Origin of the sequence: Clostridium cavendishii DSM 21758 (genome assembly GCF_900141845.1) — a bacterium.
In the GTDB taxonomy this organism is placed as follows: Bacteria; Bacillota; Clostridia; order Clostridiales; family Clostridiaceae; genus Clostridium_AG; species Clostridium_AG cavendishii.
Window position 1 is genome coordinate 115,343 of the sequence record NZ_FQZB01000005.1, and the last position, 57,671, is coordinate 173,013.

The 57,671-nt window shown below is 27.9% G+C and carries 52 protein-coding genes, 1 pseudogene and 2 riboswitches (1 of these 55 cut by a window edge); of the genes and pseudogenes, 46 read left to right on the plus strand and 7 right to left on the minus strand.

What is annotated here, in order from left to right; translation table 11 throughout:
• Positions 1 to 39 precede the first annotated feature (39 nt).
• The 12 genes and pseudogenes from BUB01_RS04350 (at position 40) to BUB01_RS04405 (ending at position 14,359) form a co-directional block, all read left to right on the plus strand.
• The gene (locus tag BUB01_RS04350; protein WP_072985467.1) at positions 40 to 2,040 is read left to right on the plus strand and encodes an ATP-dependent helicase; all 2,001 of its coding nucleotides are present in this window, start codon (positions 40 to 42) and stop codon (positions 2,038 to 2,040) included.
• A 130-nt stretch (positions 2,041 to 2,170) separates the two neighbouring features.
• Positions 2,171 to 2,317 (plus strand): annotated as a pseudogene (locus BUB01_RS23950) (3'-5' exonuclease); the annotation flags it as partial.
• Positions 2,318 to 2,443: 126 nt separating this feature from the next.
• The gene (locus tag BUB01_RS04360) at positions 2,444 to 2,650 is read left to right on the plus strand and encodes an alpha/beta-type small acid-soluble spore protein (protein WP_072985468.1); all 207 of its coding nucleotides are present in this window, start codon (positions 2,444 to 2,446) and stop codon (positions 2,648 to 2,650) included.
• Positions 2,651 to 3,119: 469 nt separating this feature from the next.
• Positions 3,120 to 3,407, plus strand: coding sequence for a hypothetical protein (locus BUB01_RS04365; RefSeq protein WP_072985469.1), 288 nt, complete (start codon positions 3,120 to 3,122; stop codon positions 3,405 to 3,407).
• A gap of 103 nt (positions 3,408 to 3,510) precedes the next feature.
• Complete coding sequence (locus tag BUB01_RS04370; protein WP_072985470.1) at positions 3,511 to 5,544, plus strand: cell division protein FtsA; 2,034 nt, start codon at positions 3,511 to 3,513, stop codon at positions 5,542 to 5,544.
• A 22-nt stretch (positions 5,545 to 5,566) separates the two neighbouring features.
• On the plus strand, positions 5,567 to 6,757 hold the full coding sequence (locus BUB01_RS04375; protein ID WP_072985471.1) for a M20 metallopeptidase family protein: 1,191 nt from the start codon (positions 5,567 to 5,569) through the stop codon (positions 6,755 to 6,757).
• A gap of 164 nt (positions 6,758 to 6,921) precedes the next feature.
• Entirely contained in the window at positions 6,922 to 7,881 is a 960-nt protein-coding gene (locus tag BUB01_RS04380; protein ID WP_072985472.1) for an RluA family pseudouridine synthase, read from the plus strand.
• Between the two features lie 26 nt (positions 7,882 to 7,907).
• Positions 7,908 to 9,524, plus strand: coding sequence for a putative polysaccharide biosynthesis protein (locus BUB01_RS04385; RefSeq protein WP_072985473.1), 1,617 nt, complete (start codon positions 7,908 to 7,910; stop codon positions 9,522 to 9,524).
• Between the two features lie 188 nt (positions 9,525 to 9,712).
• Positions 9,713 to 10,708: a polysaccharide deacetylase family protein gene (locus BUB01_RS04390; RefSeq protein WP_072985474.1), complete on the plus strand. Its 996-nt coding sequence runs from the start codon at positions 9,713 to 9,715 to the stop codon at positions 10,706 to 10,708.
• A gap of 204 nt (positions 10,709 to 10,912) precedes the next feature.
• Entirely contained in the window at positions 10,913 to 11,590 is a 678-nt protein-coding gene (locus BUB01_RS04395) for a response regulator transcription factor (protein WP_072985475.1), read from the plus strand.
• Positions 11,587 to 12,978, plus strand: coding sequence for a sensor histidine kinase (locus tag BUB01_RS04400; protein ID WP_072985476.1), 1,392 nt, complete (start codon positions 11,587 to 11,589; stop codon positions 12,976 to 12,978). Before BUB01_RS04395 ends, BUB01_RS04400 begins: the two co-directional genes overlap by 4 nt.
• Positions 12,979 to 12,985: 7 nt before the next feature.
• Positions 12,986 to 14,359 (plus strand): hypothetical protein, encoded by a 1,374-nt coding sequence (locus tag BUB01_RS04405; protein WP_072985477.1) that lies wholly within the window; start codon positions 12,986 to 12,988, stop codon positions 14,357 to 14,359.
• A 24-nt stretch (positions 14,360 to 14,383) separates the two neighbouring features.
• Here the strand turns inward: BUB01_RS04405 and spoVB are convergent, their stop codons facing one another.
• Positions 14,384 to 15,886, minus strand: coding sequence for a stage V sporulation protein B (spoVB, locus tag BUB01_RS04410; protein ID WP_072985478.1), 1,503 nt, complete (start codon positions 15,884 to 15,886; stop codon positions 14,384 to 14,386).
• Positions 15,887 to 16,041: 155 nt separating this feature from the next.
• Here spoVB and BUB01_RS04415 point away from each other — a divergent pair, with 155 nt between their 5' ends.
• The 14 genes from BUB01_RS04415 to argF all read left to right on the plus strand — a co-directional run bounded on the left by BUB01_RS04415 (position 16,042) and on the right by argF (position 31,739).
• Positions 16,042 to 17,355, plus strand: a complete 1,314-nt coding sequence (locus BUB01_RS04415) for a PQQ-dependent sugar dehydrogenase family protein (RefSeq protein WP_072985479.1) — start codon at positions 16,042 to 16,044, stop codon at positions 17,353 to 17,355.
• A 38-nt stretch (positions 17,356 to 17,393) separates the two neighbouring features.
• Positions 17,394 to 18,059 carry a hypothetical protein gene (locus BUB01_RS23955; protein ID WP_423231120.1) on the plus strand — a complete coding sequence of 222 codons (666 nt, stop codon included), beginning with the start codon at positions 17,394 to 17,396 and terminating at the stop codon, positions 18,057 to 18,059.
• Positions 17,944 to 19,629 (plus strand): B12-binding domain-containing radical SAM protein, encoded by a 1,686-nt coding sequence (locus BUB01_RS04425; RefSeq protein ID WP_423231122.1) that lies wholly within the window; start codon positions 17,944 to 17,946, stop codon positions 19,627 to 19,629. Before BUB01_RS23955 ends, BUB01_RS04425 begins: the two co-directional genes overlap by 116 nt.
• Before the next feature lie 248 nt (positions 19,630 to 19,877).
• Positions 19,878 to 20,513, plus strand: a complete 636-nt coding sequence (locus BUB01_RS04430; protein ID WP_072985481.1) for a winged helix-turn-helix domain-containing protein — start codon at positions 19,878 to 19,880, stop codon at positions 20,511 to 20,513.
• A gap of 184 nt (positions 20,514 to 20,697) precedes the next feature.
• Entirely contained in the window at positions 20,698 to 21,657 is a 960-nt protein-coding gene (locus BUB01_RS04435) for an MraY family glycosyltransferase (RefSeq protein ID WP_072985482.1), read from the plus strand.
• Between the two features lie 106 nt (positions 21,658 to 21,763).
• The gene (locus BUB01_RS04440) at positions 21,764 to 22,324 is read left to right on the plus strand and encodes a YdcF family protein (RefSeq protein ID WP_072985483.1); all 561 of its coding nucleotides are present in this window, start codon (positions 21,764 to 21,766) and stop codon (positions 22,322 to 22,324) included.
• An 81-nt stretch (positions 22,325 to 22,405) separates the two neighbouring features.
• Positions 22,406 to 22,520: riboswitch (SAM riboswitch) on the plus strand.
• Between the two features lie 138 nt (positions 22,521 to 22,658).
• The gene (metF, locus tag BUB01_RS04445; RefSeq protein WP_072985484.1) at positions 22,659 to 23,543 is read left to right on the plus strand and encodes a methylenetetrahydrofolate reductase [NAD(P)H]; all 885 of its coding nucleotides are present in this window, start codon (positions 22,659 to 22,661) and stop codon (positions 23,541 to 23,543) included.
• Positions 23,544 to 23,836: 293 nt separating this feature from the next.
• Positions 23,837 to 25,045 (plus strand): argininosuccinate synthase, encoded by a 1,209-nt coding sequence (locus tag BUB01_RS04450; protein ID WP_072985485.1) that lies wholly within the window; start codon positions 23,837 to 23,839, stop codon positions 25,043 to 25,045.
• Positions 25,046 to 25,071: 26 nt separating this feature from the next.
• Complete coding sequence (gene argH / locus BUB01_RS04455) at positions 25,072 to 26,475, plus strand: argininosuccinate lyase (RefSeq protein WP_072985486.1); 1,404 nt, start codon at positions 25,072 to 25,074, stop codon at positions 26,473 to 26,475.
• Positions 26,468 to 27,502, plus strand: a complete 1,035-nt coding sequence (gene argC, locus BUB01_RS04460; protein WP_072985487.1) for an N-acetyl-gamma-glutamyl-phosphate reductase — start codon at positions 26,468 to 26,470, stop codon at positions 27,500 to 27,502. Before argH ends, argC begins: the two co-directional genes overlap by 8 nt.
• A gap of 13 nt (positions 27,503 to 27,515) precedes the next feature.
• Positions 27,516 to 28,727, plus strand: a complete 1,212-nt coding sequence (gene argJ / locus BUB01_RS04465) for a bifunctional glutamate N-acetyltransferase/amino-acid acetyltransferase ArgJ (RefSeq protein WP_072985488.1) — start codon at positions 27,516 to 27,518, stop codon at positions 28,725 to 28,727.
• Positions 28,728 to 28,749: 22 nt separating this feature from the next.
• Positions 28,750 to 29,610, plus strand: a complete 861-nt coding sequence (gene argB, locus BUB01_RS04470; RefSeq protein WP_072985756.1) for an acetylglutamate kinase — start codon at positions 28,750 to 28,752, stop codon at positions 29,608 to 29,610.
• A 27-nt stretch (positions 29,611 to 29,637) separates the two neighbouring features.
• A complete protein-coding gene (locus BUB01_RS04475) occupies positions 29,638 to 30,810 on the plus strand; it encodes an aspartate aminotransferase family protein (RefSeq protein ID WP_072985489.1) in 1,173 nt (390 codons plus the stop codon).
• A gap of 2 nt (positions 30,811 to 30,812) precedes the next feature.
• Positions 30,813 to 31,739 carry an ornithine carbamoyltransferase gene (argF, locus tag BUB01_RS04480; protein ID WP_072985490.1) on the plus strand — a complete coding sequence of 309 codons (927 nt, stop codon included), beginning with the start codon at positions 30,813 to 30,815 and terminating at the stop codon, positions 31,737 to 31,739.
• 91 nt (positions 31,740 to 31,830) lie between these two features.
• On the opposite strand, the gene fba is transcribed toward argF, so the two are convergent.
• Entirely contained in the window at positions 31,831 to 32,694 is an 864-nt protein-coding gene (gene fba, locus BUB01_RS04485) for a class II fructose-1,6-bisphosphate aldolase (protein WP_072985491.1), read from the minus strand.
• A gap of 513 nt (positions 32,695 to 33,207) precedes the next feature.
• Between fba and BUB01_RS04490 the strand changes: the two genes are divergently transcribed.
• Positions 33,208 to 33,999: a hypothetical protein gene (locus tag BUB01_RS04490; protein ID WP_072985492.1), complete on the plus strand. Its 792-nt coding sequence runs from the start codon at positions 33,208 to 33,210 to the stop codon at positions 33,997 to 33,999.
• Positions 34,000 to 34,056: 57 nt separating this feature from the next.
• On the opposite strand, the gene BUB01_RS22845 is transcribed toward BUB01_RS04490, so the two are convergent.
• Positions 34,057 to 34,227, minus strand: coding sequence for a hypothetical protein (locus tag BUB01_RS22845; RefSeq protein WP_143152451.1), 171 nt, complete (start codon positions 34,225 to 34,227; stop codon positions 34,057 to 34,059).
• A 134-nt stretch (positions 34,228 to 34,361) separates the two neighbouring features.
• On the opposite strand from BUB01_RS22845, the gene BUB01_RS04495 reads away from it, so the two are divergent.
• A complete protein-coding gene (locus BUB01_RS04495) occupies positions 34,362 to 34,568 on the plus strand; it encodes a heavy-metal-associated domain-containing protein (protein WP_072985493.1) in 207 nt (68 codons plus the stop codon).
• An 81-nt stretch (positions 34,569 to 34,649) separates the two neighbouring features.
• On the opposite strand, the gene BUB01_RS04500 is transcribed toward BUB01_RS04495, so the two are convergent.
• Positions 34,650 to 34,859 (minus strand): cold-shock protein, encoded by a 210-nt coding sequence (locus BUB01_RS04500; protein ID WP_072985494.1) that lies wholly within the window; start codon positions 34,857 to 34,859, stop codon positions 34,650 to 34,652.
• Positions 34,860 to 34,930: 71 nt separating this feature from the next.
• Positions 34,931 to 36,106 carry a glycosyl hydrolase family 8 gene (locus tag BUB01_RS04505; protein ID WP_072985495.1) on the minus strand — a complete coding sequence of 392 codons (1,176 nt, stop codon included), beginning with the start codon at positions 36,104 to 36,106 and terminating at the stop codon, positions 34,931 to 34,933.
• Between the two features lie 177 nt (positions 36,107 to 36,283).
• On the opposite strand from BUB01_RS04505, the gene BUB01_RS04510 reads away from it, so the two are divergent.
• Positions 36,284 to 36,571, plus strand: coding sequence for a DUF503 domain-containing protein (locus BUB01_RS04510; RefSeq protein ID WP_072985496.1), 288 nt, complete (start codon positions 36,284 to 36,286; stop codon positions 36,569 to 36,571).
• 64 nt (positions 36,572 to 36,635) lie between these two features.
• Positions 36,636 to 36,739: riboswitch (TPP riboswitch) on the plus strand.
• A gap of 130 nt (positions 36,740 to 36,869) precedes the next feature.
• The gene (gene thiC / locus BUB01_RS04515) at positions 36,870 to 38,180 is read left to right on the plus strand and encodes a phosphomethylpyrimidine synthase ThiC (RefSeq protein WP_072985497.1); all 1,311 of its coding nucleotides are present in this window, start codon (positions 36,870 to 36,872) and stop codon (positions 38,178 to 38,180) included.
• Positions 38,181 to 38,423: 243 nt separating this feature from the next.
• On the opposite strand, the gene BUB01_RS04520 is transcribed toward thiC, so the two are convergent.
• Positions 38,424 to 39,125, minus strand: a complete 702-nt coding sequence (locus tag BUB01_RS04520; protein ID WP_072985498.1) for a superoxide dismutase — start codon at positions 39,123 to 39,125, stop codon at positions 38,424 to 38,426.
• Positions 39,126 to 39,516: 391 nt separating this feature from the next.
• Here BUB01_RS04520 and BUB01_RS04525 point away from each other — a divergent pair, with 391 nt between their 5' ends.
• From BUB01_RS04525 to BUB01_RS04580, 12 genes are all read left to right on the plus strand, one after another.
• The gene (locus BUB01_RS04525; RefSeq protein WP_072985499.1) at positions 39,517 to 39,738 is read left to right on the plus strand and encodes a hypothetical protein; all 222 of its coding nucleotides are present in this window, start codon (positions 39,517 to 39,519) and stop codon (positions 39,736 to 39,738) included.
• 531 nt (positions 39,739 to 40,269) lie between these two features.
• Positions 40,270 to 40,755, plus strand: coding sequence for an NADH-quinone oxidoreductase subunit NuoE family protein (locus BUB01_RS04530; RefSeq protein ID WP_200802837.1), 486 nt, complete (start codon positions 40,270 to 40,272; stop codon positions 40,753 to 40,755).
• 2 nt (positions 40,756 to 40,757) lie between these two features.
• Entirely contained in the window at positions 40,758 to 42,644 is a 1,887-nt protein-coding gene (locus BUB01_RS04535) for an NADH-quinone oxidoreductase subunit NuoF (protein ID WP_072985500.1), read from the plus strand.
• Positions 42,645 to 42,659: 15 nt separating this feature from the next.
• Entirely contained in the window at positions 42,660 to 44,390 is a 1,731-nt protein-coding gene (locus BUB01_RS04540) for an NADH-dependent [FeFe] hydrogenase, group A6 (RefSeq protein ID WP_072985501.1), read from the plus strand.
• 280 nt (positions 44,391 to 44,670) lie between these two features.
• Complete coding sequence (locus BUB01_RS04545; protein ID WP_072985502.1) at positions 44,671 to 45,954, plus strand: hemolysin family protein; 1,284 nt, start codon at positions 44,671 to 44,673, stop codon at positions 45,952 to 45,954.
• A 145-nt stretch (positions 45,955 to 46,099) separates the two neighbouring features.
• Positions 46,100 to 46,594 (plus strand): DUF2975 domain-containing protein, encoded by a 495-nt coding sequence (locus tag BUB01_RS04550; protein WP_072985503.1) that lies wholly within the window; start codon positions 46,100 to 46,102, stop codon positions 46,592 to 46,594.
• Positions 46,595 to 46,610: 16 nt separating this feature from the next.
• Positions 46,611 to 46,823, plus strand: coding sequence for a helix-turn-helix domain-containing protein (locus tag BUB01_RS04555; RefSeq protein ID WP_072985504.1), 213 nt, complete (start codon positions 46,611 to 46,613; stop codon positions 46,821 to 46,823).
• 57 nt (positions 46,824 to 46,880) lie between these two features.
• A complete protein-coding gene (locus BUB01_RS04560) occupies positions 46,881 to 48,785 on the plus strand; it encodes a DUF4153 domain-containing protein (protein ID WP_084108349.1) in 1,905 nt (634 codons plus the stop codon).
• A gap of 258 nt (positions 48,786 to 49,043) precedes the next feature.
• Positions 49,044 to 49,802: a DUF6677 family protein gene (locus BUB01_RS04565; RefSeq protein ID WP_072985505.1), complete on the plus strand. Its 759-nt coding sequence runs from the start codon at positions 49,044 to 49,046 to the stop codon at positions 49,800 to 49,802.
• Between the two features lie 26 nt (positions 49,803 to 49,828).
• Positions 49,829 to 51,091, plus strand: coding sequence for a DUF4097 family beta strand repeat-containing protein (locus tag BUB01_RS04570; RefSeq protein ID WP_072985506.1), 1,263 nt, complete (start codon positions 49,829 to 49,831; stop codon positions 51,089 to 51,091).
• Between the two features lie 149 nt (positions 51,092 to 51,240).
• Positions 51,241 to 51,711, plus strand: coding sequence for a peptide deformylase (gene def / locus BUB01_RS04575; RefSeq protein ID WP_072985507.1), 471 nt, complete (start codon positions 51,241 to 51,243; stop codon positions 51,709 to 51,711).
• Positions 51,712 to 51,982: 271 nt separating this feature from the next.
• Positions 51,983 to 52,495, plus strand: coding sequence for an ECF transporter S component (locus tag BUB01_RS04580; protein ID WP_072985508.1), 513 nt, complete (start codon positions 51,983 to 51,985; stop codon positions 52,493 to 52,495).
• A 144-nt stretch (positions 52,496 to 52,639) separates the two neighbouring features.
• On the opposite strand, the gene BUB01_RS04585 is transcribed toward BUB01_RS04580, so the two are convergent.
• Entirely contained in the window at positions 52,640 to 53,479 is an 840-nt protein-coding gene (locus BUB01_RS04585; protein WP_072985509.1) for an SDR family oxidoreductase, read from the minus strand.
• Positions 53,480 to 53,652: 173 nt separating this feature from the next.
• Here BUB01_RS04585 and helD point away from each other — a divergent pair, with 173 nt between their 5' ends.
• From helD to BUB01_RS04605, 4 genes are all read left to right on the plus strand, one after another.
• Positions 53,653 to 55,947 (plus strand): RNA polymerase recycling motor HelD, encoded by a 2,295-nt coding sequence (gene helD / locus BUB01_RS04590; RefSeq protein WP_200802838.1) that lies wholly within the window; start codon positions 53,653 to 53,655, stop codon positions 55,945 to 55,947.
• Between the two features lie 115 nt (positions 55,948 to 56,062).
• Complete coding sequence (locus tag BUB01_RS04595) at positions 56,063 to 57,235, plus strand: FprA family A-type flavoprotein (RefSeq protein ID WP_072985510.1); 1,173 nt, start codon at positions 56,063 to 56,065, stop codon at positions 57,233 to 57,235.
• A gap of 109 nt (positions 57,236 to 57,344) precedes the next feature.
• Positions 57,345 to 57,599: a DUF1292 domain-containing protein gene (locus BUB01_RS04600; protein WP_072985511.1), complete on the plus strand. Its 255-nt coding sequence runs from the start codon at positions 57,345 to 57,347 to the stop codon at positions 57,597 to 57,599.
• A gap of 18 nt (positions 57,600 to 57,617) precedes the next feature.
• On the plus strand, positions 57,618 to 57,671 hold the 5' portion of the coding sequence (locus tag BUB01_RS04605) for a hypothetical protein (RefSeq protein ID WP_072985512.1). 345 nt of this gene lie beyond the right edge of the window; only the first 54 of its 399 coding nucleotides appear in the window; the start codon lies at positions 57,618 to 57,620; the stop codon falls past the right edge of the window.

Here is a 57,671-nt window from a genome sequence, read left to right on the forward strand (position 1 = left end):
AATAATCATAAGAGGAGCGAACAAGAGGAGAAATTTTATATGGTTAATTTAGATAAATATCAATTAGAATCTGTAAAAAGTGAATATAAGAATACTTTAGTTATAGCACCTCCAGGGAGTGGTAAAACAACAGTTATAATAAATAGAGTTAAATATCTAATAGATGTATTGGGTATTAATGAAGCTAATATTATAGTAATAACATTTACTAAAGCTGCAGCTCAAAATATGAAAGAAAGATATGTAAAAGGAAATAATAGTTCTTCAATACCGTTTTTTGGAACATTTCATGGGCTTTGTTACAAGATATTATCTAGACATGTAGGTAGTATAGAAATAATAGATACTTCAACTGTATATAGAATAATACAAAAGGTATTACTTACAAAATTAGATGAAATATCAGAAGAGAAAATAAAAGAAGTTATAAATAATATATCTTTATTTAAAACATCAGGTTTAAAAAGTTTTGAATTTGAACCCTCTTTAGATAAGAATATCTTTAATGAGTGTTTAGAAGCTTATGAAGGATATAAAAAGGAGAGAAGGTTATTAGATTTTGATGATCTTCAAATTCAATGCAGGAACTTATTTTTAAAAGATTCTAGAGTTTTGGAAGCTTATAGAAGACTATTTAAATATATATTAGTTGATGAATTTCAAGACTGTGATCATTTGCAGATAGAATTATTAAAACTTTTAAATTACCAAAATAGTCTTTTTGCAGTAGGGGATGAGGATCAGTGTATATATTCATTTAGAGGTTCAAAGCCAGAATGTATGGTGCATTTCTCAAGTGAATTTGAAGATGGGAGAAAAAAATATTTAACTTATAATTATAGAAGTCTTGAAAATATTGTTGGGCTTTCAAAGGAGGTAATAAGTAATAATCAAAGTAGAAATCAAAAGGATATAAAAGCATATAGACAGGGATTAGGAATATTGAGATTAGTAGTACCTTATAATGAAGCTTTACAAATAGAAGATATTATAGGAAAAATTAATATTCATAAAAATAAAGGAGACAGATATTCTGATAATGCTATCTTATATAGGACTAATGTAGAAGCCAGAAGTATAATTGATGGACTTATTAGAAAGAAGCTTCCTTTTAAGCTTTTAGATAAGGAGTATAATTTTTTTAAGCATTTCATATGTCAAGATTTAATAAGCTATTTAAAGTTAAGCATTGATCCATATGATAGGGAAAGCTTTTTTAAAATTTTAAACAAGCCTTTTAGATATATAGCCAAGTCAGCAGTTGAGAAATTAAAAGCTAATCCGTATAATGATAATTTATTTGATGCACTTATAAATTTAGAGGATATTCATCCTTTTCAACTTAAAAAGCTTGAGGAATTTAAAAGCGATGTGGCTTCTTTGAATAAGATGAGTCTTTATGGAGCTATTGATTTCATAATAACTGAACTTGGATATTTAGATTATTTAAGAGAGTATTCAGATAAATTTAAGCAAAGTATGGATGATATATTTGAAATCATAGAAGAATTTAAAAGTGCAGCTGAAGAGTTTAATTCAATAATAAACTTTTTAGTTCATATTGAAAGTGTGGAGGAAAGTATTAAACAAAATAGAAATAAAGCTTTTCAAGATGCTATAATACTTTCAACAATTCATGGAGTAAAGGGTATGGAATTTAAAAACGTATATATAGTTGATATTGTAAATGAAACTATACCTCACAAAAATAATTTAGATAATCTTGAAGAAGAAAGAAGATTGTTTTATGTTGGGATAACTAGAGCTGTTGATAACTTATATCTTTATGCACCTAAAGCTGTAAGAGGAAAATTTAAGGAGCAATCTCCATTTATAAAAGAAGCAAGCTTTGACACTACTAATTTAAATACTGATATTGGCTTTAAATCTGGTGATAAAATAACACATAATTATTTCGGAATCGGTGAAATAAAAGAAATTAGAGATGATGAAATAGACATAATATTTGAAGATGGAATGCAAAGAAGATTTTCTATAGCTACTATACTCCAGCATAATCTTATGAGAAAAATAGAATAAATTTCAGGAGCTTAATTCAATAAAAACACTCCATTCCTTTATTGGTTAAAAAATCAATGAAGGAATGGAGTGTTTTTTAAAATTTAATATTAAAATATATTCAAAATTAGATATAATAAATCATCTATAATTAAATGGAGTAAAGGGTATAGAATTTAAAAACGTATATATAGTTGATATTGTAAATGAAACTATACAGCACAAAAATAATTTAGATAATATTGAAGAGGAAAGAGGATTGCTTTATGTTGGGATAACTAGAGCTATTGATAACTTATGTGGTTATGTTATCCAATAGAGATTTTAAATGTTAACATTGCTAATAATTCTATAGGTTATTATTTTTTTAAGAGGTTAAGATATTAGTGTCAAACAAAATAAAATACAAAGGAGGAAGTTAGATATGGCTTCAAATAACAGAAGTAACAGAACTTTAGTTCCAGAAGCAAGACAAGGATTAAACAGATGGAAATATGAGGTTGCATCAGATGTTGGAATACAAAACTATGAAAACACTGATAAAGGAAATCTTTCTTCAAGACAAAATGGAAGCGTTGGCGGAGAAATGGTTAAGAGAATGGTTCAAAGTTACGAACAAAATTTAAAATAATCAATAATAATAAATGCACTAAGTTAATCTTAGTGCATTTATGTGTGTTTATAGAATAATTAAAGTAAAATATTTATTATTTAGAACTAATTGTGCTATATAAATATATATATATATTGTAATATGATTTATACAAATTAAATTTAATGTTGGCCTTATTTTGTTTTTAACAAGTATAGAAGATAAATGTAGATTTTAAATTACAACATATATAGTAGTAAAAACTTTAAAAGTTTATTTTGCTTAATAATAAGTAATCTAAAAAACATTTCTATTTCAAATATGTCCTAACCTTGAAACAAATGTATTGTAGGTGTGTGATTCGGAAGGGGTCATCGCTATTATAAATATAAAATTTGTAAATATTTATAAAAATTAAAAATAAAGAAAATTATATGTTATAATTATTTTAAACATATAATATTATATAATAGGGTATTAATCATTACAAAGGAAAGGAGTAGGTTTAATGGTAGCTTTTAATAAAATGTGGAAAGATATAAATGAAATAATGGACCACAGTGAAGCACATGGAAATTTTGATAAGAAACAAGGGGTATTTCTTATAAAAGAAGGGGAGGACATAGTGTTTTTAACTAAAGATGATTTCATAGACTTTTGGAGCAATATGCTTTTAAGGGATAAAGTAGATAAAAAAAGTTTAAATAATAAGAATAAACTTTTATATGTTTATGATTTAGTTAAAAAATTACCTTATGTTAATGAAAAGGATCAAGTTCTTTGCATTGATAGATAAGATGAATTGTTGAATGTTGTATATTTATAATATATAATTTTATTAGGCTCATATTCTATTATTAGAGTATGAGCCTTTAATAATAGGATAAAGGAGAAAATTTATGGATTTTGCAAATGTAAATTCAAGGGATGTCATATTTTCTTTAGATATAGGAACTAGGAGTATAAAGGGAACGGTAGGTATTATAAAAGATAAAAAATTCTATGTAGTTGCTGAAAGCTATAAAGAACATAGTGAAAGAGCTATGATAGATGGACAAATTCACGATATTGAATTAGTTGCAACAACTGTTAGACACATAAAAAATAATTTAGAAAAAGAACTAGGATTTCAACTTAAAGAAGTAGCTATAGCAGCTGCAGGAAGATTTTTAAGAACTATTGAAGCAACTGGAGAAATGACATTAGATAATGAAAAAGAAATAGACAAGCCTATAGTTAGAAGTCTTGAAATGACAGCTATAAAGGAAGCAGAAAAGGCTATAAATGAAAAAACAGAGGGAAAACTTTATTGTGTTGGATATAGTGTTAAGAATTATTATTTAAATGGATTTGTAATATCAAACCTTTTAAATCATAGAGGAGATAATATGAATGTTGATATAATAGCAACATTTCTTCCTAAAAGTGTAGTAGACTCGCTATATGCAGTTATGAACAAGGTCTCACTTAAGGTTAACAATTTAACTCTAGAACCAATAGCAGCTATAGAAGCTGTTATACCTAAAAATTTAAGACTATTGAACCTTGCGTTAGTTGATGTTGGTGCTGGGACTTCAGATATTGCCATATGTAATAAAGAAAGTATTACAGCATATGGAATGGTTCCACAGGCTGGAGATGAGATTACTGAGGCTATAGCAGAAGCATATTTAGTTGATTTTAATACCGCTGAAAATATTAAAAGAGCTATTAATAAAGATGAAACTATAACATTTAAAGATGTAATAGGATTTGAAAATACTATAAATAGCAGTGATGCTCTAAAAATTGTAGAACCATTAGTAGATAAGATATCAAAGGAATTAGCTACTAAAATAGTTGAACTTAATGGAGGAAAATCACCGTCAGCAGTATTCTTAGTTGGAGGGGGAGCACACACTCCCTTATTAAAGGAAAAGATAGTTGAAAAATTAAATATGCAATCACAAAGAATAGCTATTAAAGGAAGAGAGGCTGTTACTGATTGTGTATGTAATGATAATACTTTAGGAAGTACTGGGGTTACTGTACTTGGTATAGCTTTAGTTGCTATAAAAAGTTTAGGTCATGATTTTATAGATGTTACTTTAAATGAAACTGAAATATCTTTATTCAATTCGCATAAACATACTATAATGGATGTTTTTTTACAAGCTGGAATAAATCCTAAGATATTAATAGGCAAAAATGGAAAGAGTATCAGATTTTTTGTTAATGAATCAAAAAGAATAGCCTTTGGAGGTTTAGGTGAGAACGCTAAAATATTTATAAACGGTAATGAAGCAAATTTAGAAACTGTTGTTAATGCAGGTGATAACATACATATAGAATATGCAAAGCAGGGAGAAATGGCAAGACCGAAGGTTTATGAATATATAAATCAATATGAAGAGGTAGGTTTTTATCTACAAGATAAATTTATTAATTTGGAGCCTGTAGCATTTATAAATGGCAATAGAGTTCAACTTAATGAAATTATTAATGATGGTGATAAAGTTGAAATAAAATATTTAGAAACTTTGAAGGACATAAGAGAATATATATTGAATGGAAAATATATAAAAGAAGAGGATGAGTTATATTTAGACGAAATATTGTTACAAGATGATTATAAAGTATTACAAGGGGACAATATTATAATAAAAGAAAAAAAACCAAAACTTGATATTAATGAAATCTCTAAAGAAAATACAGTAGAGAAGCAAATTAAAGAATTAAATGAAGATGATAACAATTCTATTAAAGTCAAAATAAACGGTGAAGAGTATAAACTTTATGGTAAGTTGAGTTATATATTCGTAGATATATTTAATTATTATACTTTTGATTTATCAATAGCAAAAGGAAATATAAATTTAAGATTAAATGGAAACAAGGCATCATATACTGACATGCTTAATGATGGAGATAGCATAGAAATTTTTTGGGATTAATATATAGGAGGGTTAAATTATAATGGTTGATTTTAAAAAGGAAGCTTTAGGTATAATGGACGAATTAGTAGCATTAAGAAGAGATTTTCATGAGCATCCAGAGCTCGGATTTGAAGAATGGAGAACTTCAGGGAAAATAAAAGAATTCTTAACTAAAGAAGGAATACATTTTACTGATGTGGCTAAAACTGGAGTTTGTGGAATAATAGAAGGGACTATGGAAGGACATGAAAATGGTAAAACAATAGCTCTTAGAGGTGATATAGATGGTCTTCCTATACAAGATAAAAAAGTGTGTGATTATAGTTCTAAAATAGAAGGAAAAATGCATGCTTGTGGGCATGATGCTCACACAACTATACTTTTAGGTGCAGCTAAGCTTCTTAATAAAAATAAACATCTTATAAAAGGAAGGGTTAAGCTTTTTTTTGAACCAGCAGAAGAGACTATAGGCGGAGCAAGATTTATGATAAAAGAAGGAGTTCTAGAGAATCCACATGTAGATGCAGTTTTAGGGCTTCATGTTACTGAGGACTTAGATGTTGGTAAGATAAGATTAAAGTCTGGAGTAGCATTTGCAGCTTCAAATCCTTTTACTATAAAGATAAAAGGAAAAGGAGGGCATGGAGCATATCCGCATGTAGCTATAGATCCTATAGTTATGGCTTCTCAAGTTATACTTACGCTTCAAACTATAGTAAGTAGAGAAATTGCACCAGTTAATCCTTCAGTTATAACAGTTGGCAGTATAAATGGTGGAACAGCTCAAAATATAATACCAGATGAGGTTATATTAAAGGGAATAATAAGAACTTTAACTCCAGAAGATAGAGAATATGCTAAAAAGAGATTAGAAGAAGTGGTTTCTTCTGTATGTAAAGCTATGAGAGGAGATTATGAGATAGACATAGAGGAAAGCTATCCATGTTTAATAAATAATGAAAAAGTTATAGAGAGAGTAAAAAAATCTGCTATAAATATTTTAGGGGAAAAGAATATAGAGATTCAAAAAGCTTCGAGTATGGGAGTTGAAAGTTTCTCATATTTTGCAATGGAAAGACCAGCAGCATTTTATTTTTTAGGATCTAGAAATATTTCTAAAAATATAGTTGCATCAGCTCATAATGCTCTTTTTGATATTGACGAGGCTTGTATTCCTATAGGGGTTGCCATTCAATGTGAAACAGCTATTAAATATTTAAGTGAAGAATAAAAAAATAAAACTAATGCTGACATTTAATAATATAATTTGACAATATGAAAAAATAATATTAATCTATAGTAATGATAAAACTATATTGGTTAAGGCATAGAAATTATGCCTTAATTTAAACTGTGTAAATAAATGAAAATAATATAAATTTTAGGAGTGATTTTGTGATAGTACCTATAGGAACAAATGAAGCAGGTCAAAGACTTGATAAGTTTTTGAGAAAGTTATTAAAGGATGTACCATTAAGTGCAATATTTAAGGCGCTTAGAAAAGGTGATGTCAAGATAAACGGAAAAAAAGAAAAGGAAAAATATGTACTTCAAGATGGAGATATAGTAGAGATTAAGTATCTTGATTCTAAAAGAGAGAAAACTTTAAACTTTCAAAAAGTTGATTCAAGTGGTATTAAAATTTGTTATGAAGATGAAAATATGCTATTAGTTGAAAAATGGCCGGGAGTTTTAGTTCATTCAGACAAAAAGAATGGAGATCCTACATTAACGGATTATGTTTTATCTTATTTAAATGAGAAAGGTGACTATCTGCCTGAAAATGAAGTAACATTTACTCCAGCATCTTGTAATAGATTAGATAGAAATACTTCAGGTATGGTGTTCTTTGGTAAAAACTTTGAGGGATTAAAAGCTGTAAATGAATTAATTAGAGATAGAAAAGTAGAAAAATATTATTGTGCTTTAGTAAAAGGAAGAATTAAAGATGGTCGTTATGAAGCTTATATAACAAAAGATGATGAAAATAATAAATCTACTGTTTATGCAGAGGCTAGAAAAGATACTAAAAAGATAGCTATGGATGTCAAAAACATTCAAAGTAATGGTCTGTTTTCTTTTGTTGAAATAGAGCTTATAACAGGAAGAAGTCATCAATTAAGAGCTCATTTAGCATTTTTAGGTCATCCAATAGTTGGTGATACAAAATATGGAGAAAAGAAATTAAATTCATTTTTTGCAAATAAATTTGGGTTGAATTATCAATATCTTTATGCTTATAAGGTTATATTTAAAGAAGTTCCGGAAAAATTAAGCTATCTTCAAAATAAAACTATAGCACAAGGCTTACCTCCTATATTTAAAAAGATTAAAAAGGACGTATTTAAATTTTAGTTTATTATAGATTGAGAGGTTAATTTATGAGGGAAGAATCTACCACAAAAGGCTTTGCTATGCTGTCTTTGGCAGGTATATTTGCGAAGATTTTATCTGTTTTATATATTCCTATATTACTTATAATAATTGGACGTGGTGGTCTTGGTATATATAGTAAGACATATGAGGTATTTACTTTTATATATGCATTAACTAATATTGGAATGCAGACAGCGATAGCAAAATATGTTTCAGAGCTTACAGCTCTTGGCAATCATAGAGATGCTTTAAGAGTGTTTAAAATATCTAGAACAATTTTGCTTATAATAGGAACCGTATTTACCATAACTCTTATGTTAAGTGCAAATTCAATAGCTGAAATGACAAGTAATCCTGACATAATAATTGGACTTATAATGCTTGCACCAACAATAGCTCTAACTTCAGTATTAGTATGTTATAGAGCATATTTTCAAGGTAAGAACAATATGAAGCCTGTAGCCATATCAACTGTTGTTGAGCAATTTGCAAATGTAAGTATAAGCTTGTTTGGAGCCTATATTTTACTAAACAGGACTCATTCCATATCCTTAGGTAGTGCCGGCGCAACAATAGGAACATCTTTAGGGGCACTTATAGGGATAATATATTTAGCTTACATATATAAAAGTTATCGTGTAGAAAAAGAAGTTAGGGAAAAACAAAAAGAAGGTATAAGACCAATACATCAGAAAAGAATAATAAGAACTTTGATTAAATATGGAGTACCTATAACTTTAAGTGCTGCACTTCAAAATTTTGGAGCATTAGTGGACATGGCTAATGTAACGAAAAGACTTATATATGCAGGATGTACTCAAGTACAAAGTAATGAATTATATGGTATATTAACAGAATATAAGACACTATTGTATGTTCCTATGGTGATAATAGCAGCACTTGGAACAGTAGTTTTACCAGCTATTTCAAAGGCTTTAGTTCTAAAAGATAAGAAAGACATAAAAGCAAAAATAAATTTTGCACTAAGAATGACATATTCAATAGCAATACCATCAGCAATAGGTCTAATGGTATTAAGTAAAGAGCTTTATAGATTGTTTTATAGAGCTGAAGATGGTCATGAACTTATGTTATATGGCGCTGTGGTATTAGTATTTATGGCAGTAGTACAGATACAAAATGTAATACTTCAAGGTATTAGCAAATTTTATTATGTTGTATTTTCAATGGTTGTTGGTATAATACTTAAGATAAGCGCAAATTATTATTTCATAGGTCAAAGTGGTATAAAAATTAGGGGAGCTGTAATTGGAGGATTTTTATGTTTCTTCGTTCCTATGGTAATGAACAATATAAAGATAAATAAAACTTTAAAAATAAAATTATCCCTATTTAAAATGACTACAAAACCACTATTATCTAGTTTATATATGGCATTAGCTATATTTATAGCAAGATTTATATTTAGTTTTATAACATCAATAATAGGAGTTAATAAAATAGTAGATTTAATTATGACTATATTATTAATATTAATAGGATCATTTTTCTATCTGCAAGCATTAATATATCTTGGCGGAGTTAGAAAAAAAGAAATAGAAGCTATGACACCTAAAGCAATTAGAATTATGCCTAGTATACTAAAAAAACATTTAAGATAGAAATATACACCTAGAGTTTTCTAAACTCTAGGTGTATATTTTTTATATAAAAATACAAACTTTATTATAGAATACTACAATTTTTGTAACTATTTTGTAACCTTATTTAAATAATTTGTCACAAATTTTGTTTATTTATATACTATAATATAAATTAAGAAGAGATTTTTCAGGAGATGACAAAAAATATGAAATTTGAGAGTAGAAAAGTTAGAAAAAAGAAAAATAGGAAGAAAAGAAGAGTATTTTTAGCAGTTACACTAGCTATTATTTTGGTTTCTATTGGTTGTGTAGCTACTAAATTATATAATTTAGTTTATACAAAAAATAAAGTTGTACAAGCTACTATTTTTGAAGGAGAGGACAATCAATCTAATAAAGGTAAAGATATAGAAAATGGCGTTCAAGAACCAGAACAAAATGATGAAAATAATAAAAGTGATGAGAAAAATTATAATAGTGAGATTATAAAGGGTAAAAATGTAAGTAAAGAAGGTTCAAAATATTCAATAGACAGAAATGAAGTTTCAAAGATGTTATCAAAAGATTACAAAAGTGATGGCAAGAAAATTGTATTTTTAACTTTTGACGATGGTCCAAGTAACCAAAATACAGGTGATGTTTTAGAAATATTAAAATCTAAAGATGTAAAAGCTACATTTTTCGTTCTAGGAAGAAATATAAAAACTAAAAATGGTGCTGAACTTTTAAAAAGAGAATTTAACGAAGGACATGCTATAGGCAATCATAGTTACTCTCATAATTTTAAAAAATTGTATCCTGCTAATAGAGTTGATATTCCTTATTTTATGAAGGAAATAGAGGATACTAATGCTATTATGAAGGATGTTTTGGGAAATGAATTTGATACTAAAGTGGTAAGAATGCCTGGTGGACATATGAGTAGAGCTTATTATAATGATCCTAACTTAAGTAATTTAAATGCCACTTTTGCAAAAGAAAATATTTCTAGTATAGATTGGAATTCTTTGAATGGTGATGCAGAAGGAAAAAAATATTCAAACCAGGATATGTTAAATTATGTTCAAAAAACATCTAATGGTAAAGAAAAAGTTGTTATATTAATGCATGACTCAGAAGGAAAAATAAAGACGAAAGAAATATTGCCACAAGTAATAGATTATTTTAAGAATAAGGGATATGAATTTAAAACCATAAGCTAATTAAAAATTTGGAATAACTTATTGGGCTTATATAAATTTCTTGTAAGTTGATTTATGATTAAAAGAAATTTTATCTAAGCTCTCTTTTTATATGCAATAAAATTATTAAAAAATAATTTTTAAATGTAGTTAGGAAATAACTCTAATTATTTAAAAAATTAGGTATAATAAATACAAGAGGAAATCATATTTAAGGAGGTTAAAATGAAGATATTAATATTGGAAGATGAGGAAAATATAAGAGGTTTTCTTAAGATAAATTTTGAGAGAAATAATTTTATCGTTATAGAGGCTTCGAATGGTAGAGAAGCTATAGAAAAATCAATAAAAGAGGAACCAGATGTTGCTATTTTAGATATAATGGTTCCTGAAATAGATGGATTAACTGTATGTAAAATACTTAGGGAGAAATATAGTAATATGGGGATTGTAATGCTTACAGCAAAAGGACAGGATTTGGATAAAATAATGGGACTTGAATACGGAGCAGATGATTATATAGTAAAACCTTTTAATCCTCTTGAAATAACATTAAGAATTAAGGCACTTATGAGGAGATTAAAAGGGCATGATAATGTGGATGAAAGTATAACTTATGGACCATTCAGTGTTGATAGCTATTCACAAACAATAAGCAAAACTCAACAGCCTTTAGATCTTACGCCAACAGAATTTTTAATGCTTAAAAATTTCATTAAAAATCCGGGAAAGGCATTTACTAGAGATGAGCTTTTAAATATTGTTTGGGGAGTAGACTTTTTTGGAGATGCAAAAATTGTTGATGTAAATATAAGAAGGCTTAGAACTAAAATAGAGAATAATCCATCTGAACCAGAGTATATAGAGACTGTTTGGGGAAAGGGGTACAGACTTAGAAAATGAAAAGTATAAAGTCTAGAGTTGTTATGAACTTTATGTCTATAGTTTGTGTAACAGTTCTTATAATAGAAGGATTATTTATGCTATTTGTTAGGTATTATTTTTATGAATCTACGGAAAATCTTTTAACAAATGAAATAAAAATTTCGGCAGAATTTTATGAAAAGTATTTATTAGATAGTTCCCTTAAAGATAATGTTTATGATAATGTAGACCTTTTTTGGAATAAAACTTCAGCTCAAGTACAAATAAGAGATCAAAAGGGAGTCTTACTTATGGACTCTATAGGTATTAGTAAGGATAATAATGAAAACCTTGATATTCAAAAAGCTTTAAAAGGACAAAAGGGGAAATGGGTAGGAAAGGTTGATTATAATAGTGATAGCGTTATGGCTGTTTCTTATCCTATAAAGAAAAACAATGAGGTTATAGGCGTTATAAGATATATAACATCATTAAAGGAAGTAAATAATTCCATAAAAAATTTTCTTACAATATTTATACTTATAGGAGTTTTGGTATTGATGATAGGTATTATTCTAAGTAATTTGTTTGCAAATAGTATAGCAAACCCTATAAAGGCGATAACAAAGACAGCTGAAAGAATGGCGGCTGGTGATTTGAAGGTAAGAAATTTTATAAGTGATAGAGATGAGATAGGAACACTTTCAAACACTTTAAATTATATGGCAGATGAAATCCTGAAAAGAGATAAAATGAAAAATGAATTTATTTCTTCAGTATCACATGAATTAAGAACTCCCCTTACGGCTATAAAAGGGTGGGTAATAACTTTAAATAGTGATGAAACAGACAAAGATACATTAAAGTTAGGATTCGATATCATAGAAAAAGAAACAGATAGACTTTCAGATATGGTTGAAGAACTATTAGATTTTTCAAAGCTTGTTCAAGGAAAAATGAGTCTAAGTAAAAGTAGTATAAGAATAAAGGATGTAGTGGAATACATTAAGGCTTATGCTGAGCATAGAGCTGATAGAGAAGAAAAAACTTTTTCTATAGAGTATGATGATAATATTGAAAATATATATGCAGATGAAAATAGATTAAAGCAAGTTTTTATAAATTTGATAAATAATGCATTTAATTTTACAGAACCGAAAGATACTATAAGTGTAAATATAAGTAATGAAGAAAAATATGTAGTTATAATAGTAAAAGATAGTGGTATAGGTATAAGTCCTGAGGATTTAGAGAGGGTAAAAGAAAAGTTTTATAAAGGTAAAAATTCTAAGTCTCAAAATGGTATAGGGCTTTCAGTATGTGATGAAATAATAAAATTACATAATGGAAGATTTATAATATTAAGTGAATTGGGTGTAATGACAGAGGCAATAGTTAAAATACCTAAAAATATAAAAGAGAGTTGATAATATTATGAAAAGGAGTATTAATGCAATAATATGTATTTTAATTGCATTTAATTTTATTGGATGTGATATTTTGGATATTAGTAATAGGATAGTTATAGAATCTGCAAAAATAAAAAATATACCTTTATTCGGACAATGGCAGAGTAATAATGATGAAAATGACAATTTTGTTTTCACAAATGATGTTGCAAAGATTAGGGGAGATATTATATATAATCCAAAATATAAATTCAAAAATGTAGACACTTTTATGTATCTGTCAGAAAAGGATAGAAATATATTAAAAGAATCATTGGGAAGTGTGCCTAAGGATATTGATATTATATCGGTATATAATGATAAAAATATTTTTTGTGATTATATAAATATTGATGATAATTGGGGTTTAATAATTATAAATGATGAGTTTATTAAAGTAGAAAAAAAGAAGTCAGTAGATAGTATTAAAGTGCAAGATATTAAGGAAGTTGGAAGTGAAATTAAACCTAGTAAATATTATAATATGCAATGTGGAGTGTTACTAGGATTAAAAAATAAAAGTGGTGAATATAGGACTTTATGGATATCATTTTCAAATAATTTAATAAATAAAGTTTATGAAGTTCCAGGCATTGTAGTAGCTAGAAAAAAATCTTTATGGAAACTTTCTACGGCAGCTATCGAAAATAGTAGTGATAAAATACTTTATTCTGAAAATATTAGTTCTACAAATAATGGTGATGCTAGAAATTTAAAAGATAATAGAGTTGAATTTAGTGAAATTAATTTTGTTAGTGATGATTATATTGGAATAAGGTTAGATAATAAAGAAGAGTTTAAAGTTTTACCATTAGATAATATTAAAAACAAGGAAGGGGTAAAATTAAGTGAAGTTTTAGGAGTTGGATATTTAAATGCTTTTAAAAATGCGTTTAATTCTCATTTAAGTGTATTAGAACAGGAAAATAAAGATGAATTTAATTCTGCAAGTGTAGCAGAAACTAATTATACAATGATTAGAACAAATGGACATTGGATTATTAAAGGGCGTGTTAATGCTAAAGAGAACCCTAAAGATTATTTTGATTTTTATATAAATAAATCTAGGCAAGATAAAATAATAAAATTTGATGATTTATATATACCTTGGAATAAGGCTAAAGAAAAAAATCCTCGGGTTAGAGATATTGTTAATTCACCTAATAAAAGGATGTCAATAATGCTTGCTAAAGATAAGCTTTTTATATGTGAAATTAAAAATGGAGATTTTAAAACTGATATAAGTAAAACAATAAATATAGGTGAAGATGATACTGTAATAATGGCAGAATGGGCCATAGGAGATTTCGTTAGTAAGTGGGATGAGGTTATTGTTAAACAAAATTATAAAGCATATTAAAAAAGCAATCATTTGATTGCTTTTTTAATATAAGTTCTTTTTTCTAAATGTTAAAAGTAAGAATGAAAACATTCCAAAGCAAAGTAGCATTGATAGTATTATCTTAACCTTGAAATTTAAAAAGTTTAAATTTAAAGAACAAGTTTTCAATAATAAATAACACAAAATTCCAGCTAAGATATAAATTAATATATTTATAAATGAAAAATCTAAGGCGATTTGTTTATTCACTTCATAAAGATTTAAAATTAAACTTAATGTAGAAATTATAAACATAGTTATGGCAAATCCAAAAACATTTATTGATGATATTCCAGTGAAAACATAAAGACATAATATTTCTAAAATTTCGGTTATTATGTTATTTCTTAAAATAATAGTCTGTTTTCCTAAACCATTCAATATTCCAAACATAGTTACTGATGTAAAGAATAGTGGCATAGCTAAGGAAGAGGCTTTTATATATCCGCCTAAATCATTTCTAGAGAAGAACATTTTCCCTAATTCTGACGAAAAAGTTTGTCCTAAAATAAGAGTACAGAGACCTATTATAAAAGCTAAACTTATTACTTCTTTAATTCGTTTACTAGCACTGAAGTGATCTTTTTTATTCATTGTTTGGGAGAGATCTGGAATTAAAAGAGTATTTATAGAAGCTATTATAATCATAGGAAAAGTTACTATTGCTAGTGCCATACCAGAGTATTTACCTATCATGGAAAGAGCCTCAGAGTATTGAAATCCAGTTGCTACAAGGCGTCTTGGTACTATAAGTGTAGCGATAGTTGTAAATATACTTATTATAAAACCATTTAGGCAAAGTGGAACAGAAACGATTAAAACGTCAAAAAGTAATTGAGCTCGTCCCTCTGTCTTTGTTTTTATTTTAGGGTGCTTAGAAATAGAGAATTTATAATAAAAATATAAAAGTGCCAAACTTTGAAATTCTCCATAACAAATAGATATATAAGCTAGAGTTACTAACTTTTCTAAAGAATCAGCTTTGAAAATATAAATAAGTAAGGCTAAAACAAATATTCTAAAGGCCTTTTCTAAAATATCAATAAAGGCTGGCATAGATATTTTAGAAGTTCCATAAAAATAACCTTTCAAAATATTGGATAATGCTATAAATATCATTGCCGGGCAGGTTACCATAATAGCTTTCATAGTTCTAGAGTCTTTAACCCAATAATGACCAATAGTTGGAGAAAAGAAAAAGACTAAAATGCCTACTATCATTGCCCATATAAAATTAAAAAAAGCTACAGTTCTAATAGTTTTTGTTAAGTTGTTATAATCATTAGATGAGGCATAGATAGCAGATATTTTGGAGATAGCAGCTATAACTCCAGCTGTCATAAGACAGATAAAAAGATTATATATTGGCATAACAAGCCCGTAAAGCCCCATACCTTCTGGACCTAATATTTTAGATAAATATATAGAAAATATGAATCCTAAAATTCCAGTAGTCAAATTTGATAATGTCAAAATCATAGAATTCTTATAAAAACCATCCTTCATAGTACACCTACCTTTTTATAATTAGTTCTCTTTAAGAATATTCATTGATTTACATAAATATTCTTACTGTTTACTAAAGAGGGAATAAATAAATATTTAAGTTGTAGGAATTATTAAAGGCTTATGTAAATATAATGGAAGCATGGGGGGATTTTATGAAGAGATATCTATATTTAATATTAATTATAATTCTATCTTGTGTAGGAGGCTTTGGAGTTTATAAATTAAAAGTCAATTTTGGACTAGATACTATAAATAATAAATTAACTTATGATTTAATATACAAAGGAATCACTGGAGCAGAGGCAGTTACCTTTGGTAATAATGGAGAATTTTATATAGCAATGCAAAGTGAAATAATAAAGGCTACTGAGGGTGGAGTTAGTGAGAGTATAATAAAGGATAATGATTTAAGTATATGCAGTATAGCTTTTTATAAAAATAAAATATACTTTGTTTCAAACACAACCCTATATTTTTATGATTTAACTAAAAAGGAAAAAAAGATAGTATTAAATAATATACCTAATTATGGAGATTATAAAAAATCAAAGCTTCTATTAAGTGGAGATAGTTTATTCCTGACTATAGGAGCAGCTACAAATTCAGGAGTTGTAGGTGACGACAATGATTGGAAAAAAACAACTAATAGTTATGATTTAACTCCTAAACCTATTACATTAAGTGGTAAAAGTTCTGGTGGAGATAATAATGGTATTTTTTTACCATATGGAAATAAAGGAAGTAAAGGGCAGGTGATAGGGGCAAGCCCACTTGGGAATGCTACAATCATAAAAATTAATTTATTAAATAATAATCATGAGTTATATGCATGGGGAGTAAGGAATGTAGAAGGTATAGATAGTTCAAGCACAGGTAATATATATGCTGTAGTTGGAGGAATTGAAGAAAGAGGACTTAGACCTGTATATGGGGATAAGGATTATATTTATGAGATAAAAGGTGGAGCTAGGTGGTATGGTTGGCCAGATTATAGTGGAGGTGATCCTGTTGATTCACCAAGGTTTAGGCAAGAAGGAAAGCCTAAAACTTATTTAGCTTTAGAAAATCCACCTACAATTAATCCAGAGGCACCTATATATCAGCATAGTGCAGTTAAAAATTTATATTGTTTGGCTATTGATAAATCAGGAAATATTTTAAAAAAAGATTCTATGTTTGTGTATGATGATTTACAAAAAGAAGTTTTGAATATATCTATTGAAGGGATTATAGAGAGGGTTATAAAGGTTAGTAAAGCTAGTAATATAAATGATATAAAAATTCAAAATAGTAAGGTATATATGTTAGATGGGAAAAATGGATACTTATATTCTGTTTATAAAAAGACGGATGAACTTAATATGAATCTTTCTAAAACAAATTTAATTTACTTGTTATCATTAACAATAATTTTAATAGGAGTATTTGTAGTTAAATTAGTTTTTACAAAAGGAAATAAAAAGTAATTCCTCAAATAAAGAGGAATTATTTTTTTTATGTAGAAATGAATAATATACAAAAAATGGAAGGTGATAAAATGAGGGCTACTAAAATAGATATGAGAAACGTTAACTTTAAGGGTAATGTATTAGATATTGGAAGTGAAAATTATGGCGTTATATATAATTTAATAAAGGAAGATGAATGTGAGATTTCAGTGGATTATTTAATAAATGATATATCAAAAGAAAGTGAGCATTATATGATGTATGAAACAGCAGTGATATTTTTTTCTTTAAGCAAGCTGTGGAATAATTTTGAAAGAAAAAAGCTTTTATTTGAAACTTGGCAAACACTAAAAAAAGGTGGTGAACTTCATATTTGGGATTATGAGAAAAATACTAAAGAAATAATAAATGAAAATATTACTGTTACTCTTAAAAATGACAAAATAAAAAAGTTTAATTACTCAAATAAAAATCCTTTTTGTGAATTTTCTTTAGAAACTTCTAAAAAAATACTTGAAAAATATTACGAAATAGAAGAAACTAGTCTTTGTAGTGGAATTATATATTTAAAAGCAAAAAGGAAGGGGATACTTAAGGATGAAAGTATTGCTAACAGCCATAAATTCAAAATACATTCACAGCAACCTAGCATTGAAGTATTTAAAGGCATATACCAAGGAATTAAATTATCAGGGAGAAATAAAGGAATTTTCAATAAATGATAGAATTGAAAAAATATTAGAAGGAATACTAGAGGAAAAACCTGATGTTGTAGCTTTTTCGTGTTATATTTGGAACATGGAATTTGTGAATAAATTGACAGAACTTATTAAACGTGTTAATCCTAAGATAGAGATTTTATATGGAGGGCCAGAAGTATCTTATGATAGCTATGAGTTTTTAAATAATCATTTAGGTGAATATTTAATTTGTGGTGAAGGTGAAGAAACTTATAAAGAATTTATAGAGTATAAATTAGGTGAAAGAAAGCTAGAAGATATTAAGGGACTTTACTATAGAGTAGGTGATGAAATTAAGTTTAATGGTGAAAGAAAATTGATGGATATGAATGACTTAGTTTTTCCTTATACCTATGAAGATGATATAGAAAATAAAATAGTTTATTATGAAGCAAGTAGAGGATGTCCTTTTAAATGTAAATATTGTTTATCATCAGTTATGCATGGGGTAAGATTTCTTGACTTAGAAAGAGTAAAGAAAGAATTAAAGTTTTTTATGGATAAGAAGATTCCTCTTGTAAAGTTTGTAGATAGGACATTTAATTGTAATCATGATTTCACAAAGGAAATATTGATTTTTTTAAGTGAGCAGGATACTAATACAAGATTTCATTTTGAGATAGCTGCAGATCTTTTAAGAAATGATGAAATAGAAATACTTAATAAAGCACCTAAGGGAAGATTTCAACTAGAAGTTGGAGTTCAAACTACAAATTTAGAGGTTTTAAAAAATATAAATAGATATATAACTTTTGAAAATCTTAAAACTAAGGTTTTAAATGTAGCCAAGGGTCAAAATGTTATGCAACATTTAGATTTAATAGCAGGACTTCCTGGGGAAAATTATGAATCTTTTAGAAATTCATTTAATGATGTTCATTCTATAAATCCAGATGAAATACAGCTTGGATTTTTAAAGTTGCTTAAGGGTTCATCTATGAGGTCAGAAGCTGAAAAATGGGGTATAGTATATTCACCATATGCACCATATGAAATCTTAAGTAGTAAAGATATATCTTATTATGAACTTTTAAAGCTTAAGAAAATAGAAGAAATGGTAGATAAATATTATAATTCTGGAAAGTTTAAAAATATATTAAGTTTCTTTTTGAAAAAATTTGAGACTCCATTTGATTTTTATTATGAATTATCATGCTTTTTTGAATTAAAAGGTTTTTTTAATAGAAGTATAAATAGTACAGAATATTATAAGGTTTTATTTGATTTCAATGAAGAAGTTTTAAATGGAAAGGGTAGGGAAGTTTTAAGAGAAATAATAAAGTATGATTATTTATGTTTTAACAAGAAAAAATGGTTACCAGAATTTCTTTTAAGAAATATGGATAAGTATGAAGAAAGAGATGTTAGAGAAAAACTTAGAATTTCAATGGGTAATCTTAAAAAATTTCATATAGAAAGGTTTGAAATAGATATTTCCCAATATTTAAAGTCAAATATGATAATTAATAATATATCATATTTGATATTTGATGAAGAAAATAGTGATAATATAATAGATGTAACTAAAATAGTTTCAGAAGAACAGATATAAATTTAATTTAACATTATAAAATAAAGATCTAACAGGGTTTGAAATATAATTTTGTTAGGTTTTTATTTTAGATTTACAAATATGAGAATTAAATAATATCTGATAGTTGTTTAAAGAATGAAGAGTTTTTTTAATAAAATATAAAAAAAAATAATAAAAAGTTAACTTTAAAGCAATTAATACTGTTGAAAGAATGTAAAGTATGGTATAATGAGTAAAATAAAAAGCAATAGGGAGTAAAAGATTTAATGTTAAAAAAGAAGGGGGCAATTGGGGTGAAGGATGTTGTAATTTTAAATACTTTAGAACAAATAAAGGCATATTCAGATCCATATCGATTAAGAATAATAACGTTTCTGAGGAATAATAAAGAAGAGGCTACTGTAAAGCAAATTGCTGATTACTTAGGGGAAGTGCCAGCAAAAATCCATTATCATATAAAGAAACTTGAAAAAGCTGGTATAGTAGAACTTATACGAACTAAAGAAATTAAAGGAATTATAGCTAAATATTATTACTTAACTGGGAATAGTTTTGAAATTTTTGGGGAAAATATACAAGAGGAAGCTAAGCAAGTATATAAATCTCAACTTCTTAACTTAATAAATGAGTATTATGATAAATCGAAAGAAATATCAATAGAGGCTATGAAAAAAAATTTAAATAATTTAAATGATCATAAGGCCTTAAGTGTAGCTTGTAGGGAAATTTATGTTACAGAAGAAGAGTTTGAAGCAGTAAATAATGAGATAAGATCTATTTTGTTAAAATATGAAAAGAAACAAGAAGGAAAAATGTCTTATCATACATTTGCTGTTATCACAAAGCTTAATAATGAGCAAGAGGATGTTAATTACTTAGTAAGTGAAAATTCTAATTTTTGATAAATTTAATTTTAAGCAAAGAAGATATTATGAATATAATATTAACTTTGCTTAAAATCACGGGTTAAGCGATATTTTAACATCTTTGTTATTACTAAATTCTAAGAAATGTGGTATAGTATAAATAGAATTTTTAATTATACTTGTAGTTTTTAAGGTCAGACAACTTAGGAGGAGATAACACATGTTTAAATATTTTTGGGCATTTATTATACCATTTTTAATGGTTATAGTTTTAATGCCGGCCTTGATGAGATTTGCTGAAAAGATACAGTTTATAGATAAACCAACAGAAAGAAAAAAACATAAGAATCCTGTTCCATTAATAGGTGGTGTTGCTATGTTTATAGGATTCTTTACAGGTTTTCTTTATAATGTTGCTATAGGTAGAATAGAACTAGAAACCATAATTATATTTATAGCTTCGCTTATGGTTTTAATAATAGGGCTTGTAGATGATTTTTACAAAACTAGAAAAAAAGAATTTCCTATTTATCCAAGATTCATAGTACAAATTTTAGCTGCAATCTTAGTATATAAATCAGGTGTGGTATTTATGGGATTTACAAATCCATTTGGTGGTAATTTCATTATGATACCAGAAATATTACAGTTTATACTTACAATAACATGGATATTTGGAGTAACTACTGTTATAAATTGGTCAGATGGGATGGATGGGCTTGCAGGCGGGCTTTCTGCAATATCAGCTACAACTATGTTTGTTGTAGCTATGGCTAAAGAACAAAGTTCTTCAGCTGTAATGTCAATATGTTTAGTAGGAGCAATCTTAGGATTTTTGAATTTTAACAGACATCCGGCAAGGGTTTTTATGGGTGACTCAGGAGCTAACTTTTTAGGATTTATTTTATCTATAATAGCGTTAGATGGGGCATTTAAACAAGCTACTGTTATGTCTATGCTAATTCCAATATTTGCGCTTGGTGTTCCTATATTTGATAATATATTTGTAATATTTAAAAGATTTATAGATGGGAAACCTGTTTATCAAGCAGATAGAAGTCAAATACATTTTAGATTAGAAGAGCGTGGTATGACTCCTAAGCAAGTGGTAACTTACATATGCTTAATAAGTGGTGGGTTGAGCTTAATATCAATTATTATTTTGGTATTAAAGTTATAGCTTTAAAATAATAAGTAAAAAACTATGTTAAAGTAAAAATGTCTTTAGTATAGTTTTTTTGATGTGTAAAAAAGGTATAAAAATATTTTTAAGGGTGGAAAGTGTAATGAAAAATCCATATAAATGTATTTCAGATTTCATTTTTGTAGAGCCTGTATTAGAAAAGGCTGATGTTATTTTAATACCTGGGTGTAATAAGCTGGAAGCTATAGAAGGGGCTATTAATCTTTATAATCAAGGCTATTCATCTTTACTTTTACCTTCTGGTGGACAAAATAGACTGTTAAATGGATATGATACAGAATGGGAGATGTTTAAAGATAGAGCTATAGAGCTAGGTGTTAGAGAAAAAGATATTTTGAAAGAAGATAAGGCTAGGAATACTTTTGAAAATGCTATATATTCATTAGAGACCTTAAGTAAGAATAACATAAATATAAAAAGTGCTATAATTAGTTGTAAATGGATACATTCAAGAAGAGCTTTACTAACTTATGAAACGATATTTCCTAAAGATGTTGAATTTTTTATAGCGCCTGTTTTAGATGATAAAAAAATATATAAGAGCAACTGGTATTATAATGAGGAGCAAGTCAATATGGTTATGGATGAGGTAATTAAGATAGGAAAATATTTTCAAACAGAAATATATAATTTCATGAAATAATACATTATTATGAAAATATATTTTAAAATGTATTTACAAATAATAGATAATGATGTATACTATAAAAAATTAAATAAGTGTTACTTATCAAGAGTGGTGGAGGGACTGGCCCTATGAAACCCAGCAACCATATATTATTTTCATTTAATAATATAAAGGTGCTAATTCCTGCAGTAATAGTACTGAGAGATAGGGTTTTTGTCTAGAAAGTAGTTTGAACTTAAAGGATATACCCTTTAAGTTTTTTTATTGTATGAAAATATATTGATATTTATTATAAGTGTTAGAAGAATAGTTTATTATAAAATTTTTAAATGATAAAAGGGGGCTAATTATGGAAATTAAGAAATTGTTTGATGACAAAAAGGTTGTGTTTTCATTTGAAATTTTTCCGCCTAAAGTAACATCGAAGGTGGAAGTTATATATGAAACATTAGCTACGTTTAGCTATTTGAAACCTGATTTTGTAAGTGTTACATTTGGGGCAGGTGGTAGTGCTAGTGACAATAAAACTACAGAGTTATCATCTTTGGTAAAAAATAAGTATGGCATAGAGACAGTAGCTCATTTAACATGTGTGAATTCAAAGGTTTCTGATATAGATTGTATTTTAGAAAATTTAAAACATAATGGTATACTAAATATATTGGCATTAAGAGGAGATATTATAGATAAACAAAATTTAGGGGAGTTTAAATATGCTAGTGAACTTATTTCTCATATAAAACAAAAAGGTAATTTTAGTGTTTCGGCAGCATGTTATCCAGAAGGACACATTGAAAGTACAAGTTTAGAACAGGATATAATAAATCTTAAAGAGAAAGTTGACTCTGGTGCTGATCATTTAATTTCTCAACTATTTTTTGACAATAATGTTTTTTATAAATTTTTAGATGAGACAAGTAAAAAAGGAATAAATGTTCCTATACAAGCAGGTATAATGCCTGTAACAAATAAAAAGCAAATTGAAAGAATAGCAAGTATATCAGGAGCAAAAATACCACCTAAATTTCTAAAAATATTAGATAAATATGAAAATGATAAAGAAGCTTTAAGAGATGCTGGAATTTATTACGCTGTTGAGCAAATTATAGATTTAATTTCTTCTGGTGTAAAGGGTATACATCTATACACTATGAATAGTCCTTATGTAGCAAGAAAAGTTACTGAATCCATAGAGCATATATTGAGCTCTATAAATAATAAAAATATAAGATAGAATATAAAAATGCATCAGGTTTATAACTTGATGCATTTTTATGCATTTAAGTTTAATAAATATGCAGTAAATTCGCTTTGAATTATGTCAAGAAATTTATTAAAATTCATTACATTATTAAAATACATATAAAAAAAGCTTTTAATGCTGATAAAATGTCAAAAATAAAAAGTTTACATTTAATAAATGCATAAATATAATAAATTTCTGTATAAATATGCATTTATTGTATTGCATAATTATAAATTACAAAGTATACTTATAACATAAGTAGTAAATAGGGGGTCATAAATATGAAAGATATTAAAAAAGTAATTTTAGCATATTCTGGAGGGTTAGATACATCAATAATAATTCCTTGGCTTAAGGAAAACTATGGTTGTGAAGTCATAGCAGTAGCTGGAGATGTGGGGCAAGGAGAAGAACTAGAACCACTTAATGAAAAGGCTATTAAAACTGGAGCAAGTAAATTATATATAGAGGATTTAAAGAAAGAATTAGTAGAAGATGTTATATTTGAATGTTTGAAGGCAAATGCTTTATATGAAAATAAATATTTATTAGGTACTGCTTTTGCAAGACCAATAATAGCAAAAAGGCTTGTAGAAATAGCAAAAAAAGAAGGTGCAGATGCTATTGTTCATGGATGTACTGGAAAAGGTAATGATCAAGTTAGATTTGAACTTGCAATAAAAGCCTTTGCGCCAGATATGAAGATTATTGCACCTTGGAGAATTTGGGACATCAAATCAAGGGATGAAGAAATTGATTATGCAGAAAAAAGAAATATAGATATACCTTTAACTAGAGAAACAAATTATTCTAAGGATAAGAATTTATGGCATCTAAGTCATGAAGGTTTAGATTTAGAAAATCCAGCAAATGAACCTAATTATGATAAAATACTTGAAATGTCTGTTACACCTGAAAAGGCACCTGACAAATCAACCTATATAAATATATATTTTGAACAAGGAATACCTAAAAAACTTGATGGAGTAGAATATAATTCGGTAGAAATGGTAAAAAAATTAAATGAAATTGGTGGAGCTAATGGTATTGGGATAATAGACTTAGTTGAAAATAGATTAGTTGGTATGAAGTCTAGAGGAGTTTATGAAACTCCTGGTGGAACTATACTTTATTATGCTCATAGAGAGATTGAAAGTGTTTGTTTAGATAAAGAAACATCACATTATAAAGATTTATTAGGTCAAAAGCTTGGAGAAATTTTATATTATGGACAATGGTATACTCCGCTTAGAGAAGCTATATGTAGTTTTGTAAATAAGACCCAAGAAAATGTTACTGGAGAAGTAAAGCTTAAACTTTATAAAGGTAATATAATAACAGCCGGTATAAGTTCGCCTTATAGCTTATATGATGAAGAAATAGCAACTTTTGATAAGGATGAAGTCTATAATCAGAAGGATTCAGAAGGGTTTATAAATTTATATTCGCTACCAATCACTGTAATGGCGAAAAAATACAATAAAAAATAATCAATAAACAATAGGAGGAGCTTAGAATGAAACTTTGGTCTGGTAGATTCCAAAAGGATGTAAACGAGGAAGTTAATGATTTTAATGCCTCTATAGATGTAGATTATAGAATGTATGAAGAAGATATAGAGGGAAGTATAGCTCATGTAAATATGATTGCTAAATGTGGAATTATTAAAGAAGAAGAAGGTCAAAAAATAGTTTGTGGACTAAATGATATACTTACGAAGATTAAGAATGGTGAATTAAGCTTTTCTAAAGAAAATGAGGATGTTCACATGAATATAGAGACTATGCTTATAGATAATATAGGAGAAGTTGCGAAAAAACTTCATACAGCAAGAAGTAGAAATGATCAAGTTGCATTGGATATTAGAATTTATCTAAAAAAAGAAATTTTAAATCTAAAGAAACTTATTTTAGATATGGAGAAGGTATTACTTAGAAAAGGTGAAGAAAATTTAAATACTATTATGCCTGGTTATACTCATATGCAGAAGGCTCAACCAATAACCTTTTCACATCATTTAATGGCATATAGTGAGATGTTTAAAAGAGATTATGAAAGGCTTGAGGATTGTTATAGAAGAATGAATGCTATGCCTTTAGGAAGTGGAGCGTTAGCTACTACAACTTATCCTATAAATAGGGTTATGGTAAAGGAAGTTTTAAGATTTGATAAGGTTATGACTAATAGTATAGATGGTGTTTCTGATAGAGATTTTGTATTAGAATTAGCTTCATCATTAAGTATTTTAATGATGCATTTATCAAGATTTAGTGAAGAAGTTATACTTTGGTGCAGCCAAGAATTTAATTATGTAGAGTTAGATGATGCATATTCTACAGGTTCAAGTATAATGCCACAAAAAAAGAATCCTGATGTAGCAGAGCTTGTTAGGGGGAAAACAGGTAGAGTATATGGAAATTTAATGGGGTTATTGACTATTATGAAGGGGTTACCATTAGCTTACAATAAAGATATGCAAGAAGATAAGGAACAAATTTTTGATTCTGTAGATACAGTTAAAATATGTCTTAGTGTATTTGCTAAGATGATAGACACTATGAAAGTTAATAAAGAAAATATGGAAAAGGCGTGTAGGGATGGCTTTATTAATGCTACAGATTTAGCTGATTATATGGTTAAAAAAGGTATGAGTTTTAGAGATGCCCATCACGTAACTGGAGAAATAGTTTTTTACGCAATAAAAGAAGAGAAGGTTTTAGAAGAAATTTCTTTAGAAAAGTTTAAAGAATTTTCACAGATTTTTGAAATTGATGTATATGAAGCCATAGATATAAGAAAGTGTGTTGAGAATAGAAAAGTTATAGGTGGTCCTAGTCCTGAAGAGGTAAAGGTTAGATTAAAGGAACTTAAAGAGTTCATAATAGTAAAGGCAAATGAAAGAAGGGAATTATGTGGTTAAGGTTTCTATAATTGGGGCTACAGGGTATGTTGGGGCTGAACTTATAAGGCTTCTATATACTCATAGTAAAGTAGAGATTGTAGCTATAAGTTCGAATAGTTTTAAGGATAAATATATAGATGAGGTGTATGAAAATTTTTTGGGCTTAAATTTAGTATGTGGTGATGAGGAGAGTGCAATAGAAAAGGGAGATGTTATTTTTATTGCACTTCCGCATGGATTTAGTGAAGAAATAAGTAAAAAAGCATTAAACTCTGGAAAGATAGTAATAGATATGGGGGCAGATTTTAGACTTAAAAATGAAGAGAATTATAAAAAATGGTATGAAAAAGAATTTGAGTGTAAAAATTTGCATCAGCTTAGTAGTTATGGGCTTACAGAACTTAATAGAGAAAGGATAAAGTCTAGCAAATTAATAGCAAATCCAGGATGTTATCCTACTTGTAGTATATTAGGAATATATCCAGCCATTAACGAGGGAATTATTAATGAAAGTAATATAATTATAGATGCTAAGTCTGGATTAACTGGTGCTGGAAGAACTTTATCATTATCTAGTCATTATAGTCAGTGTAATGAAGATTTAACTGCCTATGCATTAGGGGGAAGTCATAGACATATACCTGAAATTGAAGAAAATCTTAAGTTTTATACTAATAAAGAAGTTAAAATAACTTTTTCACCACAACTTGTTCCGATGAATAGGGGGATTTTTGCTACTATTTATGGAGATATTACAAAAGCAATAAGTTTAGAAGAAATTTTTGAAGTATATAAAAAATATTATGAAAAAGAAAAGTTTATAAATATTATGCCGTTGGGGAAATATGCTAAGGTTAAGAATGTTAGTATGTCAAATTATTGTAATATATCATTACATGTAGATGAAAGAACTAACAAACTTATAGTATGTTCAACTATTGATAATATGATAAAAGGAGCAGCTGGGCAAGCAGTTCAAAATATGAATTTGATACTAGGTTTTAGAGAAGATTTAGGTTTAGAGGCTTTATCACAATCCTTTTAAAGGGGGGGTATTTATGAGAATTTTAAAAGGGGGTATTGTAGCTCCTGATGGTTTTTATGCATCAGGAGTACATTGTGGACTTAAAAAGAAAAAGTTAGATTTGGCTCTTATATATTCAGAAGTTAAGTGCAATGCAAGTGCTATGTTTACAAAGAACATAGTAAAAGGTAATCCAATTATTGTATGTAAAGAAGCGTTAATAGATGGAAAGGCCCAAGCTATAATAATAAATAGTGGAAATGCTAATACATGCACAGGAGAAGATGGCTTAATTAAGGCACATTATATGACAGAATTGGTGGCTAAAGCTATGGAACTTGATAAAGTAGATGTTTTAGTAGCATCTACTGGTGTTATAGGAGTTCCTCTTGATGTAAGTTTAATTGAAGATTCAATTGAAACACTTAAGGAAGGTTTAAGTAGAACAGGAAACATAAATGCAAGAGAAGCTATAATGACAACTGATTTAATTCATAAGGAGGTAGCTGTTTCTATTAATATTTTTGGAAAAGAAGTAAAAATAGGAGCCATGGCAAAGGGATCTGGAATGATAGAACCTAATATGGCAACTATGCTTGCATTTATTACCACAGATATAAATATTGAAAACAGTCTTTTAAATTCAGCTTTAAATATTGCTGTAAATAAAAGCTTTAATTTAATAAGTGTTGATGGAGATAGTAGTACAAATGATAGTGTTTTTATAATGGCGAATGGTTTGGCAAAAAATGAAATTATAGATTCAGAAAATGATTATTATTTTGAATTTGTGGATGCATTAACTTATGTGTGTGTAGAACTTTCGAAGCTTATAGCAAGTGATGGAGAGGGAGCTACTAAGCTTATTGAATGCAGGGTTTTAGGTTGTAAAAATGAATTAGAAGGAATTAATATAGCAAAAGCAGTAATCAAGTCTAGCCTGGTTAAAACTGCTATTTTTGGAAGTGATGCTAATTGGGGTAGAATACTCTGTGCTATGGGGTATTCAGGAATTGAATTTATAGAAAATAAGGTTAAACTTGCATTTGAAAGTTCTAGAGGGTATATTGAAGTTTTTAAAGAAGGAATTCCTATTGAGTTCGATGAAACAAAAGCAAAAGAGATATTAAAGGACGATGATATAAGTATTATTATAGATTTGAATATGGGAAATGAAAAGGCTGTAGCTTGGGGTTGTGATTTAAGTTATGAATATATAAGAATTAATGGAGACTATAGAAGTTAATGAAGCTTCTTTATATATAGGAATGAAAGAATTTAATACAAATAGAGCAAATACATTAATAGAAGCACTCCCATATATTCAAGATTATTACGGAAAAACAATTGTTATAAAATACGGTGGAAATGCTATGATAAATAGTGGACTTAAAGAATCTGTTATTAAAGACATTATACTTATGAGTTTAGTTGGAATAAAGGTAGTTTTGGTTCATGGAGGAGGTCCAGATATAAATAAGTTCTTAAGAAAAATAAACAAAGTACCAGAGTTTATAAATGGATTACGTTATACAGATGAAGAAACTGCTGAAATAGTTCAAATGGTTTTGGCTGGAAAAGTAAATAAAGAGCTTGTTGGACTTATAAATAATTATGGTGGGAAAGGTATAGGGCTTTGTGGTATAGATGGGAAAATGCTGAAGGCTAAAAAAAACAATTCATTTGTAGATTTGGGGTTTGTAGGTGAAATTGAAAAAGTAAATACAGATATTATAAATGATAGTTTATCTTCTGGATATATCACAGTTATTGCTACCGTAGCTAAAGGTGAAGATGGAAAAACTTATAATATAAATGCAGATTTAGCAGCTAGTAAAATAGCAGCAGCCTTAAAAGCTGAAAAGTTAATTTTATTAACTGATGTTAGAGGTTTACTTAAGGATTTTAAGGACGATGATAGTTTAATATCAAGAATAAAGCTTTCGGAAATACCAAGCCTAATTGAAAACAAAATTATTTCTGGAGGAATGATACCTAAAATAGATTGTTGTGAAGAAGCTATAAGGCTTGGAGTAAAAAAGGCCCATATTATTGATGGAAGGATACCTAATAGCATTCTTTTAGAGATGTTTTCTGATTTGGGGATAGGAACATTAATAGAAGGATAAATTTTACGTATAAAAGGGGGCTATATTATGACATATAAGAATGATTATTTGATGGATACCTATGACTTTTTAGATTTAACTTTGGTTAAAGGTGAAGGTTGCTATCTTTATGATAGTAATGGAAATAAATATTTAGATTTTACATCAGGTATTGGAGTTTCATCATTAGGGTATGGGGACAAGAAATTATGTAAAGATTTAAATGCTCAAATATCAAAACTTATTCATAGTTCTAATATATTTAAGAATGAAACTTTATTAGAAGTTTCTAAGTTATTAGTAGAAATTAGCGAAATGAGCAAGGTGTTTTTTTCAAATTCTGGGGCAGAAAGCAACGAAGGAGCTATAAAACTTGCTAGAAAATATAGCTTTTTAAATTATGGATATGGTAGAAATAAGGTATTAAGCTTGAAACAGTCTTTTCACGGAAGAACAATGCTTACTTTAAGAGCTACTGGACAGGAAAAGTTTCATAAGTATTTTTTTCCATTTCCAGAGGGCTTTGATTATGTAGAAAGAAATAATATAGAAGATTTCAAGAATAAGGTAGATGATTCAGTATGTGCCATTTTACTTGAAAGTATACAAGGAGAAGGTGGAGTAAATCCGTTAACTGAAGAATTTGTAACTTTTATAAGCAACTATTGTGAAGAAAAAGACATTTTAATGATTTTTGATGAAGTTCAAACTGGAATAGGGAGGACTGGAAAATTATTTGGATTTCAATATTTTAATGTTAGACCAGATATTATAACATTAGCAAAAGGGCTTGGAGCAGGACTACCGATAGGAGCTGTACTATGCAATGAAAAATTATCTAATGTTTTTCAAAAGGGTGATCATGGTTCAACCTTTGGGGGAAATATTTTAAGTTTAACAGGGGCTAAAGTAGTTTTGGAAAGAATGAAAGAAGATGATTTTTTACCATCAGTAGTAGAAAAGGGAGAGGTACTATATGAAGCTTTAAAAAATTTTTATTCTGAGTTGGTAATAGGTGTTAGAGGAAGGGGATTAATGATTGGAGTAGAAGTTAAAATGCCAGCAAAAATTGTTCAACAAAAAGCATTAGAAAAAGGGTTATTAGTTTTAACTGCTGGTGAAAATGTAATAAGGCTACTACCGCCATTAGTAATTAGTAAAGAAGAGATATTAAAGGGTGTTAATATATTAAAAAAATCAATAATTGAAATTGGGGGCTAATTATGAAGAAAGATTTGCTTAGAATAAATGATTTAACAAAGGAAGAAATTCTAGATATATTAGATTTAGGGCAACAATTAAAATATGAAACTAAACATTCTATAGAACATCCTATATTAAAAGGAAAGACTTTAGGAATGATATTTGAAAAATCTTCAACAAGAACAAGAGTGTCTTTTGAAGTAGGAATGCTTCAATTAGGTGGAAATGCTTTGTTCTTAAGTTCTAGAGATATACAAATGGGAAGAGGAGAGCCGATATCAGATACAGCAAGAGTACTTTCAAGATATTTAGATGGGATTATGATAAGAACATTTTTCCAAAAGGATGTAGAGAATCTAGCTAAGTATGCTACAGTTCCTATAATAAATGGATTAACAGATGATGAGCATCCGTGTCAAGTACTTGCGGATCTTTTAACTATAAGAGAATATAAAAAGAAACTTAATGGTTTAAAAGTTTGCTTTATAGGTGATAGTAATAATATGGTTAATTCTTTAATATTTGCAAGCATTAAAGTGGGAATGCATATAACTGTAGCTTCACCTGAAGGATTTACACCTAAAGATGAAATAATAAAAGAAGCTAGGGAAACTGAAAAACAATGTGAAGGGAGCTTGCAAATAGTAAATTCGCCTCAAAAAGCAGCTGTGGATGCAGATGTTTTAATCACTGATGTTTGGGTAAGTATGGGGCAAGAAGAAGAAGCTTTAGAAAGAAATAACGTATTTAAGGAGTTTCAAATAAATGATGAAATAATGAAACTTGCTAAAGAAGACGCAATAGTTCTTCATTGTCTTCCGGCGCATAGAGAAGAAGAAATAACAGCAGAGATTTTTGAAAAGCATGCAGATGAAATTTTCGAAGAGGCAGAAAATAGATTGCATGTACAAAAAGCTATTCTAGTGAAGCTTATGTCTGAGAAATAATTAATTATTTTTCAGACATGTTTATGAAAAAAATATACTTTTTATGGTTACAAAAAAGACTATCCAAATAAAATTTGGATAGTCTTAAAAATTATGCTTTGTTTACTGAACCGAATAGTTCCATTTTTTCTTTAACTATAGCTTTTATAGCTTCAAAACCTGGAGCTAATAGTTTTCTTGGGTCAAAGCCTTTACCTTCTATGTCTTTTCCAGCTTCTATATATTTTCTAGTAGCTTCTTGGAAAACTAATTGACATTCAGTGTTAACGTTGATCTTAGCAACTCCTAATGATATAGCTTTCTTTATCATATCTTCAGGAATTCCAGTACCACCGTGTAATACTAATGGCATTTCTCCAGTAGCGTTGTTGATTTTTTCTAAAGCTTCAAAGCTTAATCCTTTCCAATTTGAAGGATATTTTCCATGGATATTTCCGATACCAGCAGCTAACATAGTAACTCCTAAATCAGCTATAGCTTTACATTCATTTGCGTCAGCTATTTCACCAGCACCTACAACTCCATCTTCTTCTCCACCGATTGATCCAACTTCAGCTTCTAAAGAAAGACCTTTTTCAGAAGTAAGTTTAACCATTTCAGTTGTTTTAGCTATGTTTTCATCTATTGCATAGTGAGAACCATCGAACATTATTGAAGAGAAGCCAGCTTCCATAGCTTTTAAAGCTCCTTCATAGCTACCGTGGTCTAAGTGTAATGCAACAGGAACAGTGATTTTTAACTCTTCCATCATTCCATTAACCATTCCAACTATTGTTTTAAAACCACACATATATTTTGCAGCTCCCTCAGATACTCCAAGGATAACTGGTGAATTATTTTCTTGCGCAGTTAATAATATAGCTTTAGTCCATTCTAAGTTATTGATGTTGAATTGACCAACAGCATATTTACCATCTCTTGCTTTGTTTAACATTTCTTTTGCTGAAACTAACATGGTACAACCTCCATATATACGTATTTAATAGTATAAAAGCATAAAATGTATACCTTTATCTATCTATGGTTATTATAACCTAAAAAATATATTATGAAAACAAAAAAAATAAAATTTTAGCTTCTATTTAAATTTATAAAAAGCGAATTAAACGTTAACATGTAGTTTTTTGTCTGTTTATTGTAATTTATTGATATAAAACCTATATTAATGAAGTTTTGTATTTAACAATATATAAAAGGAAACTCCTTCTCATATTCATTCGAATGAGTAAGTTCGTATTAACTAAATTCAAAATTTAGATACTCATTTAAAGAAAACTCTTTATCATTTTATTTGAATGAATAGGTTAGAATAACTAAATCTAAAATTTAGATACTCACTTAAAGGTATGATTTTCATTGAATTAAAATTAATAAATTTTTAAAATGTAAATATAGATTCAAAATCCTTAATTTATTATACAATATAAGCATAATATAAAATAAATGTTAAAAAGGGGTTATTTAGAATATGAAAAAGAGGAGTATAGCAATAATAACTATTATTTTAATAAGTACATTTTCTTTGAATATAGTAAGTTGTGCAAACAATAAAAATAATGAAGAAAAAGCTAGTGTAGAAGAAAAAACAAATATTGATAAAAGTAAGGATGTGGAAAAAAATAATAGTGAGGAAAATGAAGAAGCAGCTACTAAAGATAATGAAGAAAGTAAAGAGGTAAAAAGTAAAGGTGAGTATAATAAAGAACTTGCAAAGATTTTTCCAAATAAGAAAGATACAAAAACATATTATTCAGGAATACTTGATTATAGCAGTATAGAAGAACTTAATGATGTAAAGGAAGAAGATGGAGTATTAAATTTAAAATTTAAAGGACAGATAGATGATTTATCAGGTGGAGCAGCAGGAAAAAAGACCAATAATCAATATAGCTATAAATATGTAATAGATAATGAGTATGTAAGGCAGGTATTTGATTACCATAGTAAAAATCCAAAGAGGCCTGTTTCTTTCTCAAGAGCGGTATTAAGATTACCTTTTAAGACTGGAAATACTTGGAGTGCAGCTTATTTATATGAAGGTAAAAAATACACAGGTAAAACTAAAATAGAAGAAGTAACTACAAAAAATAATATAACTAAAATTAAAACTGTAACTATAATAGATGGAATAAACGGTTTTAAAAATAAGCAATATAAAGAAACTAAAATTTATGAAACTGGAAAAGGAGTAGTTGCTGAAGAATTCAATACCACTACAGAAGGAATTAATTTTAATATTAAGCAAACTAAAATTAAATAATAAATATAATTGAAACGAAACCAAGCAATGATAGTGCTTGGTTTTTGTCTATTAAACTTACTTATTGTGAGATAGTTTTGATCTTTTAGTGAACTTTTTACCATTTGAACTAGAACCTAATTTTTCGCCATGCTCAATTCCTATTTCAGCTCCCATTTCAGAATACATTTTTCTTTTTTCAGCATTTGATTTAGGGTGGTCTTTCATCCTGTTTTTATTATTATCCATAAAAATTCCTCCTATTTTAAATAATAAATTTTCTATATTAGCTTATCCATATTATTTTAAAATATTATTGTTAGTAATAATATTTTATTTGGACATAATAATATTGTTATTTTATTATGAAAGGAGAATGAAAGATGGATAGAGTTCATTATATGGTTAGTGGATTAGTAAATTCAATGAGTAAAACACATGTGAAAAATGCATTGGAGAAAATTGATGGTGTTAATGAGGTATGTGTAGATTTAGGTCGTGGTAGTATAGAAGTAATTTATAATGAACAAGTTAAAAAAGATGATATTAAAAGATGTATTGAAGATACAGGATATCATATTGAATCCTAATTTTAAATTAAATATAATATATATTATAAAAAATAAGGTGTATAAAAATGAGCTAAGAATCATTTTTATACACCAATTTTTTTATAATATTTGTACATTTATAGCCATAGGTCCTTTTGGTGCACTTTCAACATCAAAAGAAACACTTGCACCTTCATGTAAATCTTTATTAGGACCTTTTTCTTTAACTTGAGAATGATGGACAAAGACATCATTTCCTTCATCACAAGATATAAACCCATAGCCTTTGTCTTCATTAAACCATTTAACTATACCTGTTCTACTAGACATAATAAATCTCTCCTTTGTTTAAAAATATCAGTATATAGTATGTGTAGTTTAACAAAATATAATACTTAATATTAACTAGGACTAATCCAATTACCAGTACAAATGATCATAGCTATAAGTTTTAAAGTGTTTTCATAAAAAGTACAGTTAGTTATATTTTTTTCTAATAAAGTTTTAAAAAGTTCTATTTTCCAACTATTATCATTTTTTTCAACAAGTGAGCTAATCAAAAAAGGAGCTACAAAAGATAAATCATTAGCTACGCCAAATGCATTACCAGGTATACCATTAGCAAGGTAATAGCCAGATTTTATATTTCTAGGAATTAAATTTGTAGATTTTTTAATCCACCTATTTAATATATTAATCTGATTTGGAATAGGAGCATTATTTATTAGGGTATCCATAGAGTATCTAAAAGGAACTCTACAGCTATTATAGAAGTAATCACCATCATGAATAGATTCTAATATTTTAGTTTTGGGAGGAATAAAGGTGTTTTTATCTTTTATAAAAAAATCAGGCATAAGACCATTAAACTTACTTTGATTTTTTAATTGATTATTAATTATAGAATTTATTTTTTTTATAACAAGTATCCAATTATTTTTATTCAAAGAATCAACCTTAATAAATTCTTTAATAATATAAATCATGAAATCAGAGCTTCTAGTAACAGATTTAAAATTATTATTTTCTATTCCTTCAACCCAATCTCCTAATGTTAGTATATAATCTGTTTTATTTACACAACTTTTCATAAGGGCATTTATTCTAATTAGGGCTTCAGCTCTATAGTCTATATTATCATCTTTCCAAAGCTTATTAGCAATAAGTAGACTATAGCTAATATCCATATCACCATCAGTAGCAGATGATGTCCTAGGTTCACTATTAATTATATTATTATTAGAATCCTTAATTTGTTGCCAAGCCATTAGGTTTTTATTATAGAAACTAGGGTAAGTTTTTATATAGTTATAAAGGTTAATAAAATGTTTTTTTGCAGAAGAATCAAATTTACTCATAATAGGGAAAATAATCATGCCATATCCCATAGCTTCAGAGCAAGTAACTGCATTGTTTGTCATAGGTTGGTCAAGTGTATAAAATAGATATTCTAAAGTTGAATTATTGTTTTTTATAACTCTTAAATAACGGTTTTTCCATTGATTATAGAATGAAATTAATTCTTTATTTAGAACTTTTTGAGAGAATTTATTGATTAAAGCTTTATTATAAATCATTTAAATCTCCGTTAAACAAATTTTATTATTTAATATATTATTTTCAATTTGGAAAAGTGATTAAAAATAAATACTAACTTAATTTTATATACATTCATTAAAGTATGTTAAAATTAATAATACTGATAAAAAATAAGAAAACTTTATATAAATAGTTATTATGCTAGGAGGAAGAATATGAGAGTATTGATTATAAAAGTTACATTAAGAGCTTCATGGGTACAATCTTTAAAGGAGAAAAGGATGGTGGTTAAGAGTATAATACAAAAGTTAAAAAATAAATTTAATGTTTCAGTAGCAGAAGTAGATGAGCAAGATATACATAAAACTATAGTAATAGGAGTTGTAAGTGTATGTGGAAGCTCAGCACAGGTAGATTCAACAATGGAAAATATAATAAATTTTATAGAAGTTAATACTGATGCTGAAATCATTAAAATTGAAGATACAGTAGAGGTATTTTAGAATATTATTAAAACATATGTTGAATTGTGGAAATGAGTGAGTTATACTTATAAGGGAAAAGTAAAAATATTGCTAGAGGTGCCTTGTGGCTGAGAGGGATTTTATAAATCCTAACTCTTATAACCTGATATGGATAATACCAGCGTAGGGAAGCATGATAATATAATTTAAGTATAATTCTTTAATGGAGTTAATATGAAATTTTATTATGTATATTTATAAGTAAACTTCTAGCAAAATTTTAATTTGCTAGAAGTTTTTTAGCAAATAATATAATAATAAAAGGAGCGTATGGAAAATGGCGAATTATACAACTCAAATGGATGCTGCAAAAAAAGGAATTATAACAAAAGAAATGTTAGTAGTAGCAGAAAAAGAACATATGAATGTTGAGACATTAAGAGCGCTATTAGCAGAAGGAAAAATAGTTATTCCAGCAAATAAAAATCATAAAACTTTAAGTCCAGAAGGAGTTGGACAAGGTCTAAAAACTAAAATAAATGTAAACTTAGGAATATCAAAGGATTGTCCAGAGTGTGAGAAAGAGTTAGATAAAGTTAAAATAGCATTAGAGATGAAGGCAGAAGCAATAATGGATCTTTCTAATTATGGTAAAACAGAAGGTATGAGAAGAAAGATAGTTGATATGTCAAATGCAATGATTGGAACAGTCCCTATATATGATGCTGTTGGATTTTATGATAAAGAGCTTAAAGATATAACCGCAGAAGAATTTTTAAAGGTAGTAGAAAAGCATGGTGAAGATGGTGTTGATTTTATAACAATTCATGCTGGATTAAATAGGGAAGCTGTAGAAACAGTAAAAAGAAATAGAAGACTTACACATATAGTTTCTAGGGGTGGGTCATTATTATTTGCTTGGATGGAGCTTAATAATAAAGAGAATCCATTTTATGAGCATTTTGATAAATTATTAGATATATGTGAAAAGTATGATATGACAATTTCTTTAGGTGATGCCTTAAGACCAGGTTCAATTAATGATTCAACAGATGCAAATCAAATAAAAGAACTAATAATATTAGGAGAACTTACAAAGAGAGCATGGGAAAGAAATGTGCAAGTGATAATAGAAGGTCCAGGACATATGGCTATAAACGAGATAGAAAGTAATATGATAATACAAAAAAAGCTATGTCATGGAGCACCATTTTATGTTTTAGGACCACTAGTTACTGATGTTGCACCAGGCTATGATCATATAACTTCAGCAATAGGAGGAGCGATAGCAGCTACTTATGGAGCGGATTTTTTATGTTATGTTACTCCAGCTGAACATTTAAGACTTCCTAATTTAGAAGATATGAAAGAAGGAATAATAGCGGCTAAAATAGCGGCTCATGCTGCTGATATAGCAAAGGGAATTAAAGGTGCAAGAGAATGGGATAATAAGATGAGTAAAGCAAGAGCTGAAATAGCTTGGGAAGAAATGTTTAATCTTGCTATAGATGAGGAAAAGCCAAGAAGATATAGGGCAGAATCAAAGCCTCATGATGAGGAAAGTTGTACAATGTGTGGCAAAATGTGTTCTATGAGAACTATGAAAAAGATATTAAATGGTGAAGATCTTAATATATTAAGAGATTAATGTGTATATACTTAGATACTAGCCTTATACTTCAAAAGTTAATATATAAGGTGAACTATCTGGTGGCAAGTCTAATTGTTATGGAGAAGTAAGTTTGAAGAAATATAAAACTTTTAGAATTTGAAGAAAATGTAACTAGATATTATAGATTTCAATAATAATTATAGAGATGGCTAAAATATGGAATTATAGGCAGATTATATAAATATAATCTGCCTATAATCTTTTATTAAATATAACTTTTTATTTTAAATTGAAGTTCTCTTCGGCTTTATCCCAGTTAATAATTTTAAACCAATTATCTATGTATTCACCACGTTTGTTTTGATATTTTAGATAGTAAGCATGTTCCCATACATCTATACCTATAATAGGTTTTAATCCTTTAGATATAGGAGTATCTTGATTTGCTGTAGATATTATTGATAGTTTACCACCATTGTCTTGAACTAACCAAGCCCAGCCAGAACCAAATCTATTTAAAGCAGCTTCTTTAAATTGAGCTTTAAAATTTTCAAAGGAATCAAAATCCTTATTTATAGCTTTTGATAAATTTCCAGTAGGCATTTCAGATTTTCCTTTGGCCATTATATTCCAAAAAAAGTCATGGTTATAAACACCACCACCATTATTTATTACGCTTTGCTTTATGTCATCAGGTAAAGAAGATAAATCTTTTAGCATGCCATCCAGACCTTTTTTATAAAGTTCAGGATGCTTTTTTAATGCTTTATTTAAATTATCCACATAAGCTTGCTCATGCTTATCGTGGTGAAGAATCATAGTTTCTTTATCAATATAGGGTTCTAAAGCATCATAAGCGTAAGGTAGTGGTTTGAGTTTGATTTCTAAATCTGAGCTATAAACAGGCTTTGAATTAGAACTTAGAATTAAGAAACCTATTAAACAGCAAGTTAATAGTATGTTAGAAATTTTTAATTTCATAAATTATCACCTCGAAGCTTATTATGCGATTAATTGATTAAAAAATTACAATTTTTTTTAAAAAATATATATTGCAATTTTAAATCTACATTTATTTAAATAAAGTCTTTATAGATTATTTAAAGGTAATATTAAATTTAATTTGTAGAAATCATATTACAACATATATAAATAGAATTTTATCTGTAGTTATAAAAAATGATATAAACAATCAAAAAAGTTTGTTGAAAGAAATAAAAAATAAATATATTAGAATAATTGTATAAAAAAGCATTGACATTGATGTGGTGTTTTTTGTAAAATATAAGAAAAGATTTAAAATTCAAAAAATTCACAAAATAAAAAATATTTAGCGTAAATTGTTTTTTAAAGTAAAATAGGGGGTGCTAATATGCTTAATATCAAGATATGGGATGAGAAAAATGATTGTATATTTAGCAGAAAAGTATGGGGGCTGTTTAAAGGTGAAGAATTTTTGAGTCATGAAGAAAAGAGAGAAGGGGACATGGCAGTAACTTGGTGTATGTATAATGAAATGGCATGTACTTGCATAGGAGAAGAAAAGTGTGAAGCTTTGAAACAAATTGAAAACGATTACCTGGGTTTTCAGTAAGTTTTTATATTAATATGACAGTATCAAAATAAAGTTTGATATTAGCTCATAATACAGAGGTGGATTTATATGATTGAATCCACTTTTTGTATGCATAATAGTTTTAAGGAAAATCCTATTCATTACATTCGTATGAGTAAGTTCGAATATCTAAATCTAAGGTTTAAATTCTCACTTATGGATAGTGATATTTTTAGTATGCTAGATTATTACTTAGTATTGTAAAGATATTAGGTAATTATGATAGAATAACTTTTGATTTATCTAAATATCTAACAAAAATATACAATAAAACCCTATGTTTAAATATGGTATAAATGTATAAAATAGTATTGACTTTGATATTAGACAAGAGATATTATTAAAAATAAAGACAAGCTAAAACAAATAGGATAAGTGCAGCGAATATTAGATTATTACTCAGATAAATCAATAGTGAAATTAGTTGTAATATTTACTTTATTTATTAAATATATAAATAAAAGTAAATGTTATGGTAATAAAACATAAATTTATAGGAGGGTTAAGAGAGTGGTTAATGTGTGTGGAAGTTCAGGTAAGTTTAAAGAGTTAGTAGAGTTTATAGAAACTCAAAAGGGGCCAGATGGATCTCTTATAGGTGTGCTACATAAGGCGCAAAGTTTGTATGGATATTTGGGTGAAGAAGTTATATCTTTTATATCTAAGGAAATGAATATTCCAGAATCTAAAATATATGGAGTTATAACATTTTATTCCTATTTCACAACAGAGCCTAAAGGTAAATATGTCATAAGTGTATGTACAGGAACAGCTTGCTTTGTAAGGGGTGCTGGAGATATTTTAGAGGAATTCAAGAAAGAACTTTCTATCAAACCAGGTGAAACGACTGATGATGGTAAATATACACTAGATACTATAAGATGTGTAGGGGCCTGTGGAATAGCACCTGTAGTGAGCATAAATGATAAGATTTATGGAAAGTGCACAAAGTCACAGGTTAAAGAGATATTAAAAGAGTTAGAGGGGCAAGAGTAATTATGGATAGAATAGTTGATTATAAAGAGTTGTTACTTTTAAAAGATAAATATAGTGAGTTAATTAAGTTAAGAAATAGTGAAAGTAATTTAGAACAAAATAATTCTGGTGAAATCAATATAATGGTTTGTGGTGGAACTGGATGCAGAGCTTCCAATTCAGATAAGATAATAGATGCCTTAAATAGAGAGATAAAGAATTTTGGTTTAGAGGATAGTGTAAAGGTAATTCTTACAGGTTGCTTTGGATTTTGTGCACAGGGCCCTATAGTTCAAATATTCCCAGATGATACTTTCTATATCAAAGTTTCAGAAGATGATGCAAAAGAGATTATAGAGAGTCATATAGTTAATAAAAAAGTTGTAGAAAGACTTTTATATACTATACCGGATACTGAAAAGAAGGCAATAAAAAGAGATGAAATGCCTTTTTACAAGAAACAGTTAAGAATAGCATTAAGAAATTGTGGAGTTATAAATCCAGAGAATATTAAAGAGGTAATAGCATCAGGCGGATATACTGCGCTTGGGAAGGTATTAACTTCTATGACTCAAGAAGAGGTTATAGAAGAAATTCTACAATCGGGATTAAGAGGTAGAGGTGGTGGTGGTTTTCCAACAGGTAGAAAGTGGGAAGCTACTAGAAAAGCAATTGGGGACATAAAGTATGTAATTTGTAATGCAGATGAGGGTGACCCGGGGGCTTTTATGGATAGATCTATAATGGAAGGTGATTCTCACGGCGTTATAGAAGCTATGGCAATTTGTGGGTATGCTATAGGAGCTAATAAGGGATATATTTATATAAGAGCTGAATATCCACTTGCAGTTCATAGATTAAAAATTGCAATTGAAGATGCTAAAAAGGTTGGATTACTTGGAGAAAATATTTTAGGTACAAGCTTTAATTTTGATGTTGAGATAAGATATGGAGCAGGGGCTTTTGTATGTGGTGAAGCCACAGCGCTTATTCATTCAATTGAAGGTTTGAGAGGCGAACCTACAATGAAACCGCCAAGAACCGCTGAGAAGGGGCTTTGGGAAAGTCCTACATGTGTAAATAATGTAGAAACATTTGCTAACATTGCACCTATTATAAATAATGGAGCTAAATGGTATAGTAGCATAGGAACTAAAAAATCCGCTGGTACTAAGGTTTTTGCTTTAGCTGGAAAGATAAATAATGTAGGGCTTGTAGAGGTACCTATGGGTATATCATTGAGAGATATAATATATGAAATAGGTGGAGGAATAAAAGATAATAAAGCATTTAAAGCAGTGCAAACAGGAGGCCCTTCAGGTGGATGTATACCAACTTCCTATTTAGATATACCAATAGAATATGATACTTTAACAGAAATAGGTTCTATGATGGGGTCTGGCGGAATGATAGTAATGGATGAAGACAATTGTATGGTTGACATAGCTAAATTTTATTTAGAATTTATAGTAGATGAATCTTGTGGTAAGTGTACGCCTTGTAGAATAGGAAATAAACGACTATTAGAAATGTTAAATAGAATAACTGAAGGTAATGGTACAAGAGAGGACTTAGAAAAACTTGAAGAACTTTGTCATGTTATACGTGATACTTCTCTTTGTGGGTTAGGAGAATCAGCACCAAATCCTGTTTTGAGCACGCTTAAATATTTTAGAGAAGAATATGAGGAGCATATAGATAATAAAATCTGCAAGGCTGGAGTTTGTAAAAAGTTATTAAATTATTTTATTACAGATAGATGTATAGGGTGTACAAAGTGTGCAAGAGCATGCCCTGTAAATTGTATTAGTGGCAAAGTGAAAAATCAACATGTAATTGATTCAACGAAGTGCATTAAATGTGGTACATGCAAGGGTGCATGTCCTGTAAAAGCTATTGAAATAATATAAGGTGAGGTGAAAGGTATGACAATGGTTAATGTAACTATTAATGGAAAAGAAATTCAAGTTAAAAGAGGAACTACTATTTTAGATGCCGCTAAAAGTATCAATATTAATATACCTACACTTTGCCATATGTATATGGTAGATGGAACTTCAAGAAACTGTAAAGGGACTTGTAGGATATGTGTAGTTGAAGTTCAAGGAAAAAAGGCACTTCAGCCATCTTGTTCTGTAAATGTGTCAGAAGGAATGGTTGTAAAGACTAATAGTTCAAGAGCTATAAAGGCTAGAAAAACTGTGCTTGAACTATTACTTTCAGACCATCCAAAGGATTGTTTAGGATGTGAAAAAAATCAAAATTGTGAACTTCAAAATCTTTCTGAAATCTTAGGTGTTGGTGGGGAAAACTTTAAAGGTGAATTATCTAAATATCCTATAGAAGATGGGAACCCATCTATAGTTAGAGATATGAGTAAATGTATATTATGTAGGCGTTGCGTTACTGCTTGTAATGATGTTCAAAATGTTAATGTTTTAACACCAGTTGAAAGGGGCTTTGGTGCAGTTGTTTCTACATTTTTTGATAAGCCTTTACAAGAAACTAAATGTACCTATTGTGGACAATGTGTAGCAGTTTGTCCTACAGGAGCATTGGGTGAGAAAATAGATTATAAGAAAATATGGCCGTTATTAGATGATGATAAAAAATATGTAATGGCAGAAATAGCTCCAGCTGTAAGAGTAGCTCTAGGTGAAGAGTTTGGATACGAACCAGGAACTTTAACTACTGGAAAAATTGTAGCAGGTCTTAGAAGACTTGGATTTAATGGGGTTTATGATGCAGAAGTAGGTGCTGATTTTACAATTATGGAAGAAGCAACAGAGTTTATAGATAGATTTAGCAAAAAAGAAAACCTACCTCTTATAACTAGTTGCTGTCCAGCGTGGGTAAAATTTGCAGAAAGTAAATATAGTGAAAATTTAAAATATATATCAAGTTGTAAATCGCCTCAGCAAATGTTTGCCTCTATTGCTAAAAACTACTTATCTAAGAAAATTAACTTAGATAGAAAAGATATGGTTCTAGTTTCTATAATGCCTTGTATAGCTAAAAAGTATGAAGCTGAAAGAGAAGAGATGAAGGTAAATGATTCTAGAGATGTAGATATTGTAATTACCACAAGAGAGCTTGCAAAGATGTTCAAAGAAGGAGGTATCGATTTAAGGAATATAGAAGAAGAAAGTTTTGATTCACTTTTAGGTGAAGCAACTGGTGCAGGAGCTATATTTGGATCTACAGGAGGAGTTATGGAGGCAGCAGTTAGAACTGCCTATGAATGGGTAACTAAAGAAACTATGCAGGATGTGGAATTTAGGCAAGTTAGAGGACTTGAAGGATTTAAGGAAGCAACTATAGAATTAGGAAAGGACAAAGTAAATATAGCAGTAGTTAGTTCTTTAAAAAATGCTAGGATTATAATGGAACAAATAAAAGAAGGAAATTGTAAATATGATTTTGTAGAAATAATGGCATGCCCAGGCGGTTGCATAGATGGTGGTGGTCAACCTTATATAAAATCTAATAGGGATATTCTTATAAAGAGAATGAAAGGCCTTTATACTGAGGATGGAAATAAAACAATAAGAAAGTCTCATGAAAGTGAAATAATAAAAAGAGTTTATGAGGAATTTTTGGAAAGTCCTAACAGTCATATAGCACATGAACTTTTACACACAACTTATAAAAAATAAAAACAATGTTGTTAGTATAGGAGTTAAAATGTACCCTATAAGGTAGACAATTAAGAAAGTTTACCTTATAGGGTTTTTTAAAATACTAATATAACAAGATCTGATGTTTTTCTGCTTTTATTAGTTTTAAATTCAAAAAAAATCCAGTTGTTGAGTGTAAAAGTTAATAAGTATATTAAAAAGTTTTTAATATTTCAAGTTAAAATGAATTTTTTGGTTAAACTAATTAATATTTATGATATAATAAAGAAAATTCAAAGTTTTAAAGATGGAGGGAACAATGATTGTCCTAATAAATATAGTAATAGTATTATTATTAGTTTTAGTAAACGGCTTTTTCGTGGCAGCAGAGTTTGCAATGGTTAAAGTGAGAAAGTCAAGAATAGAAACTTTAGTTTCAGAGGGGAATTTACGTGCTAGGTATACTAAGACTATAGTTGATGATTTAAATGAATATTTATCTGCTTGTCAGCTTGGAATAACTTTAGCATCATTAGGTCTTGGATGGGTTGGAGAACCAGCTATATCAAAGGCACTTATGCCAATTTTTGAGCAAATGAATATGTCTGATGTTACAGTACATTCAGTATCATTTGTAATAGCTTTTTCACTTATAACAGGATTGCATATAGTGCTTGGGGAGCTTGCACCAAAATCATTAGCAATAGTTAGTGCTGAAAAGGTTGCACTTATTACAGGTTTACCACTTTTAATGTTTTATAAGATAACATACCCTATAATGTGGGCCTTTAATCATAGCACTAGTTTAATATTAAAAATATTTGGAATATCAATGTCTGGCGAGCATGATGTTGCTCATACAGATGAAGAAATAAAATTATTAGTAGAAGAAAGTTATAAACATGGACTTATAGATAAAACAGAACTTACTTTTGTTGATAATATATTTGATTTTTCTGAAAAGACAGTTAAAGAAATAATGATACATCGTACAGATATGGTTTGTGTATATATTGAAGATTCGTTTGATGAAATAATGAATACTGCGCTTACAGAAGAGCTAACTAGATATCCAGTATGTAGTGAAAGTAAAGATAATATAATAGGTTTTATACATATTAAGGATTTGTATAAGCTTAAGATTGAAGGAAAAACAGAAAACATAGAGGGAATTATAAGAAACATAAAGTTTGTTCCAAAAACAATGTCTATTGGCGAATTGTTCAAAGTTTTTCAAAAGGATAGAGAACAAATTGCTATAATAATAGACGAATTTGGTGGTACATCAGGACTTGTAACTAGTGAGGATATATTAGAAGAAATAGTTGGAGAAATTCAAGATGAGTTTGATGATGAAATGGCACAAATAAAAGAAAATGATGATGGTAGTTATATTGTAGACGGTAAAACTCATATCGATGATATTAATGAATTACTTAATATAAATATCGAAGAAGAAGATCTTGATACAATTGGAGGGTTTGTATATTCTAAGCTAGAAGGCTATCCTAAACCACAGGATAAGATAATTTATGAGAACTATAATTTTGTAGTTTTAAAATGTGACAGAAAAAGAATAAGTAAAATACTTATAAAAAGATAACGACTTTATAAAAAAGGTTATTGCTAGAAATAGTATATAACCTTTTTTTATTTCAGTAATAATTTATTGTTTTTTAATAAATATATATTGAAAAATAAACAAAAAGGTAGTATTATAAGATTATAAAAAACTTGGGAGGATGTTTATGAAATATTATGGTAAAAAATCAATGGCAGCGATTTTAAATGGAGTATTAACACTAACATTGGTACTTGGTGTTATAGGTGCAGGATGTATACTTTATTACACTATTTTTAAGATAGATAATGGTGTAAGTACTGGCAAACAAATACTTCTAATAACACTTTTAGCAGTAGGTATAAGTTGTGTATTTTTAATTGTATTTCAGCTTAAAAAGGTTTTGTTAAGTTTAGTTAATGAGAAGCCATTTATAAAATCAAATGTTATTTTACTTAGAAAAATATCTATAGAATGTTATACCATTGCATTATGCTATATAATTAATTTTATGGTAAACTCTAATTTAAAGGAATTTCAGTTCATTTATGTAGATCAAAAAGGGATACATACTGATATGGAGTTCATAATCTTTATATTTGCTGGACTTTTTATAGCTATATTATCAAAAGTGTTTAATCAAGCTGTAGAATATAAAGAAGAAAATGATTTTACTATATAGATGAAAGGAAGTTAGTATGGGTATAGTTGTAAATCTAGATGTAATGATGGCCAAAAGAAAGATTTCCCTTCAGGATTTAGCAGAGAAGGTAGGAATAACAAATGCAAATCTTTCAATACTTAAGACAAATAAGGCTAAGGCAGTGAGATTTTCTACATTAGAAGCTATTTGTAGAGAGCTTAAATGCCAACCAGGGGATATTTTAGAGTATGTAGACGATGAGGAATAAGGAAGTCACCTTGTTCCTCTTAAACTATAAATATATAAGGATTAGGTGAATCAAAATATGGAGAATACGTTTTGTATATTCTTAGTTAATGGGGAAAACTTTTTAGCAATTAATAGAGAGGGAAGATATAGCTTACCTAACTTAACTTTTAAAGGTGAGAAGGATTGTGAACTAGAGGTTAAAGAATGGCTTGCCTCAAAATTTAAAATAAATTACAAAAAACTCTTAGTAGCTAAAGAAAATATATCTAATAGCTTTGAAAATGATGTATATAGAGCTAGTAAAAATGTCAAAAGTATTTTTGTTGAAGCTGAAGAAATAGAGTTTTTAAATAAAAAAGATCAAGATGGCTTTATGTTTTTAAAATTTTCAGAGATTCTTAATTTAGATTTTTTTAATGTTAATAATTTAAAATCTACAATGGAGAGTTTGATTAATGAAGGTTATAATTCCTTTAGTGTAGAGGAAGCTAAAAAGTATTTAGAACATAGGCTAGGTAGAAGAGGATATTTTAAAAATTATACTAAAGAGGTAGAAGAATTAAGAATAGATAATGAAGCGAAAGTAGGTAAAAAAATAAGTTTCATTTTATTATCTTTATTAGGTGGAATATTATTTTCATACTTCTTTTTTGATTATGCTGGAATTTCAGTAATAATATATGTAGGATATTTAATTGGCTTGTTTTTGATAATGTGTGGTATAAAGAATAATAGTTTTTTTGGGTATTTTTTATTATTTGTTACAATGCTTTTGGCATTAAGTTATGGAATATATACCAATCCTATATTTAGGTTAATTAATGTTTTTATAATTCCAATAAGTTTAGTAACAAGTTTTATACTCTTTACTTACAAAGATATTACATTAAATCTAAAGAATGTTAGCAAGGTTTTTGTAGAATTTTTTATAGGAAAAGCATTGAATACAAGCATAAAATTACCATGCTTTTTGAAAGATATAATAATAGATAATAAGCAAAGAAGTAATTCAGAAACTAAAAAATCAATCTTATTTGGAATACTTGTATCACTTCCTATTTTAGTGATATTAACAATGTTTTTAATTGGGGCAGATAGTATGTTCAGCTATCATATCAGGAATATAACAAGTAGCTTAAGAAATATAAGTATTGATAAAATACTTATATTAAAAATAATAAGTTTTATTTTAGTAAGCTTTTATGTATTTGGGTTAATGTGGAGCTTTTCTTATGATTTTAAGGTAGAACTTAATTCAAAGGATAAAAAAGTTTTAAACCCAGTAACAGTTATAACAATACTCACTTTAGTTAGTTTGTTATATATAGTATTTACTAAGATACAGATTTCCTACTTATATTGTAATAAGACTTTACCAGAAGGTTTTACACATGCAAGTTATGCAAGAAGTGGATTTTTTCAATTGGTTGCTTTAGTCTTTATTAATGTTATTGCAATAGTAGGATTAAAATTAAAAACTAATGTAGACATAATATCTAATATAGGAAAAGTTTTAAATGGCTTGTTTACTATTATAACTTGTTTAACTTTTAATATGTCTTTTTCAGCCTTATATAAGATGAATCTTTATATAGATACATTTGGTTATACAAGACTTAGAATATTAGTACAGGTTTTTACTATATTTTTAATATTTATATTGTTTCTATTATTAGTATTTATTTGGAGAGAAATTAATCTTTTTAAGCCTGTTATTATAATAGGTTCTATACTTTATGTTGGATTAAATTTTTTTAATATAGATGCTTATATAGTAGATAAAAATGTTAATGAAAAACCTAAAGCTGAGGTTGATATGAACTACTTAACAGAATTATCTTTAGATTCAGCTGTAAAAATGAAAAAAGCAGTTGATAATGATAAAATACCTAAGGATTTATATGATAAATGGTATTATAGTAAAAATAGAGATAAGAATTATTGGTATGAATATAACTACTTTAAAAGTCAAGTGAAATAATCAATAACCAATCACTCTGTTGAAAAATTAAATATTAGTTTTAAAGGCTTGAATAAGTTTGTCCATATGGATAATTTTATTTAAGCTTTTTGTATTTATTAAGTAATTTAAGCTGAAAAAGATATTGAAGAGTAAATTTATAAATAGTTTTATAGGTGTTTTTTGGATATTAAGAAAACCTTAAGAATTTATATTAATTTATATTAAGTTTTCACATTTAATATAAAGTTATAGAATTTATTTAGGAGGAAAACAACAATGAAAAGTAGATTTAAAACATTTATATTATCAGCTATACCAGGTCTTGGTCATATTTACTTAGGGGATACTAGTAGGGGGATTATATTCTTTATAGCAATTGTAGTTATGTGTTTCTCAAGTAGTTTTATGGGATATAATCATGAAGTATTCAATGGTATGCATCATTTTTTTGAATGTTTAATCCCTATATTATGGGCATATCAAGCTATTGATGCACAGATAACAATAAGTAAGGTTGAAAATGGAAAAATAATATTAGATGATGAGAATGAAGGAAGGTTTAGAAATAATCTTCTTATAGCAACTTTACTATCAATTATTCCAGGTGTTGGGCACTTTTATATAGGTAGAAAAAATAAAGGTGAAAAACTATTTGTAATATTTTTAATCGCTTATTTAATATCTTCCTTTATTAATTTAGATATTATAAGGTTAGCAGTTCCAGTTATAATGATTTATAGTATTTTAGATTTAAGAAATGAATTTAATGCAAATAGTATATTAAGTTTAAGTGAAGTTAAAGATTGTACAACTAATTATGAAAATGGGAGTCTTACAAAGCTTGGAAAAATTTTAGGAATAATATTTATAGTCTTAGGAATATTCATAATTGGAGATAAGTTAGCACCTGAATTTTTTGATTATGCAAGTATAAGAAAAGTTAAAGAATATATAGGAATTGTTATAAGTTCATTTTTAGTTATAAGTATTGGAATCAAATTATTATTAACAACTACTAAAAATAAAGAAAACTAAAAAGGTGATAAAATAGGGGTGAAAATATGAAAGAGTGGAGAGTCGGAAGATTTACTTTAGCTTTAAGTTTAATAGTGCTTGGAATTAGTTTGCTTACACTTTTATTTAAAGATAATTATATTATATCTATAGTTGTAAAGCTATGGCCTGCCATTATTATAATATTAGGTATAGAAATATTAGTGTCAAGTTTTTTATCAAAAGATAAAATGAAATTTGATGTAGTAAGTATAGTATTTACTATAATAATAAGTATACTAGTTATGGTAGGAGGACTAATAAATAAATTTGGAAATTTAAATGGAACGGGTTTTTGGATAGATAATTTTAGTAATAGTAAGACTATTCAACAAGAAGTAACATTAAAAGCTATAAATGAATTAACATTAAATAATTCATATTCAGGAGATATAGAAGTTACTACATGGGATGGGAATGAAGCTATAATCACAGAAATCACTAGGTGTAGATATAATGATGAAAAAGTTGTAGAGGATAATAAGAAAAATTTCATTTCAGTTACTGAAGGTTCAAATTCAACAATTAATACAAATAATATTAGGAATATGGATTTTGTAACAGAGAAAACAGATTTAAAAGTTAAATTGCCTAAAAAAGTTAAATTGAATGTGAAGGCATCATATGGAAATATAACTTTAACAGCGATAGATGGAATAGTTAATTATGAAATTAGAAATGGTAATGTTAGCATTGATGGTGTTAATGGAAAACTCTTTGGTGATAATAGATATGGAAATACCAAAGTTAACAATGTACTTTCTGATATAAATATTACTTCAAAGAATGGGCATATAGATATAAAGGATGTTAAAGGTAATTTAAAGGCTATAAATGATTATGGAAGAATAAATTGTGAAAATATATCCGGTAATATAGATGTTGAGGATAAAAATGGAAATATAATAATTAAAAATGTTTCTGGGACGTCAAATATTAGTAGTAATTATGGTTCTATGGAATTAGAAAATCTAAAAAGTGGGGCTAAAATAGATAGTAAGAATGGAAAAATAAATTTAGTTTATAAAGAAATCTTAAATGGAAATATAAATATAAATTCAAATTATGGTAATGTTAATTTGAATTTATTAAAAGGTCAGGAAGGTATTTTTAATTGTGAAACTAATTATGGAAGTATAAAAACATCCTTACCTTTAAATATTATAAATGAAGATAAAAAAAATAAAAAACAAATTACAGGTAAGTTAGGGGATTTAGCTAATAGATTTGACATTCAGTGCAAAAATGGAGATATATTAATTAGTGAGTAAAAAATCTTTGGTTTAGCTAATATTAACTTATTAATACTAGGAGAACTTTAATTAATAATCTTAAAAAATTAATGAAAAAAATTAGTGAAAAAAATTAAGAGTTGTGCAATAATATATTATATAAGGTTCATTTTGAAAGGAGCATAAGCATGGCAATAAGAAAGATTGTACAACTTGGAGATGAGCATTTAAAGAACGTTTCAGAACCAGTTACAGAAATAAATGAAGAAATTAGAGGAATTATACAAGATCTTAAGGATACTTTATATTCAGTAGACGGGGTAGGTCTTGCAGCGCCTCAAATTGCAGTAAATAAGAGAATAGTATTTATAGATCTTAGAGATGGTTCAATGCCATTAATTTTAATAAACCCAGAGATAACACATAAAGAAGGTAGCGAAGTCGATTATGAAGGATGCTTAAGCTATGTAGGTTATGAAGGAACAGTTGAAAGACCAACTAAGGTGATAGTTGAGGCTTATAATGAAGAAGGAAAGCAAGTTGCTTATGAAGCAGAAGGGTTAATGGCAAGATGCTTTTGTCATGAAATAGATCATTTACATGGTGTTATGTATGTAGATAGAGCTATAGAAATGTATGAATTAGAGGATGAAGAATAGAATACAGTAGATATTAAGGAATCACGAAAGTGGTTTCTTTTTTTATGGAAATTTATAAAATTAAATAAAAATCTTTTTTATTTAATAAATAAGATTGAATTAGAAATCAAAATAAAAATGTAGGAAAATATATATGTTAATGTTTTCATTAGGAAATAAAAGTGTTTAAATTAATTTTACAAAAGACAACTTATTGTATATACTGGTGTATATACAGAATGATTTTTAATATTAGAACATTGGTTAAAATAAATATTATAAGGAGAAATTTATGAGAAACAAGAAAATAGTAGAAATGACTTATTCAGCACTTCTTATAGCTTTTGCTATTATTATTCCAATACAATTTGGATTTTTGAAGATTACTATACCACCTTTTACAGCGACTATTGCAGCACATGTGCCTATATTTTTAGCTATGTTTATTTCACCTTTTGTAGGAGCTATTGTAGGATTAGGATCTACTATAGGATTTTTGTTAGCAGGAACACCAGCTTTTGTAGTCGCAAGAGCGTCTGTTCATATATTTGTAGCATTAGTTGGTGGAATTATGTATAAGAAAAATATTGGTTTTTTCAAAATAGTATTAGTAACAGGCTTAATACATGCTATAGGAGAAGCTATTGCAGTAATACCATTTGGATTTACAGGGGTTAAGGTTTTAGGAATATTATCATTAGGCTTCTTTATACATCATTTTGTGGATGCATTTATAGCAATATCGCTTGTAAAAGCTATAGAAAAAGCTACAGGAAAAAGATTTGGTAAGAGTATAACTGAGTAAATATGAATTTATATTTAAAGGAAACTCCTACTCACGTTAGTTCGTAGGAGTGGAATTGAATTGCTAAATTTTAAATTTGTATTATTACTTGAAGCACCATATTAGCCTATTTAAATACAAAGGCTTATATGGTGCTTTTTTTGGTTAGATTAGGTATTTCTTTAAGGCTTCTTGCCACGTAGGAATTTTAATGTTTAAAGCTTTTTCAACCTTATTTGGATTTATATTTGAATAGCGTGGTCTTGGAGCTATAACTGCTCTAGTATCTTCAGGTAAAGGTCTAACTTCCTTTTCAATATCCAAATAATCAAAAATAAACTTAATAACATTGTCTTTAGCAGTAAAGCCATTATTTACACAATTATAGATACCATATAGATCAGTTTCTATAAGTTTTTCTAATATATGTGATAGATCATATAAAGAAGTAGGGTTAACAATATCAGTAGAACTCATAAATGTAGGTATATTTATATTTTGAAGAACTTTTTTTACATAACAGTTATTACCTCCAAAGCACCAAGAGGTTCTTAATATAAAATATTTATTGCAAAGAGTTTGTATTAATTTTTCGCCTGCTAATTTTGATTTTGCGTACATATTTGTAGGTTCACATTTATCTGTTTCAATAAAACTATAATTTTCGTCTAATTGACTTTTGGATGCTTCACCATAAACATAGCCTGAGGATATATACACTAAAGGTATATTTAGTAGGTTAGAAACAGAGGCAATGTTTAATGTTCCAAGAGTATTAGTCTCATAAGCATCCTTTTCATTTTGCTCACAAAAGTCAATGTCTCCAATTCCAGCGGCTTGTACAATGATTTCTGGGGAAAGTTTTTTTATAGTAAGTAAAACATTATCCCTATTTCGTATATCAAGCAGTTCTTTACTTAAACCTATTACTGAATGGGTTTTAGATAAATGATTATAGAGAAAATGTCCTATATTTCCTCTAGGTCCTAAAACTAAAATTTTCATAATTCTCACCTCATATACTTTTGTTTAAGGCATATTGTAGAAAATAAAATCTATTATTTTTTATAATGTGTATAAATGCCCATAATAAATTATATGAAAGATAGTAGGTTTTTATTGACAAAAAAATAAGTATTATTTATATTTAGTGGTAACGGCTATGAGGGGGTGTTTTTTTGAATAAAAATGAAATACTTAAGTTAGAGCAAGAAAATCTCAGAGAAATGAGGCTTTGGCTTAAAGAAGAACAAATAAAAATATCAAAAGATGAAGAACAACTAAAAGATAAAATAGTAAGTCTTAGAAAGGCATCTAAGGGAAGTTATAGTGAAGAACTTGAGACTTCAACTAAATTATATAATATAGTCAGCAAGAATGTAGAAAATTATAAAGAAGCATATGATAATCCTTATTTTGCTAAAATAGATTTTAGAGAATATAGAAAAGAAAAAGAGAGTTTTTATATAGGTAAATTTGGTCTTGGTGATATGGCAACTGGTGATGAGAAAGTAATAGATTGGAGAGCGCCTATAGCAGACTTATATTATAGTGGTACTCAAGGAGAAGCATACTATAGGGCGCCTATAGGTGTTATTGAGGGTGAATTATCCTTAAAGAGAAAATTTCTATATAAGGATAATGATATTAAGGAATGTTTTGATGAAGGTATTAATGAAATTATATTAAAGGCAGGTATTGGGGATGAAGAGGGTAATGCACTAATAGATGAATTCCTTAAAATCAACCTAGAAGAAAGTACAGGAAGTAAGCTTAAGGAAGTAGTTGCAACTATTCAAAAAGAACAAAATGATATAATAAGGGCTGATAAGACTTCACCTCTTATAGTTCAAGGATCTGCTGGTTCTGGAAAGACTACTGTAGCTCTTCATAGGTTAGCTTATCTTTTATATAGGTATAAGGATACTTTAACTGGAGAGGATATATTAGTAGTAGCTCCTAATAAGTTATTTTTAGATTATATATCTGAAGTTTTACCTAATTTAGGAGTAGATAAAGTTAATCAAAAGACTTTTGAACAAATAGTTATGGAAAAACTAAAATTAAAAGCTAAGGTAATAACAAAAGATAAGAAACTAGCAGATATTTTAGAAGGAAAAGATGAACTTGAAACTAAATATCTTTTAAATGAGAGTAAGGTTAAAGGGTCTTTAATTTTCAAGCAGATGATGGATAGATATCTTAGAATATTAGAAAGACAAGATAGTAATGTAGAAAATATAACAGTCATGGGTTATAAGCTTTTTGAAAGTAGTGAAATAAAAAGATTATTTACTAAAGATTTAATACATTTTCCAATAAATAAAAGAAAAGATGAAATAAAAAGATATTTCTCTTTAAAATTGAATGAAAAAATATATAGTGTAATTGAAAAGGTAGATTTTCAGTATGAATATCAAATTGCTAGAATTAAAAAGCAATTAGAAGATGGTCCAGAAAGAAGAGCAAAGCTTATAGAAATTTATGATGAAAGAGATGCTCTAAAGAAAGATATAACTATAAATGGTAAAAAAGAGTTTGAAGAATATTTTAATAATTGGAAGGAAATAAATACAGCAAATCTTTATGGCAATTTTTTTGAAAATGAGAGTATATTTACAGAAGCTAATGGAGGTATGATTCCGGAAAAATTAGCAAATTATATAAAAGAAAAAGTAAAGAATAATATAGAAAATGATATAGTAGATTCAGATGATTTGGCAGCTATGCTATATTTAAAATTTAAAATAGAAGGACTTTCAGAAAAGGAACAATTGAAACATATAGTAATAGATGAAGCACAGGATTATTCATTATTTCAACTTTACGTAGTTAATATGCTTTGTCTTGGAAATTCATTAACAATAGTAGGAGATTTAGGTCAGGGAATATATTCTTATAAGGGAATTAATGATTGGAACGATGTAATAGAAGGTGTTTTTAATTCTAAGGCCACTTACACAGCATTAACTCAAAGCTACAGATCAACTATAGAAATTATAAGATATGCAAACAAAGTTCTAGAAAAACAAAAAAATAGTTTAAAGCCTGCTAAACCAGTTTTAAGACATGGGAGAGATCCACAAAGCATAAGTTATGAAACAACAAAGGAGTTTTGTGAAAAATTAGACGATATAACGGCTGGAATTTTAGCTGAAGAGAAAAGGTCTATAGCTATTATAGGTAGAACCTTTGGTGAATGTAAGAAAATAAAAGAAGCAACTAAAAAGTATTCTACTTACAATTGGAAGCTTGTAAAAGAAGCGGATAAGGATTTTAAATTAGATCTTATAATTATTCCTTCCTATTTAACAAAGGGATTAGAATTTGATTGTTCAATAATTTATAATGGAAGTAATGAGATTTATTCTGATAATGAACTAGATAAAAAATTATTATATGTATCTCTTACAAGAGCTCTTCATTATGAATACTTATTTTTTAAAGGTGAAAAATCCACCTTGTTAGTGTAATATTGAAAATTTGGTACTCCTATGCTACAATTTACCTGTTGGAAAGAAATATATATTGAAGGGAGGTTGCTGACCTTATTTATGCTTTTTATTATGAAAAGGTCGGTGATATGATATGGCATCAGAAATTTTAAAAGAAAATATACATTGGGTTGGAGTTAAAGATCCTGAGCTTAGAATATTCGATATTATAATGGAAACAAAGAGAGGTACTACTTATAACTCTTACTTAATAGATGATGAAAAGATAGCAGTTGTTGATACTGTTAAAAATGGATTTTACGATGAATTTAAAGAAAATTTAACTGGAATTATAAAGGACAGAAAAGTAGATTATGTAATAGTTCAACATACAGAATTAGATCATAGTGGCTCGCTTATAAAATTGTTAAAAGATTATCCAGAAGCAACAATAGTTTCTTCAAAGGCTGCAATGAATTATTTAAAGAATATATTAAATAAAGATTTTAAATGGATAGAAGCAAAAGAAGATTTACTTCTAGGTAAAACTACCCTTAAATTTATATCAGCACCAAATTTACATTGGCCAGATACTATATTTACTCATATAGAAGATTTAGGAATAATGTTTACTTGTGATTTTACAGGATGTCATTATTGCCCAGATGGTAACATAATGAGTGTAGGTGGAAATGATTATTTAGAAGAAATGAAATATTATTTTGATGTAATTATGGGACCATTTAAAAGATTTGTAAATCAAGCGTTAGATAAAATAAAAGATAAGAATATAGAAATAATGGCTCCAAGTCATGGACCGATACATGTAGGAACTAGTGATAAGTTCTTAAATCTTTATAGAGAATGGGCTAAATTACCAGTTGTAGAAGAAAAAAATGTACAAATTTTTTATATTTCAGCCTATGGAAATACAGAAGAAATGGCAGAGTTTTTGAAGAGTCAAATAGAAGCAAAAGGAATAAAAGCTTGCGTACATGAAATAACATCTATGAGTTTAGAAAAGGCTGTAGAACTTGTAGAAGGAAGTTCAGGTTTCTTAATAGGTTCTCCAACTATAAATCAAGATGCTGTTAAACCATCATGGGATTTGTTAAGTTTAATTAATCCAATAGTTAATAGAGGAAAGATTGCAGGAGCATTTGGTTCTTTTGGATGGAGCGGAGAAGGAGTTCCTATGCTTACTGAAAGGCTTAAATCTTTAAAGCTTAAGGTAGTAGATCCAGGTCTTAAATTTGCATTTGTACCTTCAGAAGAAGATTTTAAAAATGCAGAAGAATTTGCTCAAAATTTTATTAATATGCTATAATAATAAAGGGTGCCATATGGCACCTTTTAAAGGTTTAATAAAAATTTTTAAAAAATATGAGTTTATATTTTAAAAAAGTGAATATATATTATTGAAAGGTGAGATAAAGATGGAAGAAAAGCAAATAATGGTATTTAAAAATGAAGATGGAAATAAGGTAGAGTTTGAGGTTGTTGCTAAAATATTTTTAGAAGAGAGAGAAAAAGAATACATAATATTAGCTTCATTGGAAGATGATGCGAATGAGGATGATGCATTTGTATTTAGAGTTGACGAAATAGAAGGAAATTTAGAATATAATTTAGTAGAAGATACCAAAGAATTTGAAGAAGTAAAAAAAGAATATGAGAAATCATTAAAGTAATTCAAGGAGATGTAAAATATGAAAAGTGCAGAAATAATAAAGTTTTTAACTGAAAATGAATTGTCAGAAGTT

Coding starts and splice junctions, on each gene's coding strand:
- BUB01_RS04350 (WP_072985467.1), top strand. CDS start 40: ATGGTTAATTTAGATAAATATCAATTAGAATCTGTAAAAAGTGAATAT.
- BUB01_RS04360 (WP_072985468.1), top strand. CDS start 2,444: ATGGCTTCAAATAACAGAAGTAACAGAACTTTAGTTCCAGAAGCAAGA.
- BUB01_RS04365 (WP_072985469.1), top strand. CDS start 3,120: ATGGTAGCTTTTAATAAAATGTGGAAAGATATAAATGAAATAATGGAC.
- BUB01_RS04370 (WP_072985470.1), top strand. CDS start 3,511: ATGGATTTTGCAAATGTAAATTCAAGGGATGTCATATTTTCTTTAGAT.
- BUB01_RS04375 (WP_072985471.1), top strand. CDS start 5,567: ATGGTTGATTTTAAAAAGGAAGCTTTAGGTATAATGGACGAATTAGTA.
- BUB01_RS04385 (WP_072985473.1), top strand. CDS start 7,908: ATGAGGGAAGAATCTACCACAAAAGGCTTTGCTATGCTGTCTTTGGCA.
- BUB01_RS04390 (WP_072985474.1), top strand. CDS start 9,713: ATGAAATTTGAGAGTAGAAAAGTTAGAAAAAAGAAAAATAGGAAGAAA.
- BUB01_RS04395 (WP_072985475.1), top strand. CDS start 10,913: ATGAAGATATTAATATTGGAAGATGAGGAAAATATAAGAGGTTTTCTT.
- BUB01_RS04400 (WP_072985476.1), top strand. CDS start 11,587: ATGAAAAGTATAAAGTCTAGAGTTGTTATGAACTTTATGTCTATAGTT.
- BUB01_RS04405 (WP_072985477.1), top strand. CDS start 12,986: ATGAAAAGGAGTATTAATGCAATAATATGTATTTTAATTGCATTTAAT.
- spoVB (WP_072985478.1), bottom strand. CDS start 15,886: ATGAAGGATGGTTTTTATAAGAATTCTATGATTTTGACATTATCAAAT.
- BUB01_RS04415 (WP_072985479.1), top strand. CDS start 16,042: ATGAAGAGATATCTATATTTAATATTAATTATAATTCTATCTTGTGTA.
- BUB01_RS23955 (WP_423231120.1), top strand. CDS start 17,394: ATGAATAATATACAAAAAATGGAAGGTGATAAAATGAGGGCTACTAAA.
- BUB01_RS04430 (WP_072985481.1), top strand. CDS start 19,878: ATGTTAAAAAAGAAGGGGGCAATTGGGGTGAAGGATGTTGTAATTTTA.
- BUB01_RS04435 (WP_072985482.1), top strand. CDS start 20,698: ATGTTTAAATATTTTTGGGCATTTATTATACCATTTTTAATGGTTATA.
- BUB01_RS04440 (WP_072985483.1), top strand. CDS start 21,764: ATGAAAAATCCATATAAATGTATTTCAGATTTCATTTTTGTAGAGCCT.
- metF (WP_072985484.1), top strand. CDS start 22,659: ATGGAAATTAAGAAATTGTTTGATGACAAAAAGGTTGTGTTTTCATTT.
- BUB01_RS04450 (WP_072985485.1), top strand. CDS start 23,837: ATGAAAGATATTAAAAAAGTAATTTTAGCATATTCTGGAGGGTTAGAT.
- argH (WP_072985486.1), top strand. CDS start 25,072: ATGAAACTTTGGTCTGGTAGATTCCAAAAGGATGTAAACGAGGAAGTT.
- argJ (WP_072985488.1), top strand. CDS start 27,516: ATGAGAATTTTAAAAGGGGGTATTGTAGCTCCTGATGGTTTTTATGCA.
- argB (WP_072985756.1), top strand. CDS start 28,750: ATGAAAGAATTTAATACAAATAGAGCAAATACATTAATAGAAGCACTC.
- BUB01_RS04475 (WP_072985489.1), top strand. CDS start 29,638: ATGACATATAAGAATGATTATTTGATGGATACCTATGACTTTTTAGAT.
- argF (WP_072985490.1), top strand. CDS start 30,813: ATGAAGAAAGATTTGCTTAGAATAAATGATTTAACAAAGGAAGAAATT.
- fba (WP_072985491.1), bottom strand. CDS start 32,694: ATGTTAGTTTCAGCAAAAGAAATGTTAAACAAAGCAAGAGATGGTAAA.
- BUB01_RS04490 (WP_072985492.1), top strand. CDS start 33,208: ATGAAAAAGAGGAGTATAGCAATAATAACTATTATTTTAATAAGTACA.
- BUB01_RS22845 (WP_143152451.1), bottom strand. CDS start 34,227: ATGGATAATAATAAAAACAGGATGAAAGACCACCCTAAATCAAATGCT.
- BUB01_RS04495 (WP_072985493.1), top strand. CDS start 34,362: ATGGATAGAGTTCATTATATGGTTAGTGGATTAGTAAATTCAATGAGT.
- BUB01_RS04500 (WP_072985494.1), bottom strand. CDS start 34,859: ATGTCTAGTAGAACAGGTATAGTTAAATGGTTTAATGAAGACAAAGGC.
- BUB01_RS04505 (WP_072985495.1), bottom strand. CDS start 36,106: ATGATTTATAATAAAGCTTTAATCAATAAATTCTCTCAAAAAGTTCTA.
- BUB01_RS04510 (WP_072985496.1), top strand. CDS start 36,284: ATGAGAGTATTGATTATAAAAGTTACATTAAGAGCTTCATGGGTACAA.
- thiC (WP_072985497.1), top strand. CDS start 36,870: ATGGCGAATTATACAACTCAAATGGATGCTGCAAAAAAAGGAATTATA.
- BUB01_RS04520 (WP_072985498.1), bottom strand. CDS start 39,125: ATGAAATTAAAAATTTCTAACATACTATTAACTTGCTGTTTAATAGGT.
- BUB01_RS04525 (WP_072985499.1), top strand. CDS start 39,517: ATGCTTAATATCAAGATATGGGATGAGAAAAATGATTGTATATTTAGC.
- BUB01_RS04535 (WP_072985500.1), top strand. CDS start 40,758: ATGGATAGAATAGTTGATTATAAAGAGTTGTTACTTTTAAAAGATAAA.
- BUB01_RS04540 (WP_072985501.1), top strand. CDS start 42,660: ATGACAATGGTTAATGTAACTATTAATGGAAAAGAAATTCAAGTTAAA.
- BUB01_RS04545 (WP_072985502.1), top strand. CDS start 44,671: ATGATTGTCCTAATAAATATAGTAATAGTATTATTATTAGTTTTAGTA.
- BUB01_RS04550 (WP_072985503.1), top strand. CDS start 46,100: ATGAAATATTATGGTAAAAAATCAATGGCAGCGATTTTAAATGGAGTA.
- BUB01_RS04555 (WP_072985504.1), top strand. CDS start 46,611: ATGGGTATAGTTGTAAATCTAGATGTAATGATGGCCAAAAGAAAGATT.
- BUB01_RS04560 (WP_084108349.1), top strand. CDS start 46,881: ATGGAGAATACGTTTTGTATATTCTTAGTTAATGGGGAAAACTTTTTA.
- BUB01_RS04565 (WP_072985505.1), top strand. CDS start 49,044: ATGAAAAGTAGATTTAAAACATTTATATTATCAGCTATACCAGGTCTT.
- BUB01_RS04570 (WP_072985506.1), top strand. CDS start 49,829: ATGAAAGAGTGGAGAGTCGGAAGATTTACTTTAGCTTTAAGTTTAATA.
- def (WP_072985507.1), top strand. CDS start 51,241: ATGGCAATAAGAAAGATTGTACAACTTGGAGATGAGCATTTAAAGAAC.
- BUB01_RS04580 (WP_072985508.1), top strand. CDS start 51,983: ATGAGAAACAAGAAAATAGTAGAAATGACTTATTCAGCACTTCTTATA.
- BUB01_RS04585 (WP_072985509.1), bottom strand. CDS start 53,479: ATGAAAATTTTAGTTTTAGGACCTAGAGGAAATATAGGACATTTTCTC.
- BUB01_RS04595 (WP_072985510.1), top strand. CDS start 56,063: ATGGCATCAGAAATTTTAAAAGAAAATATACATTGGGTTGGAGTTAAA.
- BUB01_RS04600 (WP_072985511.1), top strand. CDS start 57,345: ATGGAAGAAAAGCAAATAATGGTATTTAAAAATGAAGATGGAAATAAG.